The 57,671-nt window shown below is 32.2% G+C and carries 49 protein-coding genes, 1 tRNA gene and 1 other RNA gene (2 of these 51 cut by a window edge); 25 read left to right on the forward strand and 26 right to left on the reverse strand.

What is annotated here, in order from left to right; translation table 11 throughout:
* From ES045_RS14300 to ES045_RS14350, 11 genes are all read left to right on the forward strand, one after another.
* Window positions 1-220, forward strand: partial view of a glycoside hydrolase family 18 protein gene (locus ES045_RS14300; protein WP_147116964.1) — the end only. The gene continues 917 nt to the left of window position 1, outside the view; 220 of the gene's 1,137 nt are visible here — the last part of the coding sequence; the start codon falls outside the window, past its left edge; the stop codon is at window positions 218-220.
* Window positions 221-246: 26 nt separating this feature from the next.
* On the forward strand, window positions 247-1,362 hold the full coding sequence (locus ES045_RS14305; RefSeq protein WP_147116965.1) for a family 10 glycosylhydrolase: 1,116 nt from the start codon (window positions 247-249) through the stop codon (window positions 1,360-1,362).
* 50 nt (window positions 1,363-1,412) lie between these two features.
* The gene (locus ES045_RS14310) at window positions 1,413-2,726 is read left to right on the forward strand and encodes a sugar MFS transporter (RefSeq protein ID WP_147116966.1); all 1,314 of its coding nucleotides are present in this window, start codon (window positions 1,413-1,415) and stop codon (window positions 2,724-2,726) included.
* Window positions 2,727-2,783: 57 nt separating this feature from the next.
* A complete protein-coding gene (locus ES045_RS14315) occupies window positions 2,784-5,030 on the forward strand; it encodes a GH92 family glycosyl hydrolase (RefSeq protein WP_147116967.1) in 2,247 nt (748 codons plus the stop codon).
* Between the two features lie 83 nt (window positions 5,031-5,113).
* Window positions 5,114-7,444, forward strand: coding sequence for a family 20 glycosylhydrolase (locus ES045_RS14320; RefSeq protein ID WP_147116968.1), 2,331 nt, complete (start codon window positions 5,114-5,116; stop codon window positions 7,442-7,444).
* A 3-nt stretch (window positions 7,445-7,447) separates the two neighbouring features.
* Window positions 7,448-8,758 carry an alpha-L-fucosidase gene (locus ES045_RS14325; protein ID WP_147116969.1) on the forward strand — a complete coding sequence of 437 codons (1,311 nt, stop codon included), beginning with the start codon at window positions 7,448-7,450 and terminating at the stop codon, window positions 8,756-8,758.
* Window positions 8,759-8,795: 37 nt separating this feature from the next.
* A complete protein-coding gene (locus ES045_RS14330) occupies window positions 8,796-10,145 on the forward strand; it encodes an alpha-L-fucosidase (protein WP_147116970.1) in 1,350 nt (449 codons plus the stop codon).
* Between the two features lie 143 nt (window positions 10,146-10,288).
* Window positions 10,289-12,613 carry a GH92 family glycosyl hydrolase gene (locus ES045_RS14335; protein WP_147116971.1) on the forward strand — a complete coding sequence of 775 codons (2,325 nt, stop codon included), beginning with the start codon at window positions 10,289-10,291 and terminating at the stop codon, window positions 12,611-12,613.
* Between the two features lie 3 nt (window positions 12,614-12,616).
* Window positions 12,617-14,848 carry a GH92 family glycosyl hydrolase gene (locus ES045_RS14340; RefSeq protein ID WP_147116972.1) on the forward strand — a complete coding sequence of 744 codons (2,232 nt, stop codon included), beginning with the start codon at window positions 12,617-12,619 and terminating at the stop codon, window positions 14,846-14,848.
* Window positions 14,849-14,964: 116 nt separating this feature from the next.
* Window positions 14,965-15,732 (forward strand): endonuclease/exonuclease/phosphatase family protein, encoded by a 768-nt coding sequence (locus ES045_RS14345; RefSeq protein WP_317131314.1) that lies wholly within the window; start codon window positions 14,965-14,967, stop codon window positions 15,730-15,732.
* Window positions 15,733-15,750: 18 nt separating this feature from the next.
* A complete protein-coding gene (locus ES045_RS14350; protein ID WP_147116974.1) occupies window positions 15,751-16,935 on the forward strand; it encodes a PNGase F N-terminal domain-containing protein in 1,185 nt (394 codons plus the stop codon).
* A gap of 116 nt (window positions 16,936-17,051) precedes the next feature.
* Here ES045_RS14350 and ES045_RS14355 read toward each other — a convergent pair.
* The 3 genes from ES045_RS14355 to ES045_RS14365 form a co-directional block, all read right to left on the reverse strand.
* A tRNA-Ser gene (locus ES045_RS14355) sits at window positions 17,052-17,138 on the reverse strand.
* 2 nt (window positions 17,139-17,140) lie between these two features.
* On the reverse strand, window positions 17,141-17,665 hold the full coding sequence (gene rimM / locus ES045_RS14360; protein ID WP_147116975.1) for a ribosome maturation factor RimM: 525 nt from the start codon (window positions 17,663-17,665) through the stop codon (window positions 17,141-17,143).
* Window positions 17,666-17,684: 19 nt separating this feature from the next.
* On the reverse strand, window positions 17,685-18,218 hold the full coding sequence (locus tag ES045_RS14365; RefSeq protein WP_147116976.1) for a 30S ribosomal protein S16: 534 nt from the start codon (window positions 18,216-18,218) through the stop codon (window positions 17,685-17,687).
* A gap of 381 nt (window positions 18,219-18,599) precedes the next feature.
* Here ES045_RS14365 and ES045_RS14370 point away from each other — a divergent pair, with 381 nt between their 5' ends.
* From ES045_RS14370 to ES045_RS14385, 4 genes are all read left to right on the forward strand, one after another.
* On the forward strand, window positions 18,600-19,046 hold the full coding sequence (locus tag ES045_RS14370; protein ID WP_147116977.1) for a ferritin-like domain-containing protein: 447 nt from the start codon (window positions 18,600-18,602) through the stop codon (window positions 19,044-19,046).
* Window positions 19,047-19,218: 172 nt separating this feature from the next.
* Window positions 19,219-23,556, forward strand: coding sequence for a DNA polymerase III subunit alpha (dnaE, locus tag ES045_RS14375; protein WP_147116978.1), 4,338 nt, complete (start codon window positions 19,219-19,221; stop codon window positions 23,554-23,556).
* A gap of 80 nt (window positions 23,557-23,636) precedes the next feature.
* A complete protein-coding gene (locus ES045_RS14380) occupies window positions 23,637-24,950 on the forward strand; it encodes a D-arabinono-1,4-lactone oxidase (protein ID WP_147116979.1) in 1,314 nt (437 codons plus the stop codon).
* On the forward strand, window positions 24,950-25,600 hold the full coding sequence (locus tag ES045_RS14385) for an HAD family hydrolase (protein ID WP_147116980.1): 651 nt from the start codon (window positions 24,950-24,952) through the stop codon (window positions 25,598-25,600). The genes ES045_RS14380 and ES045_RS14385 overlap by 1 nt, the downstream gene beginning before the upstream one ends.
* 154 nt (window positions 25,601-25,754) lie before the next feature.
* Here the strand turns inward: ES045_RS14385 and gldA are convergent, their stop codons facing one another.
* The 6 genes from gldA to ES045_RS14415 all read right to left on the reverse strand — a co-directional run bounded on the left by gldA (window position 25,755) and on the right by ES045_RS14415 (window position 32,481).
* Window positions 25,755-26,648, reverse strand: coding sequence for a gliding motility-associated ABC transporter ATP-binding subunit GldA (gldA, locus tag ES045_RS14390; RefSeq protein WP_147116981.1), 894 nt, complete (start codon window positions 26,646-26,648; stop codon window positions 25,755-25,757).
* A 46-nt stretch (window positions 26,649-26,694) separates the two neighbouring features.
* The gene (locus tag ES045_RS14395; protein WP_147116982.1) at window positions 26,695-27,465 is read right to left on the reverse strand and encodes a hypothetical protein; all 771 of its coding nucleotides are present in this window, start codon (window positions 27,463-27,465) and stop codon (window positions 26,695-26,697) included.
* 74 nt (window positions 27,466-27,539) lie between these two features.
* A complete protein-coding gene (locus tag ES045_RS14400; protein WP_147116983.1) occupies window positions 27,540-30,299 on the reverse strand; it encodes a carboxypeptidase-like regulatory domain-containing protein in 2,760 nt (919 codons plus the stop codon).
* A gap of 37 nt (window positions 30,300-30,336) precedes the next feature.
* Window positions 30,337-31,173 (reverse strand): GLPGLI family protein, encoded by an 837-nt coding sequence (locus ES045_RS14405; RefSeq protein WP_147116984.1) that lies wholly within the window; start codon window positions 31,171-31,173, stop codon window positions 30,337-30,339.
* Window positions 31,174-31,272: 99 nt separating this feature from the next.
* The gene (locus ES045_RS14410; RefSeq protein WP_147116985.1) at window positions 31,273-32,112 is read right to left on the reverse strand and encodes a GLPGLI family protein; all 840 of its coding nucleotides are present in this window, start codon (window positions 32,110-32,112) and stop codon (window positions 31,273-31,275) included.
* Between the two features lie 3 nt (window positions 32,113-32,115).
* A complete protein-coding gene (locus ES045_RS14415; RefSeq protein ID WP_147116986.1) occupies window positions 32,116-32,481 on the reverse strand; it encodes a hypothetical protein in 366 nt (121 codons plus the stop codon).
* A 214-nt stretch (window positions 32,482-32,695) separates the two neighbouring features.
* Here ES045_RS14415 and ES045_RS14420 point away from each other — a divergent pair, with 214 nt between their 5' ends.
* The 3 genes from ES045_RS14420 (at window position 32,696) to ES045_RS14430 (ending at window position 35,574) form a co-directional block, all read left to right on the forward strand.
* Window positions 32,696-34,225, forward strand: coding sequence for a sensor histidine kinase (locus tag ES045_RS14420; RefSeq protein ID WP_223267266.1), 1,530 nt, complete (start codon window positions 32,696-32,698; stop codon window positions 34,223-34,225).
* A complete protein-coding gene (locus ES045_RS14425; protein ID WP_147116987.1) occupies window positions 34,218-34,895 on the forward strand; it encodes a response regulator transcription factor in 678 nt (225 codons plus the stop codon). Before ES045_RS14420 ends, ES045_RS14425 begins: the two co-directional genes overlap by 8 nt.
* A gap of 64 nt (window positions 34,896-34,959) precedes the next feature.
* Complete coding sequence (locus ES045_RS14430; protein ID WP_147116988.1) at window positions 34,960-35,574, forward strand: deoxynucleoside kinase; 615 nt, start codon at window positions 34,960-34,962, stop codon at window positions 35,572-35,574.
* Window positions 35,575-35,676: 102 nt separating this feature from the next.
* On the opposite strand, the gene ES045_RS14435 is transcribed toward ES045_RS14430, so the two are convergent.
* The 3 genes from ES045_RS14435 to ES045_RS14445 all read right to left on the reverse strand — a co-directional run bounded on the left by ES045_RS14435 (window position 35,677) and on the right by ES045_RS14445 (window position 39,583).
* The gene (locus ES045_RS14435) at window positions 35,677-36,408 is read right to left on the reverse strand and encodes a diphthine--ammonia ligase (protein ID WP_147116989.1); all 732 of its coding nucleotides are present in this window, start codon (window positions 36,406-36,408) and stop codon (window positions 35,677-35,679) included.
* A 49-nt stretch (window positions 36,409-36,457) separates the two neighbouring features.
* Window positions 36,458-37,810, reverse strand: a complete 1,353-nt coding sequence (gene rimO / locus ES045_RS14440; RefSeq protein ID WP_147116990.1) for a 30S ribosomal protein S12 methylthiotransferase RimO — start codon at window positions 37,808-37,810, stop codon at window positions 36,458-36,460.
* 123 nt (window positions 37,811-37,933) lie between these two features.
* A complete protein-coding gene (locus tag ES045_RS14445; RefSeq protein ID WP_147116991.1) occupies window positions 37,934-39,583 on the reverse strand; it encodes an amidase family protein in 1,650 nt (549 codons plus the stop codon).
* A gap of 213 nt (window positions 39,584-39,796) precedes the next feature.
* On the opposite strand from ES045_RS14445, the gene ES045_RS14450 reads away from it, so the two are divergent.
* Together ES045_RS14450 and ES045_RS14455 are read left to right on the forward strand one after the other, a co-directional pair.
* Window positions 39,797-40,681 (forward strand): LysR family transcriptional regulator, encoded by an 885-nt coding sequence (locus ES045_RS14450; protein WP_147116992.1) that lies wholly within the window; start codon window positions 39,797-39,799, stop codon window positions 40,679-40,681.
* Window positions 40,682-40,755: 74 nt separating this feature from the next.
* The gene (locus ES045_RS14455) at window positions 40,756-41,676 is read left to right on the forward strand and encodes a YeiH family protein (protein ID WP_147116993.1); all 921 of its coding nucleotides are present in this window, start codon (window positions 40,756-40,758) and stop codon (window positions 41,674-41,676) included.
* Window positions 41,677-41,776: 100 nt separating this feature from the next.
* Here ES045_RS14455 and ftsY read toward each other — a convergent pair whose 3' ends face one another.
* From ftsY to ES045_RS14495, 8 genes are all read right to left on the reverse strand, one after another.
* Entirely contained in the window at window positions 41,777-42,730 is a 954-nt protein-coding gene (gene ftsY / locus ES045_RS14460; RefSeq protein ID WP_147116994.1) for a signal recognition particle-docking protein FtsY, read from the reverse strand.
* A gap of 240 nt (window positions 42,731-42,970) precedes the next feature.
* Window positions 42,971-43,123 carry a DUF4295 domain-containing protein gene (locus tag ES045_RS14465; protein ID WP_147116995.1) on the reverse strand — a complete coding sequence of 51 codons (153 nt, stop codon included), beginning with the start codon at window positions 43,121-43,123 and terminating at the stop codon, window positions 42,971-42,973.
* Window positions 43,124-43,175: 52 nt separating this feature from the next.
* Window positions 43,176-43,358 (reverse strand): 50S ribosomal protein L33, encoded by a 183-nt coding sequence (gene rpmG / locus ES045_RS14470; protein WP_077809620.1) that lies wholly within the window; start codon window positions 43,356-43,358, stop codon window positions 43,176-43,178.
* A 27-nt stretch (window positions 43,359-43,385) separates the two neighbouring features.
* Window positions 43,386-43,625, reverse strand: a complete 240-nt coding sequence (gene rpmB / locus ES045_RS14475; RefSeq protein WP_147116996.1) for a 50S ribosomal protein L28 — start codon at window positions 43,623-43,625, stop codon at window positions 43,386-43,388.
* Between the two features lie 88 nt (window positions 43,626-43,713).
* Window positions 43,714-44,955, reverse strand: a complete 1,242-nt coding sequence (locus ES045_RS14480; RefSeq protein WP_147117042.1) for a competence/damage-inducible protein A — start codon at window positions 44,953-44,955, stop codon at window positions 43,714-43,716.
* A 53-nt stretch (window positions 44,956-45,008) separates the two neighbouring features.
* Window positions 45,009-45,617, reverse strand: coding sequence for a fumarylacetoacetate hydrolase family protein (locus ES045_RS14485; RefSeq protein ID WP_147116997.1), 609 nt, complete (start codon window positions 45,615-45,617; stop codon window positions 45,009-45,011).
* A 94-nt stretch (window positions 45,618-45,711) separates the two neighbouring features.
* Entirely contained in the window at window positions 45,712-46,581 is an 870-nt protein-coding gene (gene purU / locus ES045_RS14490; protein WP_147116998.1) for a formyltetrahydrofolate deformylase, read from the reverse strand.
* A gap of 155 nt (window positions 46,582-46,736) precedes the next feature.
* Complete coding sequence (locus ES045_RS14495) at window positions 46,737-47,576, reverse strand: 1,4-dihydroxy-2-naphthoyl-CoA synthase (protein WP_147116999.1); 840 nt, start codon at window positions 47,574-47,576, stop codon at window positions 46,737-46,739.
* Between the two features lie 65 nt (window positions 47,577-47,641).
* Between ES045_RS14495 and ES045_RS14500 the strand changes: the two genes are divergently transcribed.
* Entirely contained in the window at window positions 47,642-48,802 is a 1,161-nt protein-coding gene (locus ES045_RS14500; protein ID WP_223267267.1) for an alpha/beta hydrolase-fold protein, read from the forward strand.
* On the opposite strand, the gene ES045_RS14505 is transcribed toward ES045_RS14500, so the two are convergent.
* The 6 genes from ES045_RS14505 to ffs form a co-directional block, all read right to left on the reverse strand.
* Complete coding sequence (locus ES045_RS14505; protein ID WP_147117000.1) at window positions 48,803-49,492, reverse strand: transporter; 690 nt, start codon at window positions 49,490-49,492, stop codon at window positions 48,803-48,805.
* A gap of 6 nt (window positions 49,493-49,498) precedes the next feature.
* Window positions 49,499-49,993 carry a DNA-binding protein gene (locus tag ES045_RS14510; RefSeq protein ID WP_147117001.1) on the reverse strand — a complete coding sequence of 165 codons (495 nt, stop codon included), beginning with the start codon at window positions 49,991-49,993 and terminating at the stop codon, window positions 49,499-49,501.
* The gene (gene menD / locus ES045_RS14515) at window positions 49,993-51,651 is read right to left on the reverse strand and encodes a 2-succinyl-5-enolpyruvyl-6-hydroxy-3-cyclohexene-1-carboxylic-acid synthase (RefSeq protein ID WP_147117002.1); all 1,659 of its coding nucleotides are present in this window, start codon (window positions 51,649-51,651) and stop codon (window positions 49,993-49,995) included. The genes ES045_RS14510 and menD overlap by 1 nt, the downstream gene beginning before the upstream one ends.
* 337 nt (window positions 51,652-51,988) lie before the next feature.
* On the reverse strand, window positions 51,989-52,642 hold the full coding sequence (gene fsa, locus ES045_RS14520; protein ID WP_147117003.1) for a fructose-6-phosphate aldolase: 654 nt from the start codon (window positions 52,640-52,642) through the stop codon (window positions 51,989-51,991).
* Between the two features lie 137 nt (window positions 52,643-52,779).
* Window positions 52,780-53,583 carry an SDR family oxidoreductase gene (locus tag ES045_RS14525; RefSeq protein ID WP_147117004.1) on the reverse strand — a complete coding sequence of 268 codons (804 nt, stop codon included), beginning with the start codon at window positions 53,581-53,583 and terminating at the stop codon, window positions 52,780-52,782.
* A 178-nt stretch (window positions 53,584-53,761) separates the two neighbouring features.
* Window positions 53,762-53,860: signal recognition particle sRNA small type (ffs, locus tag ES045_RS14530), an RNA gene on the reverse strand.
* Window positions 53,861-54,035: 175 nt separating this feature from the next.
* On the opposite strand from ffs, the gene ES045_RS14535 reads away from it, so the two are divergent.
* The 4 genes from ES045_RS14535 to ES045_RS14550 form a co-directional block, all read left to right on the forward strand.
* A complete protein-coding gene (locus ES045_RS14535; RefSeq protein WP_147117005.1) occupies window positions 54,036-54,557 on the forward strand; it encodes a DUF4199 domain-containing protein in 522 nt (173 codons plus the stop codon).
* A gap of 66 nt (window positions 54,558-54,623) precedes the next feature.
* The gene (locus ES045_RS14540; RefSeq protein ID WP_147117006.1) at window positions 54,624-55,580 is read left to right on the forward strand and encodes a glycosyltransferase family 2 protein; all 957 of its coding nucleotides are present in this window, start codon (window positions 54,624-54,626) and stop codon (window positions 55,578-55,580) included.
* Window positions 55,581-55,621: 41 nt separating this feature from the next.
* Window positions 55,622-57,337 carry a phospho-sugar mutase gene (locus ES045_RS14545; protein ID WP_147117007.1) on the forward strand — a complete coding sequence of 572 codons (1,716 nt, stop codon included), beginning with the start codon at window positions 55,622-55,624 and terminating at the stop codon, window positions 57,335-57,337.
* Window positions 57,337-57,671, forward strand: the 5' end (the start) of a protein-coding gene (locus ES045_RS14550) for an ABC transporter ATP-binding protein (protein ID WP_147117008.1). It continues 1,495 nt past the right edge of the window; 335 of the gene's 1,830 nt are visible here — the first part of the coding sequence; it begins with the start codon at window positions 57,337-57,339; its stop codon lies off the right edge, out of view. Before ES045_RS14545 ends, ES045_RS14550 begins: the two co-directional genes overlap by 1 nt.

Genomic DNA, 57,671 nt, shown 5'->3' on the forward strand with positions numbered 1-57,671 from the left:
AGCTAACGGAAAATATAAAGAAATGTATGACGAATCTGCAAAAGCTTCCTATTTATGGAGTGAAACCGATAGTACATTTGTTTCTTGGGAAACGGCTAAAGACGTTAAATTAAAAGCAGCGTTTATAAAGGAAAAAGGATTTGGTGGAGCTATGTTCTGGGAATATAGTTTAGACAAAGATCAAGAATTATTAAACACTCTTTTTGAAGGTTTAGAGTAGTTATAAAGTATAAAAAACAGGTTTTAATGAAAGTAAAATTCCCATTATTTATTTTGTCTATTTTTTTTATAATAGGCTGTAATCAAACGCAAAAAGTAAAACAGATAAATTCATCTGATATTTTAGCAGAAAAAGTTGATGCCTTTACTTTTGGAACTTGGATTACTTCCAATAAAGAGAAAACAAACGATGCTTACACTACAGAATTTAAAAGATACAAAGCTGGTGGAATTGATGAACTTTTAATAAACACAGGAACAGATCCTAAAGAACTGGCTCGTTTAGCTCCTTTAGCTGCCAAAGAAGGTTTAAAAGTACATGCTTGGATTATGGCTGTAAACAGACCAGGAGATACAATTGCGTTACAACACCCAGAATGGTATATGGTGAATAGAGATGGTAAATCTTGTTTTGACACGAGACCTTATGTAGGTTATTACCAATGGTTGTGCCCAACAAGAACCGAGTCTAGAAATCATATTTTAGGTTTGGTAGAAGGTTTGTCTAAAGTTGACGGAATTGAAAGTGTTCACTTAGATTACATTCGTTTTCCAGATATTTTCTTGCCAATCGGTTTGCTTCCAAGGTACGACCTAAAACAAGAGACTGAAATGGCAGAGTTCGATTTTTGTTATTGTGAAGTTTGCATTCGTGAGTTTGAAAAAATTCATCATAAAAACCCTTTAGAAAGCAAAAATACAGCAATTGATATGGAATGGAAAAATTTCAGATTAAATGCTATTCGAAACCTAGTGAATGATGCTTATGAAATTGTTCATAAGAACAATAAAAATTTAACAGCTGCTGTTTTTCCATATCCAGAAATGGCCGATCATATGGTACGTCAACGCTGGGACAAATGGAATATTGACGCGGTATACCCTATGATTTATCACGGTTTTTACAATGAAGAAATCGATTGGATTGGGTATGCAACAAAACAAGGTGTAACAGATTTAGAACATAAAGATGTAGCTGTAAACACTGGGGTATATTTACCTCCTTTTTCTTCAAGTGAAGAATTAAAGCAAGCCATTTATTTAGCGAAAGAAAATGGCGCAAAAGGAATTACTTTTTTTGATGGTCCGCAATTAACAGATGACTATTTAAAAACAATCAAAGCAGTTAAGGAAACGCTATAAATAGAGAAATATCTTTAATGTATAAATTATAATCAGAAATAAAGCATACCATGTCAAATCAAAAATCCTACCGTTCCGCATTTATCTTACTAACTGTTTTATTTTTCCTTTGGGGCTTTATAACAGTTCTTGTAGATTCTTTGATTCCGCGTTTGCGCGAATTATTTACATTAACTTATTTTCAAGCAGGTTTGGTACAATTTGCATTTTTCGGTGCCTTTTTTTTACTATCGATTCCGGCAAGTTATATTCTATCTAAAATAGGGTATAAAAGAGGTATTATATTAGGATTGTTAACCATGGCATTAGGTTGTCTTCTTTTTTACCCAGCAGCATCTTACCGTGAGTTTGGCATTTTTATGTTAGCCTATTTTATTTTGGCTGCAGGAATAACCGTTTTACAAGTAGCAGCCAACCCTTTTGTTGCTGTCTTGGGTTCTGAAGGTGGCGCCTCTAGTCGTTTAAACTTGTCGCAGGCATTTAATTCATTAGGAACAGCAGTAGCTCCCGTAATTGGTGCGATGTTTATTTTAAGTGATGTGATAAAAACTAAAGATGAAATTGCGGTACTTGATGGAGCTGCAAAAGAAGCATACTTGTCAACAGAAGCCGCTGCGGTTCAAACGCCATTTTTAGGGTTGGCAGCATTTATAGGTTTGATCGCTTTGGTCTTCTTATTTGCAAAATTACCAAATATGATTTCTGAAGCTTCCACAGGAACGTATCGTGAAGCTTTTAAAAACAAAAAATTAATGCAGGGTGTATTGGCTATTTTCTTTTACGTTGGTGCAGAAGTAGCTATTGGAAGTTATTTAGTAAACTACTTTTTAGACATGAATCTGGTATCGGTTATTAAAGAAAATGGCATGATGAAATCTATTGCAGAAGCCATTTTAAACTCTGGTTTAGCCGAAAAAGATGACAAAGCAGTTGTTGGCGTTTTTGTTACCTTTTATTGGTCTGGTGCTATGATTGGTAGATTTGCAGGCGCTTATCTTACCCGCATAATGAAACCAGGAAAAGTGTTGGCTATTTTTGCTTCTATTTCTATTGGTCTAATTATAATGTCTGTAAGTACCGTTGGTTTGGTAAGTATGTGGAGTATTTTGGCTGTTGGTTTATTCAATTCTATTATGTTCCCAACAATTTTCACTTTAGCTATTGATGGTATTGGTCATTTAAAACCTAAAGCATCAGGTTTATTATGTACAGCTATTGTTGGTGGTGCCATCATCCCTCCTACTTTTGGGTTTTTAACAGATTATATTGCTTTTAAAAACGCATTGCTTTTAATAGTGCTGTGTTATGCGTATATTCTTTGGTTTGGTTACAAAAATGGAAAAGCAGAAGTTACTGTCCTATAATTTTAAATAAGAATGAAAACTACTTTTTGGTGAAATTAAATTTTAGAATCTAAATTAATGAAAAAATACGGTCTACTATATTTACTCAGTTTTCTTTTTTTACTACAATGTAAAGAACCTGAAAAAACATCAATACGAGAAAATCTTACAGATTTTGTGAATCCGTTTATCGGTACAGATGGTCCTGGAAATACCTATCCTGGTGCAACTGTTCCTTACGGCATGGTGCAATTAAGTCCAGATATTGGTATTCCTGGTTGGGATAGAATTGCAGGTTATTTTTATAAAGATTCTATTATTTCTGGTTTTTCACACATGCATTTATCAGGAACCGGAGCTGGAGATTTATATGATATTTTAATAATGCCTACCAATAGTAAATTTTCAAAACGAATAGAAATCAATAATTTTAAACCCTATTCAAGTTTTTCACATGAAAAAGAATCCGCTTCCCCTGGTTATTATTCGGTTGATTTATTAGACTACGGTATTAAAGCTGAATTAACAGCGACAGAAAGAACGGGTATTCATAAATACACGTTCCCAAAAGATGACAGTACACAAATTCATATCGATTTAGGCTATGCGCTAAATTGGGACAGTCCTACAGAAACTCATTTTAAAGTAATTAATACTACTACAATCGAAGGTTATAGAAAGTCTTCTGGTTGGGCAAAAGACCAACGCGCATATTTTGTGATTAAAGTATCAAAACCTTTTAAAGACTATCAATTATTTAAGAATGATACGCTTACAAAATCTCCTGTTACTGGTAAAAACACCAAAATAATTTTAAATTATTCAATGGAAGAAGGTGAAGAAATTATTTTAAAAACAGGCCTTTCAACTGCAACTATTGATGGCGCTTATCAATCCTTAGAAAAAGAGGCTCCTAATTTTAATTTTGAAGCCTTAAAGAATCAAGCGAAAGAGAAATGGGAAAAACAACTTCAAAAAATAGTTATCACCACAAAAGACGATACTAAAAAACGCATTTTTTACACAATGTTGTATCAATCGATGTTGGCACCAACTTTATTAAGCGATCATAACGGAAATTATAAAGGGGCCAATGATTCTATCATGAATGCTGATGGTTTTGATAGATATGATACGTTTTCATTATGGGATACGTATAGAGCAGCACACCCATTATATACCATTTTGCATCCTACTAGAGTTTCAGACATGGTAAATTCTATGCTTGCTCATTACAAAGAAACAGGTTTATTACCGGTTTGGTCTATGCAAGGAAATGAAACCAATATGATGATTGGTTACCACGCAGTTCCTGTAATTGTAGATGCTTATTTTAAAGGAATTAAAGATTTTGATGCTGAATTGGCATACGAAGCATGTATTGCAAGTGCTACAGATACATCAAGAGAAATTGATAAATACATGCAATTGGGATACGTACCGATTGACGAACAACATGAAGATTGGTCAGTTTCTAAAACCCTAGAATATGCATACGGAGATTGGTGTATTGCACAATTTGCAAAAGCATTAGGAAAAACAGAGGATTACAATACGTTTTTAAACCGTTCTGAAAATTGGCGAAATGTGTACGATTCTAAAAGTACATTTATGCGTCCTAAGTCTAACAACGGACTTTTCTTAAAAGATTTTATTCCTAAAGATTATTCTCCTTATTTCTGCGAAAGTAATGCTTGGCAATATTTTTGGTCTGTGCAACATAATATTGAAGGTTTGGTAACTACTGTTGGTGGAAAAGAAAATTTTGACAAAAAGCTAGATGCTATGTTTACTTTAGATCCGCTTCCAGAAGATAAGTTACCAATTTTTAGTACTGGAATGATTGGTCAATACGCCCACGGAAATGAACCTAGTCATCACGTAGCATATTTGTATAATTATATTGACAAACCATGGAAAACACAAAAATTAATTCGTGAAATTTTAGAAACACAGTATAAAAATGAACCGAACGGACATTGTGGTAATGAAGATTGCGGACAAATGTCTTCTTGGTATATTTTTAGTGCCTTAGGTTTTTACCCTGTAAATCCTGCACAAGGAGTTTACGCTTTTGGTTCTCCTATTGTTGATAAGGCGACCCTCAATTTAGAAAACGGAAAAACCTTTACTGTACAAACAATAGATAACAGTTCTGAAAATAAATACATTCAAGAAATTACTTTAAATAATAAGGTTATAGAAAGAAGTTACATCACACATACAGAAATTATGCAAGGTGGAAAATTGATTTTTACAATGGGAAATACTCCTAATAAAAACACCAAAAGATCTATGGCAGCAACTTCTAAAATGTATCAATAAAAAAGTAAAAGAATAGAAAAAAGAAGCCACGTTAAAGTGTTTTCGTATAATTAAAAAAGATTGATAATTAAATTTTTATAAAAATGAGTGTATTCAAAAAAATGCTGGTTATGGCTATAATTGCCATAACAGTTTCCTGTCAAAAAAGTAATGAAGATATAATTTTCACTGAAAATGATATTGCAGTGATTCCTAAACCAGCCAAACTACTGCTGAATAAAGGTGCTTTTCAGTTTGATGAAAACACCAAATTTATTTTAGCTGCTGCATCTCAAGAAGAACTAACGTCGGTTTTAATCGATAAATTTAAGAATGTATCTGGCTGGGATTTAGACGTTTTAGAACAAACTCCAAAAGAAAACTATGTTCAGTTTATTATTGATGAAAACTTAGACGATGAAGCCTATAAGTTGAATGTAAACTCTAATCGTGTTTTAATTACTTCAAAAGGAGATGCTGGTTTTATATACGGTATAGAAACACTTAGGCAACTGCTTCCTGTAGCCATTGAAAGTTCTAATTCGGTTTCAGGCACAGATTGGTTCATTCCTAATCTTACAATTGAAGACCAACCTCGTTATAAATATAGAGGTTTAATGTTAGATGTATCTCGTCATTTTTTCGAAATAGAATATCTAAAGAAAACCATAGATCGTTTGGCAATGCTTAAAATGAATGTATTGCATTTGCATTTAGTAGATGATCAAGGATGGCGTATCGAAATTAAAAAATATCCAAAATTAACGGAAGTTGGTGCTTGGAGAGTAGATCAAGAAGACAAACATTGGGATGGTAGATATACAACATCCGCAGATGAAAAAGGAACCTATGGAGGATTCTATACACAAGATGAATTAAAAGATTTAGTAGCCTATGCAGCAACTAAAAATATCGAAATTATTCCAGAAATTGAAATGCCTGCACATGTATCGTCTGCAATTGCAGCATATCCAGAATTGTCTTGCCATGAAAAACCTATAGGAGTTCCTTCTGGCGGAGTTTGGCCAATTACGGATATTTATTGTGCTGGAAAAGAAAACACATTTGAGTTTCTAGAAAATGTTTTAGAGGAGGTAATGGAGATTTTTCCATCAAAATATATTCATGTTGGTGGTGATGAAGCAACCAAAACCAATTGGAAAAAATGCCCTGATTGTAACAAAAGAATGCGTTCAGAAAATTTAGAAAATGTTGAAGAACTACAAAGTTATTTCATTAAAAGAATGGAAAGCTTCATCAACTCTAAAGGAAAAAGGTTAATTGGTTGGGATGAAATTTTAGAAGGTGGTATTGCACCAGAGGCTACTGTAATGAGTTGGAGAGGTACCAAAGGTGGTCTTGAAGCGGCAAAACAAGGGCATGATGTTATTATGACTCCTGGTTCTCATTGTTATTTTGATCATTATCAAGGGCCACAAAATGAAGAGCCATTGGCTTGGGGTGGTTATACGCCTTTAAGCAAGGTGTACACGTTTGACCCTGTTGTAGAAGGAATGACAGCTGCAGAAGCGAAACATGTTTTAGGCGGACAAGCGAATTTATGGTCAGAGCAAATAAAAACAACATCTCATTCAGAATATATGATTTTCCCTAGATTGGCTGCATTATCTGAAACGCTATGGTCAACCAAAGAATCTCGTAATTGGGAAGATTTTTCAACTAGAATCGTTACCATGTTTGGGCGTTATGATTATTTAAATATCAATTATGCAAAAAGTGCTTATTTGGTGATGGAAGATGTGAAAATTGATATGGATACTAAAAAAGTAACATTAGCATTGAATAATGAATTTACAGATGCAGATATTCGTTATACTTTAAATGATGCAAAACTAACGGATGCTGCGGTTAAATATACAGAACCATTGATAATTAATGAATCTACAGAAGTGCATGCGTCACTTTTTAAAAACGATGTACCTGTAGGAGTTCCATTTAACACCACTATTAAATTTCATAAAGCAGTTGGTAAAAAGGTAACTTTTAAAGAAATTTATGATGACCGTTATCAAGGTGAAGGAGAATTCGGAATGGTAAATACTTTACGTGCAACCAAAAACTACACAGATGGTCATTGGCAAGCATGGTTGGGTAAAGATATGGAGGCAGTTGTTGATTTAGGAGAAGCAACTTCTATTAAAGAGGTTGTTGTAGGTACTTTAGAGAACCAAGGCCCTGGAATCTATTTTCCAACAGCTGTAAAAGTGTCTGTTTCTAAAGATGGTAAAAACTATACAGAAGTTGGTGTAGAGAAAAGAGCATTTGCTAAAAACCCTTCTTTCGATTTAAAAGAATTTAAAGTTTCTTTTGAAGAGCAATCTGTAAGGTATGTAAAAGTATTTGCTAAAAACTTATCAAAAACCCCTGAAGGAGGTAAAGTTTGGTTATTTGTTGATGAAATCATAATTAATTAAAATATGAAAAGAATACGAATTATAATAGTGACATTACTTTTTTTCAGCATAGCAAAGAAAGGTATTGCTCAAACTAATTATATACCAACCAAAAGTAATTTGGAGGCTAGACATTGGTTTGAAGATGCTAAATTCGGACTCTTTATTCATTGGGGTGTGTACAGTATTTTGGGAGATGGCGAATGGGTGATGAATAATCAAAATATTCCAATAGATGCCTACGAAAAATTGCCTTCATTTTTCAATCCCATTGAATTCAATGCAGAAGAATGGGTTAAGATTGCTAAAAATTCAGGAATGAAATACATTACCATCACTACAAGACATCATGATGGGTTTTCATTGTTCGATTCTAAAGCTACCGATTATACTATTGTTAAAAAAACACCCTATGGAAAGGATGTTATAAAAGATTTGGCAAAGGCATGTGAGAAGGAAGGTATCAAACTTTTCTTTTATTATTCTTTATTAGATTGGCATAATGATGATTATTTTCCAAGAGGCAAAACAGGGAATAGTATCGCTGGAAGAAAAGAAGGTGATTGGAATGCCTACATAAATTTTATGAAAGCTCAATTAACAGAGTTGTTAACCAACTATGGTGACATTGCTGGAGTTTGGTTTGATGGAGATTGGGATAAAAAAGATGAAAATTGGCATTATGATGAGATTTATGAATTAATTCATAGTATACAACCGCAGTGTTTAATTGGAAATAATCATCACGAAGCATTAAAGACAGGGGAAGATTTTCAAATGTTTGAAAGAGACTTACCAGGCGAAAATAAAACAGGTTTTGGCACATCAGAATCACTTATTGGTCGTTTACCAAGAGAAGTATGTGCTACCATTAATGGTTCTTGGGGATTTAATTTACAAGACAAAAAACATAAAACAAAAAAGGAACTTGTTCACTACTTAGTTAGAGCGTCTGGGTTTGGAAGTAATTTATTATTAAATGTCGGCCCAATGCCGAATGGAAAAATACAAGAGGAACATATATATTCTCTTTCTGAAATAGGTAACTGGCTGCAAACAAATGGGGAAACTATCTACGGAACCAAAGCTGGAATTATAGCACCTAGCAAAGATTGGGTTTCAACCCAAAAAGGAAAGGTGCTTTACCTTCATTTATTAGAAAATAAAGCAAACACTTTTGTTATTCCAGAGTTTAAGGCAGCCATTAAATCGGCTGAATTATTCGCTAATAAAAAAAAGATTACAACCAAACAAACTAAAGATGGGTTACTTATAGAAATACCTAAAGCAGACCAAAATAAAATTGATACTATTATAGAAATTACTTTAGAATAAAAAGGCTGTTTTTAAAAACAAGATAAATTAATTAAAGATGAAATATTTTAAGATTATTACGGTATTAGTTTTCTTAGTTGCCAATCAAATTTCGGCACAAGAAAAACTGACGAAAGAAGAACGTTTAGAGTGGTTTAAAGATGCTAAATTAGGCGTATTTATTCACTGGGGATATTACGGTGTAAAAGGAATTGGCGAGTCGTGGTCTATGTATCACAAACGTATTTCTTATGATGATTATATGGCACAGGGAAAAGAGTTTACTGCCAAAAATTATGACCCGGAAGCTTGGGCAAAATTATTTAAAAAAATTGGCGCGCGTTATGCTGTTTTAACTACAAAACATCATGATGGCGTTGCTTTATGGGACACCAAATTTAGCCACTTAAATGTACTAGAAAAAACACCTGCAAAACGCGATTTAGTAGCACCTTTTGTAGCTGCTTTAAGAAAAGAAAACCTAAAAGTAGGTTTGTATTATTCTTTGATTGATTGGTCACATCCTGATTATGATGTGGTTTTTCCAAGACCAAATACTCGTAAAAATTATCCGCAGAAAAAACAAAATCAATTATCTCCTTGGCAACGTTTTCTTAAATTTAACAACGGTCAGTTGAAAGAATTAAGCGATACTTTTAAGCCAGATTTATTTTGGTTTGATGGTGATTGGGAAAAATCTAGCGAACAATGGAGAGCGCAATCATTAAAAGATAGTTTGTTAACATGGAATCCTAAGGTGGTTGTAAATTCTCGATTAAAAACGTACGGAGATTATAGTACGCCAGAACAAGGAATCCCTGTTGTTAGACCAGATGGTGCTTGGGAGTTTTGTATGACCATGAATGATAATTGGGGCTATTTTCCGTCTGATACCAATTACAAACCAAAGTCTCAAATTATAAGAACTTTTGTTGAAGTAATTGCTTCTGGAGGAAACTTATTATTAAACATCGGTCCAAAACCAGATGGTACCATTGCAAAAGAACAAGTAGAACGTTTAGAGGCTTTAGGAGATTGGATTAGAAAACATGAAACTGCCGTATTTAATTCAAAAGCAGGATTGCCTTATGGTCACTTTTATGGACCAACAATGTTAAACAAAGATGAAACTAAAATTTACTTGGCTTTGTTTGATGCTCCTAAAAATTACATTTCATTAAAAGGGATTCAGAATAAAGTGAAATCTATTAAAGTTGTAGGCTCTAATCAAGAATTAAGTTTTGAAAGAAATGGTGGTGCTGCTTGGAACAATATTCCTGGAATTTTAAGAATCGAAATTCCACAAGAAAAAAATCTAGACCCGAATGTAACGATTATAGAAGTTGAGTTAGAAGATGCTTTGAAATTGTACAGAGGTCACGGAAACGCTGTGGAATTAAATAAATAAAAATAGAATTAAGAAGTAATTTTTGTCATTCCGAACGAGGTACGAGAAGGAATCTTTTAGTCTAGTTTTCAATTATTAGATTGCTTCTCTACGTTCGCAATGACATCAATTCTAGACAGAATGAATAAATTAATAAGAACGATATGCCAAATATGATTTTCAAATATTCGTCGATTTTAATAATACTGCTATTTTGTGTGAACACTAGTTTAAAAGCACAAAATAACTCCTACATCGAAAGTAAAGATTTGGTCGATTTTGTAAATCCTTTAATGGGTACAGATTCTTCTTTCGATTTATCTAACGGAAACACCTACCCTGCGATTGCAACTCCTTGGGCAATGAATTTTTGGACACCAATGACGTCTAAAATGGGTGATGGTTGGACCTACAAATACGATGAAAATAAAATTAGAGGCATCAAACAAACCCATCAACCGAGTCCGTGGGTTAATGATTACGCTGCATTTTCTTTGATGGCAGTTACAGGAGATTTAAAGTTTCAGGAAGATGAAAGGCAATCTTGGTTTTCTCACAAAGCAGAAACCGTAAAACCTTATCATTACTCGGTTTATTTAGCAGATTATGATGTGGTGGCAGAAGTTGCGCCAACAGAAAGAGCGGCACATTTTAAATTCACCTTTCCAGAATCTGACAAATCTTACATTGTTCTAGATGCTTTTAACAAAGGTTCTATGGTGAAAATTATTCCTGAAGAACGTAAAATAATTGGCTATTGTAGAAATAATAGTGGCGGAGTTCCTGATAATTTTCATAACTATTTTGTGGCAGAATTTGACACCGATTTTGAACTAAATCACACCTGGACGGATGGTTGGCAATTGCTTGAAAACTCAGTAAATAGTGAAGGTGAACATGTTGGAGCTATTGTAGGTTTTAAAACTAAAAAAGGAGAAGTTGTACATGTAAAAGTAGCTTCTTCATTTATTAGTCCAGAACAGGCTGCATTAAATCTTTCGAGGGAAATTGGAGCAGATACTTTTGAAGACACAAAGAATAAAGCAAAACAAGCTTGGGAAACAGCATTGAATAAAATTCAAATTGAAGATGATAATATTGATAATTTAAGAACCTTCTACTCTTCCTTATATCGTGTTTTATTGTTCCCAAGAAAGTTTTATGAATTTGATGCAAATAATAAAGTAGTTCATTATAGTCCGTACAATGGTAAAGTGTTGCCTGGTTATATGTTTACCGACAATGGCTTTTGGGACACGTTTAGAGCAGTTTTTCCATTTTTCAATATGATGTACCCAGAGCTAAACGGACAAATTATGCAAGGTTTGGCTAATACTTATAAAGAATCTAGTTGGTTGCCAGAATGGGCAAGTCCAGGACACAGAGATGTGATGATTGGTTCTAACTCTGCTTCTATTATTGCAGATGCCTTTTTAAAAGGTGCAAAAAATATGGATGCCGAAATATTGTTTGAAGCAATGCTTAAAAATGCAACCGTTGCAGATGGTAGACCTGTAAATTCCGTAGGTAGAGCTGGTTTAGAGTATTATAATAAATTAGGGTATGTACCTTATGATGTTGATATTCATGAAAATGCTGCGAGAACATTAGAATATGCATATGCCGATTTTACAATTGCGCAAATGGCAGAAAAAATGGGTAAAACTAAAATTGCTGAAAAATACTTTGAGAAATCTATGAATTATAAAAACTTATTTGATCCTTCTACCAATTGGATGCGTGGAAAAAATGAGGATGGAAACTTCCAAAGTCCGTTTAATCCCTTAAAATGGGGTGATGCTTTTACAGAAGGAAATAGTTTGCATTATACTTGGTCTGTTTTTCATGACATCGAAGGTCTTATTGATTTAATGGGCGGTAAAGAACAGTTTGCTTTAAAACTAGATGAAGTTTTTGAAATGCCTCCAAAGTTTGATGCTTCGTATTATGGTTTTACAATTCACGAAATTCGAGAAATGCAAATTGTAAATATGGGAAACTATGCACACGGAAATCAACCCATTCAACATATGATTTATTTGTATAATTATGCAAATCAATCTTACAAAGCACAAGAAAAAGTGAGAGATGTTTTAACAAAATTATACTCGGCAACACCAGACGGTTATTGTGGTGATGAAGATAACGGACAAACATCTGCATGGTATGTATTTAGTGCTTTAGGGTTTTATCCTGTAACTCCAGGAGTTGATGAATACGTAATTGGAAGTCCGTTATTTAAAAAAGCAACATTACATTTAGAAAATGGAAACACGTTTGAAATCACTTCTGAAAACAATTCAAGCACGAATGTTTATATTCAAGATGCGTTGTTAAATGGCAAAGCATATCAAAATAATTTTATAAAGTTTGATGCGCTTCAAAATGGTGGAACTTTAAATTTCAATATGGGGAATATTCCTAATAAAAATTGGGGAACTGCTGCTGCAAACAAACCGTATTCACTAAGTACTTCAAAAAATAAATAGCCCATGAAAAAGCTTCATTTAATTACACTTTTTTTAATTTTTTGCATTCAATTTAATATGGTTTCACAAGAACCTATCGATTATGTAAATCCTTTTATAGGAACCTCTAATTTTGGCGCCACCAACCCTGGAGCAATTGCACCAAGAGGAATGGCTAGTGTTTCTCCTTTTAATGTAGCAGGAGCACAAAATTTACCATTAGAGAAAGACAGCGGTTGGTTGTCTACTCCGTATGTAAATGAAAATACTTTTTTAACCGGATTTTCTCATGTGAATTTAAGTGGTGTTGGTTGCCCAGATTTGGGTGTTGTTTTAGCAATGCCTACAACAGGAGAACTAGAAACAGATCATTTAAAATATGGAACGACTTATACCAATGAGATTGCAAAACCAGGTTATTACAGTGCTCAACTTTCAAAATATAATGTAAAAGCTGAACTTACTGCAACCACTAGAGTTGGTGTAAGCAAATATTCATTTCCAAAAGGAAAATCTAATATTTTAATCAATTTAGGATTGGGGTTAACCAACGAAGAAGGCGCTATGGTTAAAGTAGTATCGCCAACCGAAATAGAAGGCATGCGTAATGTGGGTTCATTTTGTTATTACAAACCAGAAGAATCTTATCCTGTATATTTCGTTGCAAAATTTAGTAAACCAGCAGATAAATTTGGAGTTTGGAAAAAAACTAGGAGAAACAAAGGTGTAGAAGGACAGTGGATGGGATATAATGGCAAAAAACGCTTTTATAAAAACTATCGAAAAGAGGTCATTGGCGATAGTATAGGGACTTATTTTACTTATAATTTTGAAAAACCAACGCAAGTTGAGGTGAAGATTGGGGTTTCTTACGTTAGTATAGAAAATGCCAGAGAAAATTTAGAAAAGGAAACGCAGCATTTATCATTTGATGCTATACATAAAAATACCGCTTCACAATGGAATCAATTATTATCTAAAGTTGAAGTAGAAGGCGGAACAAAAGATGATAAAACTATTTTTTATACAGCATTGTACCACACATTAATTCATCCGAATACGTTAAATGATGTGAATGGTGAATACCCAACAATGGGAAAACGCGAAACAGCCAAAACTGACGGAACACGATTTACCGTATTTTCTTTTTGGGATACCTATAGAAATTTGCATTCTTTAATGTCATTGATCTATCCAAAGCAACAATCGGATATGGTAAAAAGTATGTTGAATATTTATGATGAAAGCGGATGGTTGCCTAAATGGGAACTGAATGCAACCGAAACAACCACAATGGTTGGAGATCCTGCAGGAATTGTTTTAGCAGATACGTATTTAAGAGGGATACAAGATTTTGATATTGAAAAAGCGTATGAAGCTATGCGAAAAAGTGCTACACAGTTAGATAATAATCCGTTAAGACCAGGAATTAAAGACTATTTAACGAAAGGTTATTTATCAACAAAAACAACCAATAGCGGTTCTGTTTCAACAACACAAGAATATAATATTAGTGATTTTGCAATCGCACAATTGGCTGATAAATTAGGGAAGAAAGAAGATTATAAATTATTTTCTAATCGTGCTGTTTCCTATAGAAGTTTCTTTGACAAGGAATTTAATTTATTGCGCCCCAAGAACGATGATGGTTCATGGCACTCGCCTTTTAATCCTAATCAGGGTGCTAATTTCGAGAAAAATGTAGGCTTTATTGAAGGAAATTCATGGCAGTATACTTTTATGGTTGCGCATGATGCAAAATATTTAATGAAGTTAATGGGAGGCAAGAAAAAATATGTAGCTAAATTGGATGAAGTTTTTGAAAAAAAACAATTTGATATGGCGAATGAACCAGATATTGGGTACCCCTATTTATACAATTACGCAAAGGGTTACGAGTGGAAAACACAACAGCGTGTTACCAATTTAATTCATACATATTTTACAAATAAACCGGCTGGTTTGCCTGGAAACGATGACACCGGCACCATGTCTGCTTGGTTGATTTATAGCATGATGGGAATATATCCGGTTTCTCCTGCAGATCCTATGTACACAATGACAACACCAACATTCGACAAAATTACCATTCATTTAGACACAAGATATTATAAGAATGAGACGTTGGTCATTGAAAAAAATGGAAAAGGAAATTTAAAATCGTTTACGATTAATGGTAAAACTGAAAAGTCTTTTTTTATAAGTCATGAAACACTCACAAATGCTTCTAAAGTTCTGTTTAATTTGAAAGAATAATTGGACATAAAACGCATATAAAAAATTTAAATCAGTTTAGAATGAGGAGGATTATTTTTTTACTTTTAATAGGCTTTGTTTTTTCTTGTACTAAGGAAAATGAAAGTTATAAAATAATGACCTATAATATTAGGTATGACAATTCAAATGATGGCAAAAATCAATGGTCTAAAAGAAATGTTTTTTTGACAGATCAGATAGCCTATAATCAACCAGATGTTTTCGGAATTCAAGAAGGTTTACAGCATCAAGTGCGCTATTTAGATAGTGTTTTTGTTGCTTATTCTTATATTGGAATTGGACGAGATGATGGTAAAACGAAAGGTGAATTCAGTGCTATTTTTTATAATAAAGAAAAATTTAATATTATAAAAGAAGGTACCTTTTGGTTGTCTAAAACTCCGAATGAAATTTCTATTGGTTGGGATGCAGCTATGGAACGTATTTGTACCTACGGACTTTTTGAAAACAAAAACAACAGCGAGCAGTTTTGGGTATTTAACACACATTTCGATCATATTGGAGATATCGCTCGCGTAAAAAGTGCGGCACTAATTCTTGAAAAAATAAAAGAATTAAATACCAAAAGTTTGCCAGTAATTGTCATGGGAGATTTTAATTTAAAACCAGAAACGGCGCCAATTCAATTACTTTCAGAAGCCTTAAATGATACTAAATCTGTAAGTATCTCAAAGCCTTTTGGTCCATTAGGAACTTTTAATGGTTTTAATTTTAACAAACCTGTTACAGATAGAATCGATTATATTTTCACAAATAAAGAAGCAGTAAAAGTATTAAAATATGCTGTATTAAGTGATTCTAAAGACTGCAAATATCCGTCAGACCATTTACCTGTTATTGTAGAATTAAACTTTAAAAACTAATAATTTAATTGATATAAAATGAAGATAAAAAATTGTATGATCATCTGCTTATTCGTTTTTTGTGCGAATTTAACGGCACAAGAAGGCAGTACTAAAATGAATGTATTTAACAAGCAACCATTAAACTTTGGAGGTGAAAAAGGCTCAGATACCGAAGCGGTTCGCTTAATGAGTGGCCGTTTGGTCTATAAAAAAGTAACGATTCCTACATTTAAAAATGGTACGGATGTAAAAGTAAAATTAACAGTCCGCTCAAAAGGAGATCGTTGGGATAAATCGGGCTCTTGTTTTGTAGTATCAGATCCAAAAAAACTATCAATCCTTTCTATTACAGAAAAAGATGGAAAGTTCCCCAAAGATTCTTACGTAGATGATACATATGCTGGTTATGTATCTGGTGACAATTACAATCCTGTTACAGAACTAATGCGATTTATGACGCCTTTTGGTGTTGGATATTACAGTGATAATAAAGTAAAGTATAGAAGACCTGTTTACATTCCTAATTGGGAAAAACAAGTTGTTTGGGAACAAGACATAACGGATTTAGAAAGCTTAGTTACTGGAACTTTTTATGTAGGTGTTTGGATAGATTCTTGGACTTCGGAAGGGTATGAATTCGATTTAGAACTTACATACTCGAATAGAAAACAGAGAAAAGTCTTTGTAATGCCTTTAGTAAACACTGTTCCTTATGTTGGTGGACAGCAGATACCAGATAATTTTGCTCATAATGACTTAGAGAAAACCATCAACTTAAAAAAAGACATCAAAAATGTAAAATTACATTACATCACAACCGGACATGGTGGTCATAGTGGCGGTGATGAATTTATCAAAATAAAAAATAGTGTGTATTTTAACAATACACTTGTTTTAGATACCATTCCTTGGCGAGATGATTGTGCTTCTTTTAGAAGGTTCAACCCTACTTCTGGTGTGTGGCTGCGAAAAGATTCTGCTTCTTACATAGATTCAAAAACAAGATCTTATCAAATTAAAGAAATTGAAGAGCGCATTGCATCTTCAGATTTATCAAGATCAAATTGGTGCCCGGGTTCTTCCGTAGAACCTATGATTGTAGACTTAGGAGATTTAAAAGCAGGGACTCATTCATTAAAAATAAAAATACCTGCAACACCTGTAGATGGTGATAAATTAAATCATTGGTTGGTTTCTACTTATATTACGTATGACCAATAAGAAATTACTTCAACTATTATAAATATACTACTTGAAATAGTATTCATAAAAAAAAGCATCCAATTCTAATAGAATTGGATGCTTTTTTTAGGTATGAAAACCCATACTATAAACTGTAGAAAGGAAGGGATTCGAACCCTCGGTACCGTTACCAGTACACTACCTTTCCAAGGTAGCTCTTTCGACCACTCAGACACCTTTCTTTTTACAAATAAAGTGCTATTAATCCATCAGGAGTTTCCACTTCAATTGTATTATTTACTCTATCTACTTTTTTAATAAAATCGTCCACCATCGGAATAAAAATTTCTGTTCCTTCTCGGTCAATTTCAAAAAGTGGTTGTGCAGCTTTGTCATTTATGTGAACAATCTGTCCGACTTCACCAAAATTTACATCTACAACTGTAAAACCGATTACTTCATGAAAATAGAATTTATCTCCAGATAGTTTTGGTAACAAAGTTGAAGGCAAGTAAATACCACATTTTAAAATAGAATCTGCTTCTTCATCAGAATATACATCTTCAAACTGAACACGTAATTGATTTCCTTTATGTAGTGAACTTTTTTCAATAAAAAAAGGAACCAGATTTGTGCCGAATTCGACATAAACTGATTCCATTTCTTTGTACAACTCAGGTTCATCGGTATCTAATTTGATAACAACTTCGCCCTTAAAACTATATTTTGTAACGATTTTGCCTAAATAAAAACAATCTTCTTTACGCATCTTCGTATAAATTTATAATTTATTCTGCTGCTTTTTCTTGTGCTTCGTCAATTGTTTCAGGAGCTGCTTCCGCTGCTTCTTCAACCTCAGCAACCTCTTCAACAACTGGTTTAGCTGCTTCAATTCTTGCTTCGTTTACAGCTTTTTCTGCTGCAAATGCTTTCGCTTTTGCTTCAGATTCTGCTTTAGACAAACCTGCTTCTTTATCAGAAATCTTCGTTGCTTTTTCTTCTGTCCAAGCTGCAAACTTTGCATCTGCTTGCTCTTGAGTTAAAGCTCCTTTTCTAACACCACCAACTAAATGGTTCTTTAACATTGCACCTTTATAAGATAAAATGTTTTTTGCAGTATCCGTTGGTTGTGCACCATTTTGTAACCATTGTACAGCTTTATCAATATTTAAATCGATCACTGCAGGGTTCAAGTTAGGATTGTAAGTACCTATTTTTTCTAAGTATTTACCATCTCTTTTTGCACGAGCATCAGCGGCAACGATCCAATAGAATGGTTTCCCTTTTTTACCGTGTCTTTGTAATCTAATCTTTACAGACATAATTTGTTAATTTGTTAAGGTTCTCGACCTCGATTATTAATAACCCTACTATCTCGTAGTAAGTGGGCGCAAAATTACGAAAACATTTTCAAACTAAAACCCTAAATATCAATATTTTTTATGGCGTTTTAACAGGCTTTCACTACTCGCTTTTTTTCATCCTTCAAAAAGAGCTCAAACAGACCGTTCAATCCTTAACGCACGCACTCTTATCCTATACGAAGTTATAAAAAATAACCTTAATATTAAATGAGTTAAAATCTAAACCTTATGAATTAATAATAAAGCCCAATCTTTAATAGTTTTGCTTCAACAAATAACAGATGTGAAACAATACGCATCTCAAAACAAAATATTGGAATTTATAATGAAAATGATTGTATGAAGTACACAGAGAAAATTTCGAACAAGCTAAATGAATTATTAGAGAAAAACTACGATGCCGAAAAAGGATATATAAATTCTTCAGAGAACGTTGAGAGCACCAAGCTAAAAATTTTCTTTAAAAATAGAGCTTCAGAAAGAAGTCAGTTTGCAAAAGATTTAAGAACAGAAATTTTGTCTTATGGTCAAATTCCAGAAGATGATGGTTCTATTAAAGGAGCAATGCATAGAAATTGGATGTCATTAAAGTCTTTATTTAGTGCTAATGATGAAAAGGCTATTTTAGAGGAAGCTCTAAGAGGAGAGAAAGCAAGCTTAGAAGAGTATAAAGAAATTTTGAAAGAAGATTCTTTTGCCCCTTCAACTCAGAAAATGCTAGAAGAGCAAGAACAAAAAATTCAAGCTGCTATTAATACATTAATGGTAGAAGAAGAATTGTCATAATTGCATTAAATTTATAGATGCAATACATAGTATTGGTTGGTTACTTTTAAAAGTCGATCCTTAATTGGATTGGCTTTTTTTTTGTTGATAAGTCCAGATAAATTATGCTCTTAAATTTTTGATCATTTTGTACCTTTAACATCCCAAATTCACCATCCAAAAAGGCCCATTTATGTACTTAATTTTTGATACAGAAACTACAGGTTTACCTAAAAGCTGGAACGCTCCTATAACAAATACAGACAACTGGCCAAGGTGTGTTCAAATTGCATGGCAGCTGCATGATGAGATGGGAAATGTGTTAGAACATAACGATTTCCTTATAAAACCAGCGGGATATAACATTCCTTATGATGCAGAAAGAATTCACGGAATCTCTACGGAATTAGCAGAACAAGATGGTATTTCTTTAGAAGAATGTTTGGTTCTATTCAATGAAGTTTTAAGTAAAACAAAATTTATTGTTGGTCAGAATTTGAATTTCGACCTTAATATTATGGGCTGTGAATTCCACAGATTAGGGGTAGAAAATAATCTAGATTCTTTACCTATTTTAGATACGTGTACAGAGAAAACGGCAACAATGTGTCAGATTCCTGGGGGTCGAGGTGGTAAATTTAAATTACCAACTTTAACAGAATTACACAATCATTTATTTGGTGCTGGTTTTGGTGATGCGCATAATGCAACTGCCGATGTTGAGGCAACCACACGTTGTTTTTTAGAGTTAATTCGTATCAGAGAATTTACCAAAGAACAATTAGATGTTGATGATGATTATTTTAAAAATTTCTCGGAAGCAAATCCGAAGCCGATTCAAGTAATTGGTTTAAAACACATCAATCTTAAAAAGGAAAGCGATATTATTCGCCAACGTTTAGACAAGTTAAAAGATACTGCAGAAACCAAATCTACCTCAGATGGTTTAGCAGAATTAGAAAATGTACAATTTTCACACTTGCACAATCATACCCAATATTCTGTTTTACAATCTACCATGCAACTTGGTAACATTGTAGCCGCAGCAGCAAAAGACAATATGCCAGCGGTTGCGATGACAGATACTGCAAATATGATGGGTTCTTTTCATTTTGTGAATGCTGTTTTAAATCATAATAAAACGGCAGCAACTCCAATGAAACCAATTATTGGTTGTGAGTTTAATATTTGTGAAGATCATAAAAATAAGAAAGTAAAAGACAATGGATATCAGGTTGTTTTGTTGGCAAAAAATAAAAAAGGATATCACAATTTAGCAAAAATGTCTTCTGCTGCTTTTGTAGATGGCTTTTATTACGTTCCAAGAATTGACAGAGCACTCGTAGAAAAATACAAAGAAGATATTATTGTTTTAACGGGAAATTTGTATGGAGAGGTTCCTAGCAAGATTCTAAACCTTGGGGAAAAACAAGCGGAAGATGCTTTACTTTGGTGGAAAGAACAATTTAAAGACGATTTGTACATTGAGTTGATGCGTCACAATCAGCAAGATGAAAACATTGTGAATGAAACTTTATTGAAGTTTTCTAAAAAACACGATGTTAAAATTATTGCAACCAACAATACTTTTTACTTAGAGAAGAAAGATGCAAATGCACATGATATTTTATTGTGTGTAAAAGATGGTGAAAAGCAAGCAACTCCTATTGGTAAAGGACGAGGTTATAGATATGGTTTGCCAAATGATGAGTATTATTTCAAGTCTACGGACGAAATGAAAAAACTCTTTGCAGATCTACCTGAAGCAATTAGCAACATACAAGAAATTGTAGATAAAGTAGAGATATTTACCCTTGCTAGAGATGTTTTATTGCCTGCTTTCGATATTCCTGATGAATTTAAAGACATTGCAGATGAAGCTGATAAAGGTAAACGTGGCGAGAATAACTTTTTAAGACACTTAACGTATGTTGGTGCAGAAAAGCGATATGGCGAAATTACAGATGCTATTAGAGAACGTTTAGACTTTGAACTATCTGTTATTGAAAAAACAGGATATCCTGGTTATTTCTTAATTGTGGAAGATTTTATTCGGGAAGCAAGAAGAATGGATGTTGCTGTTGGGCCTGGGCGTGGTTCTGCAGCTGGTTCTGTAGTTGCTTTCTGTCTTTGGATTACCAATATAGATCCTATTCAATATGATTTACTTTTTGAGCGTTTCTTAAATCCAGAACGGGTATCAATGCCCGATATTGATATTGATTTTGATGATGAAGGTCGTGGACGTGTAATGGATTATGTAATTGATAAATATGGATCAAATCAGGTTGCACAAATTATTACTTACGGAACCATGGCGGCTAAATCTTCTATTAGAGATACGGCTAGGGTTTTAGATTTACCCCTTTTTGAAGCGGATAGAATTGCAAAATTAATTCCAGGAATCAAGCTAAAAAATATCTTTAGTCAAGATGCAAAAAGTATCGGAAAAGTTGCTGCCTTACGTACCGAAGAAAAACAATTAGTTGAAGAACTAAGAAGCATGTCTTTAGGAAATGATTTGGTTTCCGAAACGATAAATAAAGCCACCATTTTAGAAGGTTCTGTTAGAAATACCGGTATTCATGCATGTGGAGTTATTATTACACCCGGAGATATTACCAATTATGTGCCTGTTGCTTTGGCAAAAGATTCCGACATGTATGTAACCCAGTTTGATAACTCTGTCGTTGAAGATGCGGGTTTATTAAAAATGGATTTCTTAGGACTAAAAACGCTGACTTTAATTAAAGACACCGTTAAAATTGTAAAGGCAAAACATAATGTTGTTCTAGATCCAGAAACGTTTCCTTTAGACGATGTAAAAACATACGAGCTTTTCCAGAAAGGAGAAACGGTAGGTATTTTTCAATATGAATCTCCAGGAATGCAAAAACACATGCGTTCATTAAAACCAACTGTTTTTGCAGATTTAATTGCAATGAATGCCCTATACAGACCTGGTCCAATGGAATACATTCCGTCTTTTATTAATAGAAAACACGGTACAGAAGATATTGAATATGATTTACCTGCCATGGAAGAATATTTGGCAGAGACTTACGGTATTACAGTATACCAAGAGCAAGTAATGCTACTCTCGCAAAAGTTGGCAGACTTTACCAAAGGTGAAGCCGATGTTTTACGTAAAGCGATGGGTAAAAAGCAAATTGCGGTACTAGATAAAATGAAACCTAAGTTTGTAGAACAAGCGGCTGCAAAAGGTCATGATCCAGAAAAGTTAGAAAAAATTTGGAAAGATTGGGAAGCCTTTGCTAGTTATGCTTTTAATAAATCTCACTCGACTTGTTATGCGTGGATTGCGTATCAAACAGCCTATTTAAAAGCACACTATCCTGCAGAATACATGGCTTCTGTACTTTCTAATAACATGAAAGACATTAAAGCCGTTTCCTTCTTTATGGAAGAATGTAAACGAATGGGATTACAAGTTTTTGGTCCAGATTTAAACGAATCTTTCTTAAAATTTTCTGTAAATGATGAAGGTGCGGTAAGATTCGGAATGGCAGCTGTAAAAGGTGTTGGTGCTGGTGCGGTAAGAGCAATTATAGAAGAAAGAGAAGAAAACGGAAATTACAACTCTATTTTTGACTTGGCAAAACGTGTAGATTTAAGATCTGCCAATAAAAAATCTTTTGATAGCTTAATAAAAGCAGGTGCTTTTGATTCTTTTACAGATACACACAGAGCGCAATATTTTTCTCGTGATGAAAAAGATCTTACTTTTCTAGAACGCGCCATGAAATTCGGAAGTAAATATCAGGAAAACGAAAATTCTGCACAGGTTTCTATGTTTGGTGATGCTTCTACAGTTCAGTTTCCAGAACCAGACATTCCAGAATGTGAAACTTGGGGAACTATGGAGTTGTTACAGCAAGAAAAAGAAGTCATCGGTATTTACATTTCTGCACATCCTTTAGATGATTTTAAAAATGAATTGAAGTTTTGCAATGCTTCCTTAAAATATTTTAAAGCTGATTTGGCCAAATTTGTGAACATGAATTTAGCTTTTGCTGGTATTGTTACAGATGTACAACACAGAGTTTCTAAAGCAGGAAAAGGTTGGGCAATGTTTACGGTTGAAGATTATGGTGATAGTAACGAATTTCGAATTTTTGGGGAAGATTACCTAAGAATGCAACATTTCTTAGTGCCTAATCAGTTTTTATTCATACGTTCTACGGTACAAGCAGGCTGGACGAGCAAAGAAGGTGTTGTTGGTGAACCAAGGTTAAAGTTTACAGAGATGAAATTATTACATGACATCATGGACGAGCTTTGTAAAAAAGTAACCATTCAACTTCCTTTAAGTCAAATTAAAGAAGCTACTATTTTAAATTTAGAGTCTATATTAAAAAACAGTCCTGGTAAGCAAGGTTTAAATTTTACTGTTTGGGACGAAAAAGAGAAATTAGAAGTAAGTTTACCTAGTAGAAACACGAAGGTTCACATTACGAATGAATTATTGGCTACTTTAGACAAGCAACACATTGCTTATAAATTAAATTGATTCTAATTAACAGAAAAAAACAAAATCAAGTACTTAAAAACATATTAATGCCTATTTTTGTTTAATCTTTTAAAAAATACATGAAACAAAATAAAAACGGTGTCTGGGTAAGTTGGAATGAGAATCTTACATATAATTACAAATCACTCTACAAAATTACTACAGAAAAGGAATTACAAGAAGTTATAACAAATTCAGAAAAAGTTCGCTTTTTTGGAACAAAGCAATCCTCTGCAGATATTGCATCTGGTGTAGATACGCTAATTGACATTACTACGTATAATAAAATTTTATCTTTTAACGATGCTGAACATACAGTAACTGTGCAATCTGGTGTAATCTTAGGTGACTTACTAGAAGCAATAGAAGCGAAAGGTTGGTGTATTCCTTGTTTACCAGACATTAACACCATTACCATTGGTGGTGCTTTGGCTACGGGAACGCACGGTACAAGCGGCAAATTATTATGTGAATATATGACCAAATGTAGCATTGTACTTGCAGATGGTTCTATAAAAGTAATCACAGATAAAGACGAGTTAATAGATCCTGTGAGAGTTTCTCTAGGTGCTTTAGGTGTATTTTCTGAAATCACTTTTAAATGTGAACCAATTTATACGCTACATATAAAAGAAGGCCCTGAAAATGATGCTGTTTGGTTGCCTAAGATTAAAGAGCGTTTAAAAAAACACGATTTTCTAAGAATTTTATGGCTTCCTCATACTGATAGAGGGTATGTAATAACGGGTGACAAAATTGATCCGAATACAGAAATCATAGAAGATTTAGGCCCGAAATATTTAAAACACAGAAGAACAGCTTCTAAAATTTTGTATAAATACACGCATGTTTTTCCATGGATTACTGCGATTGCAAACAAACTTTTATACAGAGGTTTTTTTAGTTCTACAAAAGAACACAAAGGTTCGTTGTACCAAGCTACGGTTACAAAGTCTAGAGGCTCTACATTAGAATTAGCAGAATGGACGATTGGTCTCGATGTATTTCCCAAAGTTTTTGAAGAATTAAAAACTGAAATCAATAAATGGAGCAACAAATCGTTTATTCATATTCCTATGGATGTTCGTTTTGTATACAAAGATACATCTTGGTTAAGTTATGCATACGGAAAAGATACGGTTACCATGGGGTGTGTTTCAAGAAATGCCGCAACCGCAGATACCTACGAAGCATTTAAAAGTATTGAGAACATCTTTCTTAAATACGGGGGAAAACCTCATTGGGGAAAACGTTTTGCTGCTAAAGATGCAGAACTTTCTAAAATTTATGATAAATGGGAAGATTTTAAACTTTTGAGAAAAGAATTAGATCCTACTAATAAATTTTTAAATCCGTACTTAACAGAATTATTCAACGAAAAAACAAACAATTAATGGCATTACCTAAAGGATTTTTATTTGATTTTGATGGAGTTATCGTAGATAGTTTCGAAAGTCATTATTCGGCTTGGACCTCTGCTTTTAAAGAATTATTCAATAAAGAAATAGCGCCGTTTCCTAAAAGTTATGCAGGGAAATCTCCAATGATAATTGCCGAATACTTTTGTAGTGTTATTGGTGAAGAAAATCATACCGAAAAATTATATTCTCTAAAAGATAAACATTTAGATGTTTATTTTAAAGTTCCGAAGTTATTACCTGGCGTTAGAGAATTTACGGCTTTTTTAATTGAAGAAAAGATTGCTTACGGAATTGCAAGCAACGCTACAAAGTCATTTTTAAAAAACAGTACACATCATTTAGAGTTAGACTTTAACACTGTTTTTGGTTTAGAAGATTATGTAAAGCCCAAACCTGCTCCGGAAGCCTACATTTTACTAGCAGAAACATTAGGTTTTAATGAAGATGATTTTAAAGATATTTGGATTTTTGAAGATAGTTTGACAGGAACAAAAGCTGCAAAATTAGCGGGTATGGTTCCTATAGGAATTGCTACAGAATACTCTGAAGAAGAACTAAAAAAAGCGGGAAGTATCTTGGTGTTTCCTACTTTGTTGGAAGCTTATCAATATTTGACGAAATAGTTTCAAAAAGCTAAAAAAAAGAACACATCGTTACATAGAAAACATAGCACTGTCTTTTCTATGTAACATGTGTTAAAATAACGTATCTGTGGCTTGCATTTTTATAGATGTCTTAAGTCTTTCTATCCGCTAAAAAAGACAAGCAAATAAAAAACTAAGCTGTTACTTCTCTAAACAGCGTTTCTAAATTCTTATTTTGTGTATTTAGACTTAAAATCTTCAAGCTATTTTCTTGTGCAAAATCAAAAATTACAGGTCGCATGTCTTGTTCACTTTCAAAAGTAATAGACCAAGTATTGTCGTAATTATTTTTATATGAAATTACATTTGGCAATCTATTTATAAGTTGTTCTTCTATCTTATTATCAAACGTAACTGCTATTATTTGTTGATGATTTTCTTTTAATTCATCTAGTTTTTTATCAATTAAAATGACTCCTTTTTTAATGATCAATACACGGTCGCAAACCGCTTCTACTTCTTGCATAATGTGTGTAGAAAAAAGTACCGTTTTCTCTTTACCTAATTCTTTTATTAGTGCTCTAATTTCTACCAATTGATTTGGGTCTAAACCTGTTGTTGGTTCGTCTAAGATTAATACTTTGGGATTGTGTAAAATAGCTGCAGCTAAACCAACTCTTTGCTGATATCCTTTAGATAATTGATTGATTTTTTTGTGAGCTTCCGAAGTTAAACCTACTTTTTCGATACAACTCTTAATCTTACTTTTATCAACCTTAAAAACAGACGCTTGAAACTGCAAGTATTCTCTTACATACATATCTGTATATAAAGGATTGTGTTCTGGTAAATAACCAATCACTTTTTGTGCTTCTAAGGGGTTTTGTAACACATCTATTTCATCAACAAAAACAGCACCTTCATCAGGTTTTATAAAACCTGTGAGAATTTTCATCATCGTAGATTTTCCTGCACCATTTGGACCTAAAAATCCAATTACCTGGCCTTTATCCGCAGAAAAAGATACCTTATCTAATGCTTTCTGATTTTTATAAGTTTTAGAGACTGATGTAACTTTTATAGACATTTTACAAATGTAGTTTAATACTATTTAGAACGGACTTAAGAGTCTTTTAGTTTGTAGCACTAGAGTTATTTAAACGAATTTTTCTAATATTTTTCATTCTTAACCAAGCTATCTTATGGCGTTTTTTGTACAACCATAAGACTCCTAAATCGAGTAAAAAATAGAAAAAACTAATACCACTAGGCGGATTATGACTTGGTAAAAAATCGAAAATGCCCCAAGCCGTAGTTGGCCACCACCAACACTGATAACTTGTACCAACTATTTCTAAAAAAGCAACAGACAAATACATTGTTAAATAAAACAATCGTTCACGAGGTTTATTAATCAAAATTAAAAGGGTTGCAATTGTCATTACAAAGCCAAAAACATCATTTCTAAAAATTAGATATACTGTCGCATAAATTATAATGATAATTGTTATTATTTTCTCTAACTTTTTGGTATTCTTTTTAGAAAAAGATGTTTTCATAAAAAATAAAACACCTGCATACACCAAAGCATGTCCCATTGGTATATAGTATGGTACGTTTTCTAGCCTGTAAGTATACATACCCATTACAACAGAAAATAAATACTCTCCAACAAAACCAATTAAAACGGCATAAATTAGTTGCTCTCTAATTCTTGGTGCAACTTTAAAACAAGTTATGGTAAATACAATTACCATAATTGTATTTGCTAACCATTGCAAATCTCCATAATTTTCAGTTACATATACGCTATCTATGAATAAACCAATAAGAATGTAAAAAAAAAGTAGCCCTATTGTTTTTAAAAATGCTGAAAAAAATGTTTTATTTGTTACTACACTCATTCGGCTAAAATAATAAAGTAAATAATAAATGGCCCAATTTCTTGAGCCATTTTATATTAAAAGTCTGTTTTAATTTATAATTGATAACGTACCCTAAGACTTACAAATCTTGGTAAAATAAAAGTCTCATTTATAGCATATGAAATAGTACCATTGTTAACACTTGTTTTAGAGCCTGTTCCTAAAAGGTTGCTTCCCACCAATTCGTATTCCCATTTTGCATCTTTATCTTTTCTATAAGCAATTGTTGTGTCCCAGATCTTAAATGCATTTTGCTTATTTCCGTCTTGTCTAACTTCATTGTAAGAAAAATCTGATCGCAGTGTTACAGCATCCCAAACATAAGCATCGAAACTAATGGATGGTTCATGTGTTACTCCTTTTATAATAGCCGCTCTTGCACTGTTGTCTTGGTCTGAAAAACGAACTGCATACTTTAAAGTTACATTTGGTGCTTTTCTAAAATTAGTACCAATACTTGTATTATAAGAATGACTATTAATTATATTCGTATTTTCTTGCTGATTTACAAATTGATACGTTTTACTATAATTAAAGTTTGCTCCTAAAGAGGTTTTTATTTTGTTAAAGGTCTTACCTACTCTACCAAATGCTGTAAAGCTTTCATTGTCCAATGGAGAGTTAATAGCTGTACTACTAGAAACTACAGAACCTGGTTCAAAAATTGTATTCCTGTTTATTTGATCTATTGTTTTCCTGTAATTAATCCTTGCAAATACATTGGTATAATTAAACAAGTTGAAACTAGAATAATTTAAGTTTAAGTTATGTAAACTTGCATTTGATAGCGCTGCATTTCCGAAGAAAAAAGAATTATAACTATTTGCTACAATACCTCTTGCTAATTGGTTTACATCTGTAAAATTAACTTCTTGTTTGTATGAGAAACGCAAACTTTCGCTTCTTTTAAACTGAGCAATCATATTAAACTCTGGAAAAAACTTCTGAAACGTATCTTTTAATAATTCAGTTTGATACTGTGTGTTTTTTACGGAATAAGAATGTACTGTAAAACCAGGTGTAAATGTAAAAACACCTGTTTTTAAGCGATATCTTATACCTGCATAAATATCTGTAAAATTATATTCTGTGTCATTTGTTGTTCTTGGATCTGTGTTTCCTGGAATTGTAGGGTTTGGATTAAAATTAGTTCCGTTATCTAAAATTTGGAAAAACTTAGAATCAAAATTCTGTTTACTTAAGATGGTTCCTACCACTAAATTCAAATTACTTTTCGAATTTAAAACATTATAATAATCTAATTTTGCGTCTAATTGATTCGACTTTACTTTTCTATCTTGTTCTAAATTATAAAACAAATTGCTTCTTTCTAATCCTAAACTTTCTGCTGCATCATCAAATCCATCATTATTTGCATCATCTTTATTGTTCGGATTGTTTTCTAAAGAAGCAACATAAAAAGGATCTTCATCTTGTAACTGATGTTTTACTTCCAAAGCAAAAATATTGTTCTCATTTGCTGTATAGAAATAACTTAAATTCTGATTAATAGTATAAGGCGTTGCTCTTTCTGTTTCTGAAATATCACTTACACTTAAAACTTGAGAGTTTACAGCATCTGTTCTAAATTCATTTGAAAAACGACCAATAAAATCATAATCTAATTGATTATTGATGTCTTTTTTATAATTCGCACTAAATTTAAACAATCCTGTATTACTGGTTTGATCTGTTAAACTCTGTATAAAGTCATCTGGAGTTATAGGATCTACGTAATCTATGCTATTGTTATTCTTCTGACCATTTTTATTACTAGAAAAAATAAGAAACCCGCTTACATCTAATTTTTTATTTGGGGAGTAACTAAAGTTTAAAGCGGTTAGTTTTGTTTCAATTTTATTTGCATTTCTACTACTTGCAGATAAAAAACCAATACCTGCACTTGCCAAACTAATATTTGTTCCGTTAGAAGGACTTTGACTTCTAAAACCGCCACTAAACCCTCTAATATCTCCTCTATCTAGAACAACTTCACCCATATTATTCACATCTCCAATTACATTTAAAGTGTATTTAGGTGAGTAATAAAATAATTTTGGCTGAAAAAGGTATAAATTTTCATCTGTAGCGTTTCCAACACCAGCAGTTACATCTCCAAACCAAAAGTTCTTTTTACCTTCTTTTAATTTGATATTGATAGCAACTCTATCTTGATTGTCTTGCACTCCTTTTAACTGACTCACATCACCAAAATTTCTTAAAACTTCAATTTTATCAACAGCATTCGAAGGAATATTTTTTACACCAAGTTTTGTATCTCCGTCAAAAAAATCCTTTCCATCGACCATTAATTTTTCGACTTTTTTTCCTTCAATTTCAATTTCACCAGCATCGTTAATTTCTACACCTGGCAATTTTTTTAAGACATCTTCTAACTTTCTTTCCGATCCGTTTTTAAAAGAATCTGCATTGTACACAATTGTATCTCCTTTTATGGTTACTGGCATTTTAGAGACAATAGTAATTTCATCTAAAAAATTATCTTCATTCAAAATTACGTCTTTACTAATATTTGCTGTTTTAGTTTCAATAACAAAATCTGCAGCTTTAAAACCGATGTAACTTATCTTAATATCGAACGTACTATTCTTGTCTAAATCTAATTTATACTTCCCTTTTACATCCGTGAAACCATAAGAAGACATTTTCTTGGTAATTTTATTTATGGCCAAAACATTTGCCATTTCTAAAGGTTCGCCAATACTATCTTTTACAACACCTGTAAGCGTTATTTGTGCATTAGAAACTAATGAAAACATTAAAAATGTTAGTAATAATAGTATTTTTTTCATTGTGTAATTATATTTGTTCTTTTTTGTTTTTTTTGATTTAAAATCTACCTCTTCCTCCACCGTTTCTGCCTCTTCTACTAAAGTTTTCTCTCATTTCTTTCATCTTTTCGGTAATGGTTTTAGTATATTCTTCTCTTGTTATTTCTTTTCCTTTTGTTGGCACTTCAATTGCTTCCTTTTCACCAGGATTTAAAACAATTTCTGTGCATAAAATAGTCGTTCTACCTTCGTTAATTTCTAAAATTAAACCTGGTAAACCCCAGTATTCTCCAGGACCATTACTTACAGGAATTTGTGGTGTGTACCACGCTGTTATTACAATTTGTTTTGGCGCCTCATCAACCTTTTCATCCTTTTTATTATCCTCGTCATTCCCTCTTCTAAAGTTTGAGAAATCTAAAGGATTTACATCTTTAGTTAGTGTTGCTTTGTAACAAACATATTCTCCAATTTTCTTTGTCTCACTTCCTAGCTCCCACTCTGGTCTTTCCATTGCATCAGAAATTAAGAAATTTTTACCAAAAAATTCTGTAGACTCTAAAGCTATTAAGTCTTTGGTGTTTTTATATTTTGTTCCGCCGCCAGATAAACCTCCAAATCTAAAACCACCACCAGCACCTGGCGCTTCTAATTTTGCATCTTCTTTATAGATCGAAGACGTCTTATCGAAAGTTAGAATGAATGTTTTTTCTAACATAGACTTCATTCTTTCTCCAATTTGCTTTTTTCTAGCCTCAGACATTTGTCCGTTTCTAGAAAAATTATCTAGATCTATGGTAGATTTAGACATGAAAGTTGCCTTTCCTTGAAAGTCTTTTTGAGCAAAAGTAGATACGGTTACCAGTGCTAGAAATAATGTAAATAATGGTTTCATAAGTTTTTTTTATCTAATTTGTATCCGAAATAGTTACAAACGTTGTTTCTTAGACTTAAAAAAAACGTAATAGTTTAATTGCTGCATAAAAAGCAAAAATTATCCTCCAAAATTAATTTCGATCGTGTTGCCTTTACTAGTTCCTCTTTTAGAACGAAAGCGCTCCATCATTTCTTTAGATTTTTCTTCCTGAATTTCATCAAACTTCCTTTGGTTTACTTTTTTTCCTTTCTTTGGTATTTCAATAAATATTTTTTCCTTCGGATTCAAAATAACTTCCGTGCAAACAATTGTGAGACTACCATCGTTTATTTCTAATATTAAACCAGGTAAACCACCAAAACTATCAGGTCCGTTACTAACAGGTATCTGCATTGTAAACCATGCTGTAGTTGTTTTGTTTACTTTTTCTTTTGTTTGTTTTAGTTCATTATTTACCATTTTCATTCGCACTTTATCAACCGCTACAGAATAAACTGCTTTGTAACATGTGTAAATCCCAATATTTTTAGTCTCAGACGTTAATTCCCAATCTAGCTGTTTTAATTTATCCTTTATTAAAAATGCTTTTCCCATAATATCGGTTTGGTGTACATACGTTTTCTCCTTACTATTTTTATACAGAATACTATTATTTCCGCCACCGCCAAAAGAAAGAACATTTATACCACCAGCTTGCGGTTGTGGTGTTTTTAAAGTTGCTTCTTGTTTGTAAATAGATTCTTGTTTTGTGAAATTTAAAGTATATGTTTTTTGAAACATTTTCTTCATTTTTTCTTCCATCTCTTTTTGAAACTTGTCATTAGAAGAAGATCCATTAATCGATTTTATTTTAAAAGAGTTTTTTCTATGTGTTTTATAAGTTGCTTTTCCTTGAAAATCTTGTGCAACTAAAGAAAGCACGAATAGTAATAAAGTTATTGTAATTATTAGTTTCATTATTTAGTTGTTTTTATAATTTTTAGCTATGTTAATTAATCCTTTTACCATCTTTTTTGCTTTTACAATTAAAGCATCAATATTTTTAGTTTTTCCCGACACGGTAAAAGATCCTTTGAATTTATTTTCAGACTCATTTAAATCAATTTCAAAAATTAGATTTACAATTTCATCTTCATTGTTCGATTCAAAAACACTTTTAAGATCGTTCCATTCGATGCTTTCTAATTCTTTTACAGAATTCGAAGAAAACTTTAAAGAGGTTCCTTTAGTTTCTATGTTTTTTGTGTCTGAAACAGCTGTTTTCTTCTCTTGACTGTAGCTACATATTGAAGAAATAAGTAATAATAAGGTACATAATTTTTTCATAAAGTATTATTTTAATTGCTACATTACAAAGATGCAAACCAAAACTATATTTTAAGGTTAACAAGTGTTAACGAGTGTTAACCAGTTCCTTTTATAATTTGCAGCAACTATATTTGTAATATGATAACTAAAAAACATCATTGGCTTTTATGTTTTATTCTAACAACAATTGTTGCAACTATTGCCATACAATTCTATTGGAACTTCAAAAATTATGAAGAAAATAAAAAGACAAGTAACTAATGAAATTCAACTGAGTTTAGACAACGCTGTAGAAGAATATTATTCTTCTTTGGCAAAAAGTAGTTTCTTAACAATCATTAAAAATAAGTATGATGATGGTGGTGGTGGTGAAAAAACTTTAGAAAAAAGTGCCTTTGGAAAAATTTTAAATAAGTTAAAAAAGAATACTTCTGAGAAGGAAAAACCTAGCATAACCATTACGAGTTTAAAGTTTACTTCAGATGAAAACATGTCTAAAGAAGCAAGAGATTCTTTAATGAATTCTACAAAAGATTTTGTTTCTAAATTTAACTTAGACCAAGATGCTCATCAAGGTACTAAAGAAATAAAACGAATTGACGATAAAAAAGTGTCCACGCAATTTACAGATAAAAGAAAGGGATTCACATTAAATTCCGACACATCTAAAACCAATGTAAAATACTTTCAAGGTAAAAAAGCTGCAGATAGTTTAAAGTTCTTAACCAATTTAAAACCAATTTTTATTTCTTTTTTAGATCAATCTGTCGAATATGAAAAAATAGACTCTCTTATAGAAAAACAACTGAAGAAAAAAGGCCTTGATTTAAAGACCAGCTTTCATCACCTAAAAAAAGACACTTTATTTCATCAAACAAAAGATTCTGTTTTAAATTTTAAGGCATTTTCTGTAAGTTCTAAATCTACTTTTGTTAGAGAAGATGAAGCTTTTGAGTTGCTTTACAACAATCCGACTACCGAAGCTTTAAAGAGAAGTTCTTTCGGAATTTTCTTGTCGTTATTATTGTCTTTAGGTGTAATTTCTAGTTTGTTTTATTTATTAAAAATCATCAATCAACAAAAACAATTGGCAACTATAAAAAACGATTTAATTAGCAACATAACACACGAGTTTAAAACTCCAATTGCCACAATTTCTGCCGCTATTGAAGCCATTGAAAATTTTAATGTTTTAGAAGATAAAAAGAAAACGAAGAAATACCTTTCGATGTCTTCGGTTCAATTGAAGAAATTGCATCAAATGGTAGAAAAATTATTAGAAACTGCCACCTTAGATAGTGAACAATTAATTTTAAAAAAAGAAACCATTAATATTATTGAAACTATTAAAAAATTAGTGGCTAAGCATCAGTTTTTGCACTCAGAAAAAGAAATTACGTTTTCTTATAATCTACAACCTATTTACTTACATATAGATCTTTTTCATTTTGAAAATACTATTTCTAATTTAATTGATAATGCTGTAAAATACGGTGGAAAAAACATAGAGATTAATGTAAATTTAATTTTAGATACCACCCAAATTTCTGTTGCAGATGATGGTTACGGAATTGATAAAAATCAGCAAGAAAAAATATTTGATAAGTTTTATAGAATTCCTAAAGGAAATACGCATGATGTAAAAGGTTTTGGAATTGGTTTGTATTACAGTAAAAAAATCATAGAAAAACACAATGGAACTTTAACTTTATCTTTAACAAAAAATAGCACAATTTTTAAAATAACCTTGCCTAATGAATAATATAAAAGTGCTTTTAGCTGAAGATGAAGCAAGTTTAGGACTGATTGTAAAAGAGAGTTTAGAATCTAGAGGTTTCACCGTTTTTCATGCCAAAAATGGTAAAGAAGCTTTAGAGTTTTACAAAGATAAGCATCCAGATATTTTAGTTTTAGATGTAATGATGCCAATAAAAGATGGTTTTACATTGGCAAAAGAAATAAGGTTAGAGAACAAAGCAATTCCTATCATTTTTCTAACTGCAAAATCTCAAACAAGTGATGTTTTAGAGGGATTTAAACATGGTGGAAATGACTACTTAAAAAAGCCTTTTTCTATGGAAGAGTTAATTGTTAGAATAAAGTCTTTGCTGCATAGAGTTGCGTTAAAAACCAATTCTGAAAATCGTATCATTGGAAATTATTCCTTTAATTTAACAAAGCAAACTCTTACTTTTTCTACCGAAGAACAAACACTTACACACAGAGAAGCAGCATTACTATTTTATTTGTATGAAAATAAAAATGAGGTTTTAGACAGAACTTTTATCTTAAATAAATTGTGGGGAAATGACGATTTTTTTAACGCAAGAAGTATGGATGTTTTTATTTCTAAATTAAGAAAGAAGTTAAACAAAGATCAAAACATTCAGATTTTAAACGTGAGAGGTTTTGGTTATAAATTGATTTGTTAATTACTTTTCAAATTATAAATTTTGTGTACCTTTATGCACCTTTTTAACCTTATACTTTATAAATATGCACGTTGCAATTGCAGGAAACATTGGCGCTGGTAAAACCACGCTAACCAAACTTTTAGCGAAACATTACAAATGGGAACCTCACTATGAAGCTGTAGATGAGAATCCGTATTTAGATGATTTCTACACAGAAATGGAACGTTGGTCTTTTAATTTACAAGTGTATTTTTTAAACAGTCGTTTCAGACAAATTTTAGAACTAAGAGAAACTGGTAAAAACATTATCCAAGATAGAACCATTTATGAAGATGCACATATTTTTGCACCTAATTTACATGCAATGGGCTTAATGACAAATAGAGATTATAACAACTATTCTTCTTTATTTGAACTGATGGAAAACCTAGTAAAACCGCCCGATTTATTAATTTATTTACGTGCAGATATTTCTACCTTGGTAGGGCAAATTCACAAACGTGGTAGAGAATATGAAAATTCTATTTCTATCGATTATTTAAGTAGATTAAATGAGCGCTACGAAGCGTTTATTTCTACTTACACTAAAGGAAAATTATTAATAATTGATGTTGATAATTTAGATTTTGTAGACAACCAAGAAGATTTAGGCTATGTTATAGATCGTATAGATGCTCAAATAAACGGTTTGTTTTAAACAAAATAAGAATCGAATACTATATTAAATCCGCTCTATTGAGCGGATTTATTGCTTCTAAAATAAATTTAGAGCTTACTCTTAAAAGGATTTTATCCTAAATTAATTAGGTAATAAATCGCAATACCAAAAACCAGTATCGTGACTTGTTTCTTCTTTTTTAGGTTGATGACAATTGTCATCTTCATTGTCATGCAATGTGTAGGATCGCATTACTTTTTCGCCTATAGAGAAGTGAACAGGTTCTTTAAAAATAGGCCCATCAAAAACAAAGGTATGGAATTCGCCATTTTCTCCGCAAACATCAACATTATCTGGTAAATCTTTTATAAATTGTTCATCTATAACTCGACCAACAAATTCTTCGCCTAATAACTTCGCATTTACGCAAACGGTAATTGCTTTAAATCCTAAATCTAAAAACTCTTGTAAGACTTCTTTTGTGTCAGTTTTCCAAAGAGGATACACTCCTATAACACCAACTTCTGCTAATTTAGAATCTCTATAATTTCTTAAATCTTCTAAAAGAATATCACCAAAAATACTATGTGAATATCCTTTTTCAACTAAAGAAGCCATCGCATCTTTCATAATTTCAGCATACAAATCCATGGTAACATCCGCAGGAAATTCTATGGTTTTTAAATTGATTCCTATCGATTTGGCTTGCTCGATTAACAATTCATTTCTAAGGCCATGCATAGAAACTCTATCGAAATCTTTATTTACCGTAGTTACCAATAAATCTAAATTATAAGTGGGGTCTTGTAGTACTTTATGTAAGGCCAAGGCAGAATCTTTACCAGAACTCCAATTAAAATAGGTGTTTTTCATCGTAGTAATTTGCATAAAAAAATCCTACATAAAGTAGGATTTTTATTATTTATTTTCTTTTTTGATGTAAAGAAATTGGCTTTTCAACTTTGGTTACTGGGGTTCCGTATAAATCGTAATCTCCAGCTTCATGAATTTCAATGTCTATAAATTCGCCAATTTTTATATAATGTTCCTTAGCATCTACAATTACATCATTGTCTACATCTGGTGAATCAGACTCTGTTCTTCCGTAGAAAAACTCGCCATCTTTTCTATCGAACAAACATCTAAATGTTTTACCCACTTTTTCTTGATTCAATTCCCAAGAAATTTGAGATTGAATTTCCATAATTTCATTTACTCTTTGAAACTTTACTTCTGCAGGCACATCATCTTCTAAAAGATATGCACTTGTATTTTCTTCATGAGAATATTCGAAAGCTCCCATGCGTTCAAAACGCATTTCCTCTATCCAATCTTTCAATTCTTGAAACATTTCTTCTGTTTCTCCAGGATACCCAACAATTAGCGTAGTTCTAATTGCCATTTTTGGCACAGCTTCTCTAAATTTATGAATTAATGCCGTTGTTTTTTCATGTGTTGTTCCTCGTTTCATCGATTTTAACAACTCTGTATTAATGTGTTGTAAAGGAATATCTAAATAATTACACACTTTAGGTTCGCGTTTCATAACCTCTAAAACATCCATAGGAAACCCAGTAGGAAAAGCATAATGCATACGAATCCATTCAATTCCGTCTACTTTGGCAAGCGCTTCTAATAATTGTGCTAATGATCTTTTTTTATAGATATCTAAACCGTAATAGGTTAAATCTTGTGCGATTAGCATGATTTCTTTAATTCCTTTTTCTGCTAATTTTGTTGCTTCTGTAACAATATCTTCAATAGGTGTAGAAACGTGTTTTCCTCTCATTAAAGGAATTGCACAAAAAGAACAAGGTCTATCACAACCTTCTGCAATTTTTAAATAGGCGTAATGCTTTGGTGTCGTTGTTAAACGTTCTCCAATTAGTTCGTGCTTATAATCTGCTTCTAAAACCTTTAATAAATTAGGCAAATCATGCGTTCCAAAGTATTGATCTACATTCGGAATTTCTGCTTCTAAGTCTGGTTTGTAACGTTCACTTAAACAACCAGAAACAAAAACTTTATCAATTTCTCCTGCTTCCTTTCTTTTTGCGTAATGTAAAATAGTATCAATACTTTCTTCTTTGGCTTTACCAATAAAACCACACGTATTAATTACAACAATATTTCCATCATCCTCTGGATCTTCATGAACAACGTCTTTTCCATTGGCTTTCAACTGTCCCATTAATACTTCAGAATCGTAAATGTTCTTAGAACAACCTAAAGTAACAACGTTAATCTTATTTTTCTTGATGGTTTTTGTACGCATATTTGTAGCTTTTTGCCTTTAGCGATTCGCTTTGAGCAGTATATTCTTTTATTTTTTGCCTTAATACTATAAAACATTAAAACGAGTGCAAAAATAGTGCTTTTTAAATGATTGGTATTCTTTCTATTGATAGTTTTTAGGCATTTTTCTCACTTTTGTCAATTGTTCAAAAGCATACCCAATTTCTAATAATTTTCTTTCGGAAAAAGGCACTCCAATAAACGTTAAACTTATAGGTTCTCCAGAATTTTTATATCCCATAGGAACCGTAAGTGTTGGGTACTTTGCCACTGCTGCAATACCAGAATGATAGTTGTTAATAGACAGAATAGCATCTAATTTCTCATCTTTTAAAGCTTCAAAAAATTTTCTTCCTTCTTTTTCTAAATTGTTCTTAATTACCTTTAATTCTCTTAAAGTGGTTTTGTCGTTTACAATCCCGTCAAATAACTGTTGTCCGTAAGGAGCTCTTAAAACAGAATCTTGTAAATTGAATGCAGTCACCTCTTTTACTGACTTTATCTTTATTTTTTTGTCTGCAAATTTAGATAAATACCTTGGTAAATCGTGTTTCATATCGATATTTAACAAGGTTGTAAAACCCTCGAAAGAAATTTCTGGTGGCGTAATTTCTACAATCTCTACACCTACTTTTCGAAATCTTTCTACGGTTGCTGCATAGATAGAATCTGCCATCAGTGTTTTTAAAACGCCTAATTTTCTATCTTCAAATTTTTGTTTGAATCCATTTTGATAATAATCTTCTTCTATTTTTTTGGAAGCCCGATCTTTTCTATCGTAACCACTCATTGCATTCATAAAAATAGCATTGTCAATTACATTTCTTGTCATGGGGCCGGGAGTATCTAATGTTGAAGAAATTGGTACAATTCCCTTTCTACTAAAAACACCAATGGTTGGCTTTAAACCCACTACAGAATTTAAACTAGATGGCGACGTAATAGAACCTGCAGTTTCTGTACCAACTGCTGCTACTGCAAAATTTGCAGCGATGGCAACACCACTTCCCGCAGAACTTCCGCCGGTTTCAAAAATGCCTCTTCCATACGGATTTAAGGTCTGTCCACCAATTGCAGAATACCCCAACGGACAACCCGAGCAGAAAAAATAAGCCCATTCACTTAAATTTACTTTTCCTAAAATTAACGCACCATTTTCGCGCAATTTTTCCACAATAAAAGCGTCTTTGGTGTTTTTATTATCTGCCAAAACGATTGCACCTGCAGTTGTTGGCATATCTTTGGTATTGATATTGTCTTTTAATAACACAGGCATTCCGAATATAGAGTGCTCGCTATTCTCTTTTCTGTGCTGATCTCTTGCTCTTGCTTGTTTTAAAACATCAGGATTTAAACTGATAATGCTGTTTAACGATTTTGTAGAATCACTCTCAAATTTCCGAATTCGGTACAAATAAAACAAAGTTAGTTTTTCGTAAGAAAGTTTTCCTTCTTTGATATTTTTTTGAAGCGTAGGAATGTCTTGTTCTAAAATAAGTGGTTTTAATGCAGTATAATTTTCCTCTGAAAAATAGGCTAAATCTTCATTAAAGGATTCAAAAACAGTATTCATGTCTAAGTATTTAGACTGAAACAGTTTGAATTGCATTCTGTTACTTTCATGACTTTGCTGTTTTTCTAAAGCTGCAGTTTCGTCATATTTTTTAAAAATAACTAGTGGTCCTTTTTCTTTTTTGGTTTGACAGCCAATAACAAAAGAAATGGAAACTATACAAAGTAAAAATTTTTTCATGAGTCTGAATTATAACATCAAAGATACTGTTTAAAACCTTTTTAAATATACTTGTTGAATAATGAGATTACAACGATAGGAATAAGCAAAAGGATAAACTTCTTAATCAATTAGATAGAAAAACCTCGAGGATATTAAGTTTGTTTCTCAATTTTATTTTTTAGAACTTCGCTATTTACAGGTTTAAATTATTAAAATTGTAAATAAGCGCTTATGAAAACAAAACTTCTTACTTTTAAAGTTGTCGTAAACCATTTAAGTTTTACTAAAGCTGCCGAACAATTATTTATTTCTCAACCTGCAATCTCTAAAACAATAAGAAATTTAGAAGAAGCATATAAAACGACTCTATTTCTAAGAAAAAGGAACTCCATAGAATTAACCAGCGAAGGAAAAGCCTTTTTAATTTACACCAATAAAATTTTAGGTATTTATACGGAAATGGAAAATACATTCTTACACAAAAGTGAGCATTTCCCTGGTTTGGTAAGCTTTGGTGTTAGCTCAACATTGGCAAATTACATCATGCCTAAAGTAATTGCAAAGTTTAGAGTTCAGTTTCCCAAAACAAAATTTAAGATAACTACAGGAAACTCAGACGAAATTGAAGGACTAATATTAAATCAAGAATTAAACTTCGGAATCATAGAAGGTAAGAACACCAATCGAAAATTACAATTCAATAAATTTACTAAAGATGAAATTGTATTAGTTACTAATGCTAAGAATCAAACTTTTAAAAAAGGAGCTATTAACCTAAAAGTATTGCAAGAAATTCCGTTTATTTCACGTGAGATGGGCTCCGGAACTAAAGAGATTGTATTTCAATATTTAAACAATCATAATATTAAAAAACTAAACACAGTAGTCACATTAAATAGTACTGAAGCTATTAAAAATTATCTTTTTAATTCTGACAATTATGCTTTTATCTCGATTCATGCAATATCTGAGGATTTAATAAATAACAAACTTAAAATTATTGATGTAAAGGATTTAGCTATTGAAAGATGGTTTTATTTTGTTTCTAGAACCGGATATCAATCAGATTTAATGACTAAATTTGAAAAATACACCTTAAACAACTATAACTTTTAGTTATATCAAACAATAAATTAATTTGCTTTAAAGTTATTTAATGTATCTAATTTTGTATCGATAAATCAAACGATATGAAAAGTACAGTCACAAAAATAATTTTCTTTTTAATAGCAATTATTGTGCTATTTAGTTCAATTAATAGTGCGACAGCGCTAATAGTAGGATTTATATTTGCACTGATTTTTAAGAATCCTTTTAAATCTAGTAGTCATAAAGCCATTCATCATTTTTTAAAAATAGCTGTAGTAGGTTTGGGTTTTGGTATGCTCATAAAAGAAACACTTGCTACCAGTAAACAAGGCTTTAGTTTAACCTTTTTCTCTATTATTCTAACAATTAGTTTAGGACTATTGCTTACTAAGCTATTTCAATTAGACAAAAAACTAGGTTATTTAATTACTTCTGGAACAGCTATATGCGGAGGAAGTGCCATTGCTGCAATTTCACCTGTAATTAAAGCGAATAACAAATCTATAAGCACTGCTTTAGGAATTGTATTTTTATTAAACTCTATTGCATTATTTGTTTTTCCTGCAGTTGGACATTTGTTACACTTGTCACAAGAACAGTTTGGTTTGTGGTGTGCCATTGCAATACACGACACCAGTTCTGTTGTTGGTGCAGCTTTAAGCTACGGGGAAGAAGCCTTAAGAATTGCAACAACCGTAAAACTATCTAGAACACTTTGGATAATTCCGTTATCAGTTTTTTCAGTTTTCCTTTTTAAAACGAAAGGTGAAAAAATAAAAATCCCCTATTTCATTTTACTTTTTATCGTAGCAATATTTATAAATAGTTACCACTTACTTCCTACTTTAATAACAAGTGAAATTGTGTGCTATTCTAAAAGGTTATTAATACTAACATTATTTCTTGTAGGGTCTACAATTTCTATAACAGATTTAAAATCAACTGGAATAAAACCAATACTCTTAGCTTTATGTTTGTGGATTTTCATTTCAGTTTTTTCGCTAATTTATATTGTGTCCTAAATAGAAATTAAAGAAAAAAATGATAAAGTGATATTCATTTTTGAACATAAAAAAAACTCCTTTAAGGAGTTTTTTCTTTACTTTATAATGAATTTATTTTCTACTTAAAAAAAGAATCTACAAACTCGTGCTTGTTAAAAACTTGTAAATCGTCGATGCCTTCTCCTACTCCGATATATTTAACAGGTATTTTAAATTGATCTGAAATACCAATTACAACTCCTCCTTTTGCTGTACCATCTAATTTCGTAACTGCCAAAGAAGTAACTTCGGTTGCTAAGGTAAATTGTTTTGCCTGTTCAAATGCATTTTGACCAGTAGAACCATCTAAAACCAATAAAACTTCATGTGGTGCGTCTACTATTACTTTTTGCATTACACGTTTAATTTTTGTCAACTCATTCATTAAATTGACTTTATTATGCAATCTACCAGCAGTATCTATAATTACAACATCTGCATTTTGTTTTACCGCAGATGTTAACGTATCAAACGCTACAGAAGCAGGGTCAGACCCCATATCTTGACGTACAATTGGCACATCTGTTCTATCTGCCCAAACCTGTAGTTGATCTATGGCTGCTGCTCTAAAAGTATCTGCTGCTCCTAAAACTACTTTTAAACCTTGTTTTTTAAATTGTGCTGCCAACTTACCAATTGTAGTTGTTTTACCAACTCCGTTCACACCAACAACCATTATTACATACGGTTTTTTATCTGCTGGAATTGTAAATTCGGTTTCATTACCAAGATTGGTTTCAGATAATAAACCTGCAATTTCTTCTCTAAGAATTTTATTCAGTTCGTCTGTACCAACGTATTTGTCTTTGGCAACTCTTGCTTCTATTCGTGTAATAATTTTTAACGTAGTATTTACACCAACATCAGAAGCCACTAGAACCTCTTCTAAATTATCTAAAACATCGTCATCTACTTTAGATTTACCCGCAACAGCTTTAGATAGTTTATCTAAAAAATTAGTTTTTGTTTTCTCTAAACCTTTGTCTAATGTTTCCTTTTTTTCTTTTGAAAATATCTTTTTAAAAAAACTCATTTTTATATTTTATACGATACAAAGAATACGTTAAAAAACGTGCCATTTGTTGGGTTTGGTCAAATTGTCACTTAAAATGCCTTTTGCGTTAGCGATAGAGGCTTTGCTGGAGCTCCTTGCAAAGAGCGACTGCCGAAAGCGCGACCTTTAGGGAACGCCCAAAAATACGGAATAATAAGGCACAAAAAAAGCTACTTTCTAAAATTAGAAAGTAGCTTTATATATTTTGTATAGTAAATATTACTTTTTTGCTAAAAAGCCATCTACTTTCTCTGGTTGCATAATTGATTCTACAAAAGTGTAAGCTCCTGTTTTTGGAGATTTTACCATTTTTATAGCTTTACATAATCTTTTTGAAGATGTTTGTAATGATGCTACTGTTTTTTTTGCCATTGTCTAAATGTTTTTAATCTATATGCTCTGTTCTGAGTTCTAGATATATTAATTATTTAATTTCTTTGTGAACAGTCATTTTATTTAAGATAGAGTTAAATTTCTTAATCTCCATTCTATCAGGACTGTTTTTCTTGTTCTTTGTTGTAATGTATCTAGAAGTACCTGGTTTACCAGTTGCTTTGTGTTCTGTACATTCTAATATTACTTGAACTCTGTTACCTTTTTTTGCCATCTCTGTATAATTTTAATCTGCTTGAACTTACTTAGTTAAAAATCCGTTAGCTCTCGCTTCTTTTATAACTGCAGAAATTCCTTTCTTGTTAATATTTTTTAAAGCAGACGCAGATACTTTTAAAGTGATCCATTTATCTTCTTCTGGAATGTAAAAACGCTTGTTCATTAGATTAGCGTCAAACTTTCTCTTTGTTCTATTCAAAGCGTGAGAAACATTGTTCCCAACCATTGCTTTTTTTCCTGTTAATTCACAAACTCTAGACATCTTTTCGACAGTATTTATAGTGTTATCTCTAAACGAGGTGCAAATGTACATATAAATCTAATTCTGAACAAAACAATTTTACACATTTTTAAAGAATTTCTTTTCGCAAGATTTCTAATGATTTACTAACAGTTCTATTAATGACCTTTTCTCTGGGTTGGCCAAAGTTAAATTCTTGCACAATTTCTTTCTCATCTGAGATAAAAGCAACGTAAACTACGCCTACACTTTTATCTGTATCATCTGTTGTGGGGCCTGCATTTCCTGTTACTGCAATTGCGTAATTTGTTTGCAGTTTCTCTTTGACTCCTCTCGCCATTTCTAACGCTACTTCTTTACTTACAACCGTATGTTTTTGTATCGTTTCTGCGGAAACCCCCAATAAATTAATTTTTGTTTCTGCAGAGTACGCTATAATACTTCCTTTATAATAGGCAGATGAACCTGCTACCGAAACTAAAGTCGCTGCTATTTGACCACCCGTTACACTTTCTGCAGTAGCAATTGTTTTATTCGCTTTCTTTAACAACTCGCCTACACTTCTCTCTAAAGAGCTATCATCATCTAAACCTGTAATAATTTCTGGTATTAATTGATAAATTGCTTTTACCTTCTCATTCAATGCTTTTTCTAGAATTTCTCTGTTTTCGCCTTTGGCGGATAAACGCAGTCTAACTTTACCAAAAGAGGGCAAATAAGCCAACTTGATATAAGCCGGTAAATTGTTTTCAAATTCTTCAATTCTTTCGGCAATCATACTTTCGCCTGCACCATAGGTCATAATTGTTTTATGAATAATAAAAGGCAACTTAAATTGTTTCTGAATTCTTGGTAAAACCTGCTCGATAATTAATCCCTTCATTTCATAAGGAACTCCTGGAAGTGACACAAAGACAGTATTATTTTCATAAAACCACATTCCTGGTGCCGTTCCTAAATTATTCATTAATAGGGTAGCTTTTGAAGGCAATTGTGCTTGCGTACGCTGAATTTCCTGAAATGGATGCTTTATCTTTTGAAACAGTTCTTTTATATGCGCTACAACTTCGGGATACTCTACAATAGCATCATCTTTAAAAAATTCTGCAATTGTTTTCTTAGTGATATCATCTTTTGTAGGGCCTAAACCTCCAGTAATGATAACAATAGCGACTCTTTCTTGTGCTTCTTTAAAGGCATTAAGAATGTGCTGTTTATCATCTTGAATAGACGTTATTTGATATACTGAAACTCCGATTTTATTTAATTGCTGACCAATCCACTGTGAATTTGTATCTACAATTTGTCCGATTAGAATTTCGTCTCCTATAGTTATGATTTCTGCTTGCATATATTTTAAAATTTCAGACCCCACAATTTTAAAACCTGTGAAATCTCAATAATTTACTTCACTCTAATATTAAAAGCTTCTTTGCCTGCTATAATTCCTTTTAAATGATCATTCTCTACAACTTTACCAACTCCTGCGGGTGTTCCTGTAAAAATAATGTCTCCTTTTTTTAAGGTAAAGTATTGCGAAACATAAGAAATCAATTCATCTGTTTTCCACAACATTGCATTGGTGTTTCCATCTTGAACAATCTCATCATTCTTATACAATTGAAATTGTAAGTTTTCTAAGTCGAAATCTTCCTTCGGATAAAACTCACCTACAACTGCGCTTCCATCAAATGCTTTCGCTTTTTCCCAAGGCAATCCTTTTTCTTTGCATTTAGCTTGCACATCTCTCGCTGTAAAATCAATTCCTAATCCGATTTCATCATAATATTTATGCGCAAACTTTGCATCTATGTGTTTTCCTACTTTATTAATTTTTATCAAAACCTCTACTTCATAATGAACATCTTTAGAAAAAGGGGGAATAAAAAAAGGATTTTTTCTTGGTAAAATAGCAGAATCTGGCTTTAGAAAAACAACAGGATTATCTGGTCTCTCGTTGGCTAACTCTTCAATATGCTTTGCGTAATTGCGCCCAATACAGATTATTTTCATTTTTATGTATTGAAAATTAAATGGTTCAAAAATTAAAATTCATGCTTTTATTTATACTCGACTGCAAACTGCAACTGAATTACTGCCTACTTTTTTATTCCCCAGCTTCTGGAAAAACAATTGCTCTATTTCCTGAAACGATTATTTGATGGTTTAAATGGCATTTTACCGCTCTTGCCAGTACCAATTTTTCTATATCTGCACCAATTATTTTTAAAGTTGTTGGTGTACTTTCGTGCGTTACAGGTTTTACATCTTGCTCTATAATTGGTCCTTCATCTAAATCTACAGTCGCATAATGTGCGGTTGCTCCTATTAATTTTACGCCTCTTTCGTATGCTTTTTTATAAGGATTTGCACCTTGAAAAGCAGGCAAAAAAGAATGATGAATATTGATAATTCTCTTTGGATAATGATTGATAAAATCTGCTGATAAAATTTGCATATATCTAGCCATAATCACTAAATCTACTTCATTAGCATCTAATAGCGCTATAACTTCTGCTTCTTGCTGTAGTTTAGTCTCTTTTGTAACTGGAAGATAATGAAAGGGTATTTCAAACATTTCTGCAATGTTTCTTAGTTTATCATGATTACTGATAATCATTTTTATAGTACAATCTAAACGACCTTCTTTAGATCGCTCTAGCAAATCGTATAAATTATGACTTGTATGCGAAACCATAATGGCAACATTCTGCTTTGTACCGCCATAATTTACAGACCAATCAAATTGTAACGGTTTTGCCAATTCTAAAAAACTATTTTCTAAAGTATTTTTAGATATTTCTGTTCCTTCTGCATTTAAACGAACTCTCATAAAATAAGTATCTTCAATGGCATTTACATATTGCTGACAACTTATAATATTGAATCCTTTTTCATAAAAGAAACTGGTGATTTTTGCAACCAGTCCTTTTTGATCTGGACATTTTATTAAAAATGTTACTATTTGTGATTTCATTGTAATTAATTATGAATTACGAGTTATCAGAATTCGTAATTGAAAATTTAAAAAATTTTAATTAAGACTTCAATAAGCTCATTCTGACAGCTATAATTTATAACGACCCCTTTAAACTGCAACTAAAAACTGCCAACTGAAGACTAAAAATTGATCTATGGTATCCATTTTTTAGGAAAATTAGGCTTTCTTTTCTCCAAAAAAGCATCTCTTCCTTCTTTTGCTTCATCCGTCATATATGCTAAACGCGTTGCTTCGCCAGCAAAAACTTGTTGTCCCACCATTCCGTCATCTGTTAAGTTCATGGCAAACTTTAGCATTCTTATCGAAGTCGGACTTTTCTCTAAAATTTCTTGTGCCCACTCATACGCCGTACTTTCTAATTCTTCGTGCGGAATAACTGCATTAACCATTCCCATATCGTAGGCTTCTTGAGCTGAATAATTTCTTCCTAAAAAGAAAATTTCTCTCGCTCTTTTCTGACCTACCATTTTTGCCAAATACGCAGAACCATAACCACCATCAAAAGAGGTTACATCTGCATCTGTTTGTTTAAAAATAGCGTGTTCTTTACTTGCCAAAGTTAAATCACAAACGACATGTAAACTATGTCCGCCACCAACTGCCCAACCTGGCACCACTGCAATTACTGCTTTTGGCATAAAACGGATCAAACGTTGCACTTCTAATATATTTAATCTATGATACCCATCTTCACCGACATACCCTTGATGACCTCTTGCTTTTTGATCGCCACCAGAACAGAAAGAATAAACACCGTCTTTTGTACTAGGTCCTTCTGCAGAAAGAAGCACAACCCCTATTGATGTATCTTCGCCTGCATCATAAAAAGCATCGTATAATTCTTTGGTTGTTTTTGGTCTAAAAGCGTTTCTAACATTAGGTCTATTAAAGGCTATTCTAGCAACTCCATTACACTTTTTGTAAGTAATATCTTCATATTCTTTGGCTACTTTCCATTCAGGTTGTATCATATTTTTGTATTTTAGACGTTCTAAGAGAGAACAAACATTCTTGTTTACAAAAATAAACATTCTAAATGATGATTCAGAAATCGCTTCCATTAATATTCTTCTTTTTTTCACTTTGTAGTTTTTCACAAACAATTCTAAAAAAAACAATTACATCCGATTATGCAGATGATCAAAGAGAAATAAAAATATACCTTCCGGAAGGTTATGATGAGAAGGAAGAAAAATACTATCCGCTAGCAATTGTTTTAGATGCTGAATATTTATTTGACGCTTATGTTGGTAACGCAGTACTATTTGCAGCGAAAGACAAAGCGCCAAAACAAATTATTATTGGAATTCAAATGGCAAATACGCGGAAAAAAGACACTTATTTTAACATAGATAATGGAAATTTAACCACAGATAACGAAAAGTTTTATCAGTTTATAAAAAATGAAATTATTTTTGATATAGAGAGCAAGTACAAAACTTCGCCATTTATTTCTATGATTGGTGAAGGAACTTCTGCCAACCTAATTACAAATTTTCTAAGAGAACAGACTCCATTTATAAATGCTTACATCTGCATAAACCCAACTTTTTCAAATTTTATTGGCGGTCAAATGCAAGATTATAATTTACCTAGACTTCAAAAAAAGGACAATACTTTTTATTTTTACACTAATAATGCTACTATTTTCTCTGATGCGAAGCAGACAAGAATAAGCGAATTACAAAAAGGGCTTGCCAGTTTAGAAATCAAAAATTTTAATATTATTAATGATACTATTATCACAAATAGTAGTATTTCTGCTATTAGCGAAGCAATTCCTAGAGCTCTTACAAAAGTATTTGATATTTATTCGGCAATCTCTAAAGAAGAATTTGAGACTAAAGTAAAAGACTTATCTCCTATAAATGTCATTTCTTACCTAGAAAATAAATACTTAGATATTGAATATTTATTCGGAAGTAATTTAGGCATTAGAGAGCAAGATATTTTTGCTATTGAAAATATTATTATAGAAAAAGAAAACGGTGATCAGTTATTAAGTTTTGGTAAAATGATCTTAAAATTATTTCCTTCTTCTCCTTTGGGAGATTACTACATCGGACGTTATTATGAAGAGGGTAAAAACATCAAAAAAGCATTAAAACATTATAAGATTGGGTACGGAAAAATGGATCCAGGAGACCCAAATTCCGATGCTTTTTATGAAAATATATTAAGATTGGGTGGCAGGTAATTATTTCTTTTGGGTCGGAATTCTCCAAGTAACCCCAGCACCTCCAAAGAAACCTTCATTTTTCCCTATAAGTGCATCTAATTGTAAATTATTATTTAAAAGGTAATAGACACCAGCATCAAAATTCATTTGAAAGCTATTATTTGAAAATGTACCATAAGTTTCTGCAAAGACACCAACTTTATCATTAAATGCATACGATAAATTGAAAATGTAAATACCATTATCAAAACCTAAATTATCATTTAAATGAAGTCCAAGATTAACGGTATATCCAAGTTTTTCAGAAAAAGAACTACTAAGAATATAAATTAATTGTGTACTACTTATACTACTACCCAAGTCATGTGAAAGTTGTAAACTAGATTGTACTTTATTTTCCTTTTTACTTAGGTTATACCTTGCACCAACGGTAAAAGATTCTAAATCTCCCCCAAATGTATCTCCAGATAAAACAAAACCAGAATTCACCTCAAACCTTTCAGAAAAACCATATCTAAAATAAGAACTTGGGTAAAACTCTGAAGTACTCTCAGTAAAATCGATTCCCGTTTGAACTTGGAAAACTTTTTCACCAACAGTACTAGAAGATAATGCTTGCCCTGGTCTATCTGACGCCAAATACTCTGTATATTGAGCGCTTGCCATTGTAGCTGTTAATACTAACGCAATAAATAATAACTTTTTCATTTCTCTTTACTTCACCAACTCAATTCTGTCTTCTTTAATTAGAATTAATTTTTGCTTGTACAGATTACCAACTGCTTTTTTAAATGCTTTTTTGCTCATTTTCATATGAAAACGAATAGAATCTGGTGAACTTTTATCTGTAATTAAAATAAAACCTTCTCTACTATCTTTTAATCTAGCTAGTACTTTATCAACATCCGAATCAATCACATTTCTAAAACCTTGTGGTCTTAAAGAAACATCTATTTTACCATCTTCACGAATGTTCTTCACATAGCCAACAACCTCCATATTCTCTTCAAGTTCCTGGAAAACTTCACTTCTAAAAAGTAAACCGTCAAATTCTTCATTAATTAAAACAGTGTAACCTAAACCTGTTTCAGTTTCAATGATTAAGCTCACTTTCTCTCCCTCCTTCAAGTTCATTGCTCCTTCTTCCAAGTTCTCTTCTCCGTCTTGTAAATTATCTTCTCCTTCTCGTAAATCTTCTTGTAAACCCATTACTGTATATATTTAAAATATTCCTTTAAAATTAAATCATTTGCTTCACTTGGCGTGAAAATTTCTAATATTTTTGGTTTTTCTGATGTTTCATAAAAACCTTTTAACGTTGTTCTTACTGTTGCTGTGGTGTTTGCTTTTAAATAATCGAAACCATACATTTTACATAAATGTTCTGCCGTTAAATGATGCGGAGTCTCAAAATACCTCGCAGCATTTGTTGTTCCTGGTCCTGGAATAATTTTAAAAATTCCGCCACCAGCATTATTAATTATTATAATTCTAAAATTCTCCTTAATATTGGTATTCCACAATGCATTACTGTCGTAGAAAAAACTTAAATCTCCTGTTATAAAAACAGTCTGATTTTTATTTGCAAAAGCAGCTCCAACAGCAGTACTTGTACTTCCATCAATTCCGCTTGTACCTCTATTACAGAACACGTTGTTTGTTTTATCAATACTAAACAATTGTGCATATCTAATAATAGAACTATTGCTAATTTGCAACTGATTATACCTAGGAACACTTGCTATAATTTGTTCAAAAACTTTAAAATCTGAATGCTTTATTTCTGATAAATATGCAGCGTGTTTTATCCGTTTTTCATCACGGAATTGCAACCATTTTTGTTGATACTTACTTTCTTTTTTTATTATTGTTGTATTAAATTTGGTAAAGAAATCTAACGGTTTTATTTGAATAAATTCTGATAAACAAAAAAACGTATTTACAGCTTTATTTTCATCAATATTCCAATGATGCTTTGGTGGATACTTTCTTAAAAATTGTTTTATTTTCTTAGAAATAATCATGCCTCCAAAAGTGATTAATACTTCTGGTTTTAAATCTTCAAACTGATGCTCATCCAAAGAAAAAATTAACTGATCTATAGAATCAATCGCTTTGTGTTGGTGTAAATTAGAGGTCGTTTCTATTAAGATTAGTACAGATGCATCATCCGCATACAAATCCATTAATTGATGTAAATCTTCATCCGGATAATTCACGCCCACTAAAATCATTTTCTTTTCGGCTGCATTCCAAATTTTAGATAAATAATCATACGCTATATGAGAATTATCTAAAGAACTTAAAGAAATATGCGGAAAATTAAAAGGGGTTAACTCTTCAACTGTTTCATACAAAGGTTCATCAAAAGGAACATTTATATGCACAGGCCCTTTTTGTGAAACTGCTATTTGTAACGCCTCTCCTATTAATTGAGAGTTTCTGGTTTTGTATTTCTCATTTTCAATTAAATTTGCAGAAAATAAAATATGATTTTCAAACACGTTTTCTTGACGTATCGTTTGTCCGTCTCCAATATCAATTAAATGTTTTGGTCTGTCTGCAGAAATTACAACTAACGGAATATTACTGTAAAAAGCTTCTGCAATTGCCGGATAATAATTTAACAAAGCAGAACCAGAAGTACATACAATTGCAACCGGTTTTTGCGTTTGTTGCGCAATACCTACTGCAAAAAAAGCAGCACATCGCTCATCTACCACGCTTAATGTTTCAATTTCTGGATGGTTCGAAAAACCAACCGTTAAAGGAGCATTTCTTGAACCTGGAGAAATAACAACGGTCTCAATATTAAATTGACAACAGGCTGAAATTACAATTTGTGCGAGTTCTTTTTTTGGATACATTTTAAATCTTTTTTAAGATTTAAAAGTTTTTAGTTGTCGATTTTAATCATTAAAGAAAAATCAACAACTAAAAACCATTTTTATTATATTGCTAGTGCTCTTTTGCAACGAGTACCGAATACCTTTTATTTTTTTTTGGCTGACACTCGTAAAAACGAGCGCTAGCTTTTCATTTTTCTTTTTGTTTGCAAACAAGTTTAGCCCTGATTGAAGTGACATCCTTTTTTTGTTTTTCTCAAAAAAAGATACAACGAAAAGCAGGAAATAGCTTCAAATAATCAGTATTTAATTGCAAGTACATACCCACAATTAAACACTAATAACTAAAAATTATTTTCTAGTTTCCTTTCTTGTAATCTTCTAAAAACTTTGCCAAACCACTATCTGTTAAAGGGTGTCTTAACAAACCTTCGATTGCGCTTAAAGGCCCCGTCATTACATCAGATCCTAATTTTGCACAATCTATAATGTGCATCGTATGACGCACAGAAGCAGCTAAAATTTGAGTTTCAAATCCGTAATTATCATAAATTAAACGAATCTCAGAAATCAAGTTCAAACCATCTGTAGAAATATCGTCTAAACGACCAATAAACGGCGAAACATACGTTGCACCTGCTTTTGCTGCCAATAAAGCCTGACCCGCAGAAAACACCAACGTTACATTTGTTTTAATTCCTTTAGAAGAAAAATATTTACACGCTTTAATACCATCTTTTATCATTGGTAATTTTACTACAATTTGCGGATTTAAAGCAGCCAAAGCTTCACCTTCTTTTACCATGCCGTCAAAATCTGTAGCTATTACTTCTGCAGAAACATCACCTTCTACCAACTCACAAATTTCTTTGTAATGGTTAATAATGTTCGCTTCACCAGTAATTCCTTCTTTAGCCATTAAAGACGGATTTGTAGTTACACCATCTAAAATTCCTAAAGCTTGCGCTTCTTTAATTTGCTCTAAATTTGCAGTATCAATAAAAAATTTCATTTGTATCTATTTAGTTGTAATTATTATGTTTTTTTTGGGCGTTCGAGCGGGCTTTTCGCACTCGCTTTTTTTGTTAGAAAAAACAAAAAAGAGCTCAAACAATTGCTTCAATCCCTAACGCAAAGATAGTTACTTATTTACAATTTATAATGGTTCATCATCAACTTTTCAAACCATAAATCTGGCAAAATTCGTTTTAAAACAATAGAAAACTTATCTAAACTCGCACCTACTTTATAATGTATTTTAGGATTTTTTTTATTTATAATTTTATAAACTGCTTTCGCCATTTCTACAGGATCCATTCCATCTTCTACATGTGCATCCATTAAATCTAAATTTACTTGGTAATTTTCTTTGTAGGCAGATGTTTCAAAAACAGGCGTATGGTATCTTCCTGCGGCAATATTAGTAGCAAAATCTCCCGGAGCAACGTTTACAACTTTAATTCCGAAAGGTTTCACCTCCATACTTGCCGCTTCTGTGATGGTTTCTAAAGCTCCTTTTGTGGCAGAATACAAACCCCTAAAGGGCAACCCCATATACCCCGCAATAGAAGTTATATTTATAATTGTGCCTGCTTTTTGATATCGCATTTGTGGTAAAACCGCTTTCATTACATCGATAGTACCAAATAAATTGGTATTAAAAACAGCGCGCATTTTATCTGTAGGCGTATCTTCTATTGGGCCTGTAATTCCCATTCCTGCATTGTTTACCAAGACATCTAACCTGCCTTCTTTTTTAATTATAAAATCGATGGCGGTAGTAATGGTATCCACTTTTAAAACATCTAAAGCAATTAGTTCAAAAGGTAATTTCTCACTTTTTATAGGGTTCCTACTAGTTCCATATACTTTGTATCCTTTTTCAGATAAAAAAACAGCAATAGATTTTCCTATTCCAGAGGAAGCTCCAGTAATTAGTACAACTTTAGACATAAAATATTAAGAATTAAAATATTGAAGAATTGAGAAGAACTCTTTTTTAATCTTTCAATACTTTCTGCAAATATCTTAAAAGTAAATGAAGTATGCTAAATTTTAGAAAAAGGAAATAAAGAATGTGTTTGTTTGTGTGACTTTTTGAAGAGATCTTAAATTAAATTTAAGATAAAAAAAATGGCAAGCTACCTACATCACACCGCTACAACCTAATACCTTTGCTGCGTTCCCGCCCTGGAGGATTCAAAGGGAGCTAGTTGTGTAGGACTTGCCGCTGCAAATTTACAACAGATTTTTCTTCTGACAATTAAAAATTTGCTAATTTTTATGTAACATTTTTAAATTACTGAATACTAATCTATTGTTGAGAAAATTTGTCGAAAAAAAATAAAAAATAAGACTATCTCAATGAAATGAATATATTTGTATCACTAACTAAAATTTAAAATATGGAAAATCAAGTAAATAGTAAAGGTTTTATTGTAAACAATGGTGTAATATTAGGGGTAGCAAGTGTAATTTTTGCGCTTGTACTGTATGCAACTGGTAATCATTTAAAACCTCACTGGTCTGCTTCTGTTGTGAATGCTATCATTTTTATTGGAACAATATTATACGGTATAAAGCAATACAAGGCTGCAAACAATGGTTTTCTTTCTTGGGGACAAGGTGTTAAAGTTGGTGTAGGTGTTGCTATTGTTGGTGGGTTAATTTTGGTAATTTACAATTACTTATTCTTAACTTTTATTGAACCAAACTTTATGCAACAAATGATGGACATTCAAAATGAAGCTTTTTTAGACCAAGGAATGTCTGAAGAGCAAGTTGAAGCTGCAAATGAGATGGGTAAAGCTTTTCAAGGACCCGTTTTATTAGCTGCACTAGGAATTATTAGTTATGCTGTTGGAGGTTTTATTGTTGCTGCAATTGCTGCTGCAATTATGAAAAAATCTGAAGAAGAGACTTACTAAACATACGAATTCTAAGTTTTAAAAGTTCTCTTTAGGAGCTAAAAACAGTAAACTTAATATCAATATATGGATATTTCGGTAGTCATACCACTTCTTAACGAAGAAGAATCTTTACAAGAATTACACGATTGGATTGCAAAAGTTATGCAATCCAATCGTTATTTATATGAAATAATTTTTATTGATGACGGAAGTACAGATACTTCTTGGAGTGTTATCGAAAAATTATCTTCAGAAAACAACGCTGTAAAAGGAATTCGTTTTCAAAAAAACTTTGGGAAGTCGCAAGCTTTAGACGCCGGTTTTGAAATGGCAAAAGGTGACGTAGTAATTACCATGGATGCCGATTTACAAGATAATCCTGACGAAATACCAGAGCTATACGACCTAATCATTAAAGAGGATTTCGACCTTATTTCTGGTTGGAAAAAGAAACGGTATGATAATGTTGTAACCAAAAACATTCCTTCTAAATTATTTAATGCTGCTGCCAGAAAAACATCCGGATTAAAACTACACGATTTTAACTGCGGCTTAAAAGCCTATAAAAATCTTGTTATTAAAACCGTAAAAGTTAGCGGCGAAATGCACAGATATATTCCTGTGTTGGCTAAAAACGAAGGGTTTACCAAAATTGGCGAAAAAGTAGTGCAACATCAAGCAAGAAAATACGGTGTTACAAAGTTTGGTATGGACCGTTTTGTAAATGGTTTTTTAGATTTAATTACCATCTCCTTCTTATCCAAATTTGGAAAAAGACCCATGCACTTTTTTGGTCTTTGGGGTACATTTATGTTTCTATTCGGTACAACATCTGCGTTTTATATCGGTCTTTTAAAGATTTATAAACTTTACAACGGCATAAAAACAATTCTAGTAACAGACAATCCGTGGTTTTTTATTGCATTGACGTCCATGGTTTTAGGAACTTTATTGTTTTTAGCAGGTTTTATTGGTGAATTGATAATTAAGACCAAAGGCAACGAAAAACACTATTCCGTTAAAGAAAAACTCAATTTCTAAAATGTATCTTTGCATTTTATCACCATAATTTAAGCAACAAAATGAGCGAAATATTAGACAAAGCAAAACAATGGTTAACACCTACTTTTGATTCTGAAACTCAACAAGAAATTCAAGAATTAATTACTTCTAACGCTACTGATTTAGCAGATAGATTCTATAAAGACATGGAATTTGGAACTGGTGGAATGCGCGGGATTATGGGCGCAGGAACGAACAGAATAAATAAATACACGTTAGGTAGAGCAACCCAAGGTTTGTCTAATTATTTGATAGAAAACGTAAAAAAAGAACAGTTAAGTGTTGTAATTGCTTACGATTGTAGACATAATAGTAAGAAATTTGCTAAAATTGTTTCCGATGTTTTTTCTGCTAATAATATTAAAGTGTTTTTGTTTGAAGATTTAAGAGCAACACCAGAATTGTCATTCGCAGTGCGTCATTTAGACTGTGATGCTGGTATTGTTTTAACTGCTTCTCACAATCCCCCAGAATATAATGGTTACAAAGTATATTGGGCAGATGGCGGACAAATTGTACCTCCGCATGATGGTGGAATTATAGGAAACGTAAACGCTCTAGATTTTTCTGAAATTAAATTCGAAGCAAATGAAGCCTTAATTGAAACCGTAGGCAAAGAAGTTGATGACGCATTTATTGAAGGTGCTGTAAAAAATGGTTCTTTATCTGAAAAGATAGATCGAAAAAATTTAAAAATAGTTTTCACTTCATTACACGGAACATCAATTGTCTCTGTGCCAGATGCTTTGGCAAAAGCAGGCTATACAGATGTGCATATTGTTGAAGAACAAAGAGCACCAGATGGTGATTTCCCTACGGTAAAATCGCCAAACCCAGAAGAACCAGAAGCTTTAAAATTGGCAACTGATTTAGCGAACAAAATTGGTGCTGATATTGTAATTGGTACAGACCCAGATTGTGATAGATTAGGTGTTGCCGTTAGAGATACAAATGGAAACATGAAATTAATGAATGGGAACCAAACGATGGTTGTCATGACAGAATTTCTTCTAAAAAAATGGAAAGAAGCAGGCAAAATTAATGGAAATCAGTTTGTGGGTTCTACAATTGTTTCTACAGAGTTGGTAAACAAAGCTGCAGAAAGTTATGGTGTAGAAACCAAGGTTGGTTTAACTGGTTTTAAGTGGATTGCAAAAATGATTCGCGATCATGAATCGATGGATTTTATTGGTGGTGGTGAAGAAAGCTTTGGCTACATGATTGGAGATTTTGTTCGAGACAAAGATGCAGTTACCGCAACGCTTTTAGCTTGTGAAGTTGCCGCTTTAGCAAAACAAAACGGAAGTTCTTTTTATGAGGAATTATTAAGTATTTATGTTAGAAATAACTTCTATAAAGAGCATTTAATTTCGACTACTAAGAAAGGAATGGATGGCGCTGCAGAAATTGAGCAAATGTTAAGCGATATGCGCAACAACCCGTTAACAGAAATTGACGGAGAAAAAGTAGAATCACTTTCTGATTACCAAGCATCAAACAGAAAAAATTTAATTACTGGTGAAGTAACAAACATCGATTTACCAAAATCTAATGTTTTAATTTATCAAACGGCAAACGGAACAAGAATTGCAGCGAGACCTAGCGGAACAGAACCTAAAATAAAATTTTATTTTAGTGTGAACACGAAGTTAGACCATGTTAAAAATGCAGCGAATATTGAAGCTGCCTTAGATGCTAAAATTCAAAGAATAATTAAAGAAATGAAACTGAATTAATGGGTTATTTTAAAGACATTTTAAAATATGAGAAAAAGTATCGAAAATTTACTGTTTTAAATATTCTATTCAACATACTTTATGCAATTTTTAACGTGCTATCTGTCTTAGCATTTATACCTGTTTTAGGTATTTTATTTGGTACGGATAAAAAGGTTACAGCGAAACCTACTTATGAAGGTATCACACGTATCGGCACGTATTTAAAAGATAGCTTTTATCATTTTATATCAACTAAAATAGAAACTGAAGGCAATATAAAAACACTAGTCTTTATCTGTTTATTAGCTATTTCTCTGTTTTTTCTAAAAAATTTATTTAGATATTTAGCCTC

It is taken from the genome of Polaribacter sp. IC073 (assembly GCF_007997075.1).
Lineage (GTDB): Bacteria > Bacteroidota > Bacteroidia > Flavobacteriales > Flavobacteriaceae > Polaribacter.

What these genes read in the sequence shown, in the direction of transcription:
- ES045_RS14305 (WP_147116965.1), top strand. Translation starts at nt 247, where the DNA reads ATGAAAGTAAAATTCCCATTATTTATTTTGTCTATTTTTTTTATAATA.
- ES045_RS14310 (WP_147116966.1), top strand. Translation starts at nt 1,413, where the DNA reads ATGTCAAATCAAAAATCCTACCGTTCCGCATTTATCTTACTAACTGTT.
- ES045_RS14315 (WP_147116967.1), top strand. Translation starts at nt 2,784, where the DNA reads ATGAAAAAATACGGTCTACTATATTTACTCAGTTTTCTTTTTTTACTA.
- ES045_RS14320 (WP_147116968.1), top strand. Translation starts at nt 5,114, where the DNA reads ATGAGTGTATTCAAAAAAATGCTGGTTATGGCTATAATTGCCATAACA.
- ES045_RS14325 (WP_147116969.1), top strand. Translation starts at nt 7,448, where the DNA reads ATGAAAAGAATACGAATTATAATAGTGACATTACTTTTTTTCAGCATA.
- ES045_RS14330 (WP_147116970.1), top strand. Translation starts at nt 8,796, where the DNA reads ATGAAATATTTTAAGATTATTACGGTATTAGTTTTCTTAGTTGCCAAT.
- ES045_RS14335 (WP_147116971.1), top strand. Translation starts at nt 10,289, where the DNA reads ATGCCAAATATGATTTTCAAATATTCGTCGATTTTAATAATACTGCTA.
- ES045_RS14340 (WP_147116972.1), top strand. Translation starts at nt 12,617, where the DNA reads ATGAAAAAGCTTCATTTAATTACACTTTTTTTAATTTTTTGCATTCAA.
- ES045_RS14345 (WP_317131314.1), top strand. Translation starts at nt 14,965, where the DNA reads ATGACCTATAATATTAGGTATGACAATTCAAATGATGGCAAAAATCAA.
- ES045_RS14350 (WP_147116974.1), top strand. Translation starts at nt 15,751, where the DNA reads ATGAAGATAAAAAATTGTATGATCATCTGCTTATTCGTTTTTTGTGCG.
- rimM (WP_147116975.1), bottom strand. Translation starts at nt 17,665, where the DNA reads ATGCGTAAAGAAGATTGTTTTTATTTAGGCAAAATCGTTACAAAATAT.
- ES045_RS14365 (WP_147116976.1), bottom strand. Translation starts at nt 18,218, where the DNA reads ATGTCTGTAAAGATTAGATTACAAAGACACGGTAAAAAAGGGAAACCA.
- ES045_RS14370 (WP_147116977.1), top strand. Translation starts at nt 18,600, where the DNA reads ATGAAGTACACAGAGAAAATTTCGAACAAGCTAAATGAATTATTAGAG.
- dnaE (WP_147116978.1), top strand. Translation starts at nt 19,219, where the DNA reads ATGTACTTAATTTTTGATACAGAAACTACAGGTTTACCTAAAAGCTGG.
- ES045_RS14380 (WP_147116979.1), top strand. Translation starts at nt 23,637, where the DNA reads ATGAAACAAAATAAAAACGGTGTCTGGGTAAGTTGGAATGAGAATCTT.
- ES045_RS14385 (WP_147116980.1), top strand. Translation starts at nt 24,950, where the DNA reads ATGGCATTACCTAAAGGATTTTTATTTGATTTTGATGGAGTTATCGTA.
- gldA (WP_147116981.1), bottom strand. Translation starts at nt 26,648, where the DNA reads ATGTCTATAAAAGTTACATCAGTCTCTAAAACTTATAAAAATCAGAAA.
- ES045_RS14395 (WP_147116982.1), bottom strand. Translation starts at nt 27,465, where the DNA reads ATGAGTGTAGTAACAAATAAAACATTTTTTTCAGCATTTTTAAAAACA.
- ES045_RS14400 (WP_147116983.1), bottom strand. Translation starts at nt 30,299, where the DNA reads ATGAAAAAAATACTATTATTACTAACATTTTTAATGTTTTCATTAGTT.
- ES045_RS14405 (WP_147116984.1), bottom strand. Translation starts at nt 31,173, where the DNA reads ATGAAACCATTATTTACATTATTTCTAGCACTGGTAACCGTATCTACT.
- ES045_RS14410 (WP_147116985.1), bottom strand. Translation starts at nt 32,112, where the DNA reads ATGAAACTAATAATTACAATAACTTTATTACTATTCGTGCTTTCTTTA.
- ES045_RS14415 (WP_147116986.1), bottom strand. Translation starts at nt 32,481, where the DNA reads ATGAAAAAATTATGTACCTTATTATTACTTATTTCTTCAATATGTAGC.
- ES045_RS14420 (WP_223267266.1), top strand. Translation starts at nt 32,696, where the DNA reads ATGAAGAAAATAAAAAGACAAGTAACTAATGAAATTCAACTGAGTTTA.
- ES045_RS14425 (WP_147116987.1), top strand. Translation starts at nt 34,218, where the DNA reads ATGAATAATATAAAAGTGCTTTTAGCTGAAGATGAAGCAAGTTTAGGA.
- ES045_RS14430 (WP_147116988.1), top strand. Translation starts at nt 34,960, where the DNA reads ATGCACGTTGCAATTGCAGGAAACATTGGCGCTGGTAAAACCACGCTA.
- ES045_RS14435 (WP_147116989.1), bottom strand. Translation starts at nt 36,408, where the DNA reads ATGAAAAACACCTATTTTAATTGGAGTTCTGGTAAAGATTCTGCCTTG.
- rimO (WP_147116990.1), bottom strand. Translation starts at nt 37,810, where the DNA reads ATGCGTACAAAAACCATCAAGAAAAATAAGATTAACGTTGTTACTTTA.
- ES045_RS14445 (WP_147116991.1), bottom strand. Translation starts at nt 39,583, where the DNA reads ATGAAAAAATTTTTACTTTGTATAGTTTCCATTTCTTTTGTTATTGGC.
- ES045_RS14450 (WP_147116992.1), top strand. Translation starts at nt 39,797, where the DNA reads ATGAAAACAAAACTTCTTACTTTTAAAGTTGTCGTAAACCATTTAAGT.
- ES045_RS14455 (WP_147116993.1), top strand. Translation starts at nt 40,756, where the DNA reads ATGAAAAGTACAGTCACAAAAATAATTTTCTTTTTAATAGCAATTATT.
- ftsY (WP_147116994.1), bottom strand. Translation starts at nt 42,730, where the DNA reads ATGAGTTTTTTTAAAAAGATATTTTCAAAAGAAAAAAAGGAAACATTA.
- ES045_RS14465 (WP_147116995.1), bottom strand. Translation starts at nt 43,123, where the DNA reads ATGGCAAAAAAAACAGTAGCATCATTACAAACATCTTCAAAAAGATTA.
- rpmG (WP_077809620.1), bottom strand. Translation starts at nt 43,358, where the DNA reads ATGGCAAAAAAAGGTAACAGAGTTCAAGTAATATTAGAATGTACAGAA.
- rpmB (WP_147116996.1), bottom strand. Translation starts at nt 43,625, where the DNA reads ATGTCTAGAGTTTGTGAATTAACAGGAAAAAAAGCAATGGTTGGGAAC.
- ES045_RS14480 (WP_147117042.1), bottom strand. Translation starts at nt 44,955, where the DNA reads ATGCAAGCAGAAATCATAACTATAGGAGACGAAATTCTAATCGGACAA.
- ES045_RS14485 (WP_147116997.1), bottom strand. Translation starts at nt 45,617, where the DNA reads ATGAAAATAATCTGTATTGGGCGCAATTACGCAAAGCATATTGAAGAG.
- purU (WP_147116998.1), bottom strand. Translation starts at nt 46,581, where the DNA reads ATGAAATCACAAATAGTAACATTTTTAATAAAATGTCCAGATCAAAAA.
- ES045_RS14495 (WP_147116999.1), bottom strand. Translation starts at nt 47,576, where the DNA reads ATGATACAACCTGAATGGAAAGTAGCCAAAGAATATGAAGATATTACT.
- ES045_RS14500 (WP_223267267.1), top strand. Translation starts at nt 47,642, where the DNA reads ATGATGATTCAGAAATCGCTTCCATTAATATTCTTCTTTTTTTCACTT.
- ES045_RS14505 (WP_147117000.1), bottom strand. Translation starts at nt 49,492, where the DNA reads ATGAAAAAGTTATTATTTATTGCGTTAGTATTAACAGCTACAATGGCA.
- ES045_RS14510 (WP_147117001.1), bottom strand. Translation starts at nt 49,993, where the DNA reads ATGGGTTTACAAGAAGATTTACGAGAAGGAGAAGATAATTTACAAGAC.
- menD (WP_147117002.1), bottom strand. Translation starts at nt 51,651, where the DNA reads ATGTATCCAAAAAAAGAACTCGCACAAATTGTAATTTCAGCCTGTTGT.
- fsa (WP_147117003.1), bottom strand. Translation starts at nt 52,642, where the DNA reads ATGAAATTTTTTATTGATACTGCAAATTTAGAGCAAATTAAAGAAGCG.
- ES045_RS14525 (WP_147117004.1), bottom strand. Translation starts at nt 53,583, where the DNA reads ATGTCTAAAGTTGTACTAATTACTGGAGCTTCCTCTGGAATAGGAAAA.
- ES045_RS14535 (WP_147117005.1), top strand. Translation starts at nt 54,036, where the DNA reads ATGGAAAATCAAGTAAATAGTAAAGGTTTTATTGTAAACAATGGTGTA.
- ES045_RS14540 (WP_147117006.1), top strand. Translation starts at nt 54,624, where the DNA reads ATGGATATTTCGGTAGTCATACCACTTCTTAACGAAGAAGAATCTTTA.
- ES045_RS14545 (WP_147117007.1), top strand. Translation starts at nt 55,622, where the DNA reads ATGAGCGAAATATTAGACAAAGCAAAACAATGGTTAACACCTACTTTT.